Here is a 57,671-nt window from a genome sequence, read left to right on the forward strand (position 1 = left end):
GAAAGGGAAGCGCATCGAACAGCCTTCCCTTTCACTAAATTTGACCTAGCGCTGATGTTTAAACTCTGCCACCCACATGGCGGTCGCACCGCATATTGCAACAGGCATGACGATAAGGTTCAAAATTGGAATCGTTGTGAATACTGAAACCAACACACCAAAGCCATAGGCTTTACCTTGCTTTTGTTTCAATTTGTAACGCATGTCGTTGAACGGAATTTTGTGGTTATCGAACGGGTAATCACAATATTGAATCGCGAGCATCCACGCGGTAAAGATAAACCATAAAACCGGGCCAACAGTTTGCCCTAGTGCCGGGATAAGTAAGAGCAAAAACAAGCCAATTGCTTTAGGCAGTATATAAAGCAGTTTTCTCCATTCGCGAGCAAGTACGCGAGGCACATCTTTTAGAACAGCCGTAAAGCCGTCGTCATTAATTTTTTTCCCGGTTAGCGTCTCTTCAACTTTTTCTGCTAACAGCCCGTTGAAGGGAGCGGCAATAAAATTGGCTAACGTGCTAAAGAAATAAGAGAAGGTGGCCAGTATCGTTAGAGCAAGTAGGGGCCACAAGATATACGTGAGCCAAGAGAGAAACTCTGGTAACTGTCCAATCCAACCTTCAATCCACATGTTCAAGTGGGAGAATAGATAGAAGATAGCCCCACCCACGAGAATAATATTTGCTAAAAGTGGTAACACGACAAAACGTCTTATCTCTGGAGAGAGCGCCAATTGAATTCCGTATAGGAAGTAACCGAATCCGGTTCGTTGCTGATTGTTAATCTTCATATCCAATATTTTCGTGTGAGTGAGAACTCATTGTACCTGTCGATGATTTTCTTTCAATGCCCTAACAATTAGGGTCTTGCAAAGTGGAATCGTGGCAAGAATCACAACAAAAAACGGAACTTCTTGCATTAAGTTGTTCTAAACCTACATATAGTTTTGGTAAAGTAAACGTATCATTCAGATTTATTGCACTTGGGTTGCTGCTCAAGGAATTGCGAGTAGTAAAAACAGGTATATTGAGAGTAAATAATGCAGGAATTGCGATTCGTACTCATTGTTGTTGGCGCATTAGCCATCGCGGCATTGCTGTTTCATGGTTTGTGGAGCAGTAAGAAAGAAGGCAAAGCAAAATTTGGCAACAAGCCACTTGGTAAGCTGGATGTTGACCAAGGAGATAAAGATTCGGTTGAGCAAGAGCGCAGTTTCGCCCCTGCCCCTGAAGACGATTTCGAAATCATCCGTAAAGATCGCAAAGAACCAGACTTTGGGATGGAAAATACGTTTGATAGTAAGTTTGAGGCAGATCCCTTGCTTGGTGGTGTGACAGAAGAAAAGCATTCTGTAAAAGAAGAAGCTGAGGAAATCCCTTCTTTTGTCGCGATGAAAAACGATGTTGAAGATGTAGCAATTCAGCCGTCTGAAGTCGAAGAGCCAATGCAAGAGGTGGTTGAAGAAGAGATCATGCCTTCTGCATTTGATGCGCCTAAACAAGAGATGGAAATGGTTGAAGAAGTGGCTCCTGCCGTTGTTGAACAACCAGAAGAACCAAAACCAGAGCCGGAAATGCAAGTGATCGTGTTGAATGTTCATTGTGCAGGCGAAGAGCCATTTATTGGCACTGAACTTTTTGACAGTATGCAGCAAAATGGTCTTATCTATGGCGAGATGCATATCTTCCATCGTCATGTTGATTTATCTGGCAACGGTAAAGTGCTGTTCAGTGTGGCTAACATGATGCATCCGGGCACACTTGAGCATGGTGATCCCGCAGAGTTTTCGACGAAAGGCATTTCCTTCTTTATGACGTTGCCTTGCTATGGCGAAGCTGAGCAAAACTTCAACTTGATGTTGAGAACTGCACAGCAGATTGCGGATGATATGGGAGGGAATGTTCTCGATGACAAGAGAAACTTAATGACTCCTGACCGTTTAGCTGCTTATCGACGCCAAATAGTTGAGTTTAATGCGGCTAACGCATAATCTTACTACCCAATTATAAAAGGGCTCCGATTGGAGCCCTTTTTCATGGATTCCCAACCTCATCGATTGACAATATACGGGGCTTTACTATGTCTGAATCAGTACATCAACGGCTAGAAGAACTCAAAGAGTCGTTGCACTACCACGCCGTTCGCTACTACGTGGAAGATAATCCAGAGATTCCAGATGCAGAATACGACCGCCTAATGCGTGAACTGCTAGAAATTGAAGCTCAACATCCTGATTTAGTGACGGTTGATTCGCCAAGTCAGCGAGTGGGTGGTAAGCCGCTTTCTGAATTTAGTCAGGTGACACACGAAGTCCCAATGTTGTCATTAGATAATGCATTCGACGACAGTGAACTCGACAGCTTCCATAAACGTGCTCAAGACCGAATCGGTGGAGAAAGCATTAAGCAGTATTGTTGTGAACCAAAGCTAGATGGCTTAGCCGTGAGTCTGCTGTATGAAAACGGTATTTTAGTTCAAGCGGCAACGCGTGGTGATGGTACTACGGGTGAAAACATCACTGAAAACGTGCGCACCATTAATGCCATTCCTCTGAAGCTGAGGGGTGATGACTGGCCAGCTCGTCTTGAGGTCCGCGGTGAAGTGTTTATGCCGAAAGCAGGCTTTGAAAAGTTAAATGAGCTTGCGCGTCAGAAGGGCGAAAAAGTATTTGTGAACCCTCGCAATGCAGCAGCAGGCAGTCTACGTCAATTAGATTCGCGTATTACGGCTTCGCGCCCACTTAGCTTCTACGCATACAGTGTTGGAGTTGTGCAAGGGGCTGATTTGGCAGCCAGTCACTATGAGCGTTTTCTGCAGATAAAATCTTGGGGGCTGCCAATGTGTCCAGAGACCAAGCGAGTCGACAGTTTGGCAGACGTAAAAACTTATTATCAAGACATTCTGCAGCGTCGTGATGCATTACCTTACGAAATTGACGGAGTCGTGATCAAAATTGACGATATTGCCGTTCAAGAGCGCCTGGGTTTTGTTGCTCGCGCTCCACGTTGGGCGATCGCATACAAATTCCCGGCTCAAGAAGAAATGACAACATTGAATGAAGTTGAGTTCCAAGTTGGCCGAACGGGAGCGATCACTCCGGTTGCTAAGTTAGAGCCAGTGTTTGTTGGTGGCGTGACGGTGAGTAACGCAACGCTGCATAATGCGGATGAAATTGAGCGCCTTCAAGTAAAGATTGGTGATCAGGTCGTGATTCGTCGTGCTGGCGACGTGATTCCTCAAGTGGTTTCTGTCATCAAAGAGCGTCGACCAGAAACGGCGCGAGATATTATTTTCCCAACTCAGTGTCCTGTTTGTGGTTCGCACGTAGAGCGTATCGAAGGGGAGGCGGTGACTCGATGTACTGGCGGTTTGGTCTGTCAAGCTCAACGTAAGCAAGCGCTCAAGCACTTCGTCTCACGTAAAGCGTTGGATGTTGATGGTTTAGGTGACAAAGTTATCGAGCAATTGGTCGATCGTGAAATGGTAGAAACACCTGCCGATCTGTTCAAGCTTTCGGCTGGCGTATTAACCGTATTGGAGCGCATGGGGCCAAAATCTGCTCAAAACATTGTTAATGCGTTAGAAAAATCGAAGTTAACAACCTTGCCACGTTTCTTATACTCGCTAGGTATTCGAGAAGTGGGCGAGGCAACGGCGGCAAACCTAGCTCAACACTTTAAATCACTGGAAGCGATTCAAGCTGCAACGGAAGAACAACTTATTGCTGTTCAAGATATTGGTGTGGTAGTTGCGAAGCACATTACGACTTTCTTTGAAGAAGAGCAAAACCAAGCTGTTGTTCAAGATCTCCTTGTGCAAGGTATCCACTGGCCAGAAGTTAGTGCACCTGAGCAAGGCGCAGAACTGCCACTAGAAGGTAAAACTGTCGTGCTAACGGGTACACTATCTCAACTTGGACGTACTGAAGCAAAAGAGGCGTTGCAATCTTTGGGTGCAAAAGTCACTGGCAGTGTTTCCAAGAAAACCGATATTTTATTTGCTGGTGAAAATGCAGGTTCTAAGCTCACTAAGGCTCAAGAATTGGGTATCGAGATAAAAACTGAGCAAGACTTGCTTGAATTGATAAATTAAGCACTATCAAAAAAGATAAAAAATAACTAAAAGCCCCACAGGCAAAGCTTGTGGGGCTTTTTCTTTACGCATATTAAGTGTGTTTGTATGTCTTGGTTTTGTGTTTTCTGCGTTTCAGTGATCAGGATCTCCCCTTCGAATATCCGAATTTATTTGTATTCAAGTCTGCGATGCACTTCATGTTGAATGTTTGTGTGGTGATTTAAGTGTTTGAATTTAAATGTATATATTCAATGTTGCGGTGTTGGTGTTAAAAATAAGATCTGGATCAATAACTTATATGGAACTTTGGCGTGGCTCATATTTTTTTAGAAAAAAAATAAGTTCCGTTTGGATGTTTTTAGGTGCGAAGTTAGTCTTAATGGCGTGGATACACGGTGTGTATGCAGGAACTAAAAAAAACCAAATTAGAAATAATGAGGTTTAATCAGGAATTTACTTCTCTCCTTCGGCGGCCAACTAAAGGTGAGATAGAAAAATACAGCTATATCCATTTTTAGGAGTTTTTCCATGGACAAATTTTTTAAGGTTTCAGCGTTAACTGCAGCAATGTTTGGTGTTGTTGCTGTTGCTCCAGCTACTGCATCGACTGAGAGTGCAGCGGGTGGTGAATACGTAGAGAAAGTGAACGAATTTATGCATGACTCTAGTCTTAATGCAATGTTCTTAGTTGACACTCGTTCACGTACACGTACTACAGGTAAACCTGGTGGTGAGAACGGTGACCGTTGGAGCCGTCTAAACTACTCTTCTTACAACGCTATCCTAGACTTCACTTCTGGCTACCACGATGGTTGGGTTGGTGCAGATGTTGCGGCTTACTACTCTGGTGATCTTTACAACGACAGCCTTTACAACTCAAACGAAGGCTACCTATGTAACGAAATCTCAACCTGTAACAACCTAGACTGGGGTGCAGGTGACGGCCAACAACTTAAAGTTTACAAAGCTGCGCTTAAATTCAAAGCAAACGAAAACTTTAACGCTCGTGTAGGTATGCTACAAGCTGGTGGTAACGGTACTATTGGTAACGTATGGAGCTTTGTACCTGGTACTTACCGTGGCTTCGAACTAAACGCTAAGCTAGGCGACTTCAACCTAAGCTACTTCGGTGCAGACCAATTCACAGCACCTTGGCTACTTCACGAAGATGACTACGCACCAGCGCTTTGGTCTGACACTTCATGGAGCTACCTACACTCTCTAGGTCTAAACGGTAACCTAACTGACAGCTTGTTCTTCCAAGTTGGTCTTGGTCAAGCGACTGGCGTTAAATACGCAAATGGTATCGACTGGGGTGCAGGTCAAGTAACTAGCTACCACAACGAAACTGACAACACATCTTACAAAGCTTACTTGAAGTACACAGTAAGTGACCGTACAACTCTTGCATTTGACTTCTACGGTGTTGATGACGATGTGAAATACGATGGTCTAGGTTTCCATACTGGTCTATCTTTGAACCAGTCTTTCGGCAAGCTAGCATGGATGTCTGAACTACGTTACACAGACACAGACAACCGTTCTGACTTCGTTCCACGTACGATCCATACTTACGGTATGAACAACGGTACTTGGTCTCAGTGGTGGGATGCTCTATCTGACTGGAACAAAGCGGGCGAGCTAGCATGGTACAACCGTCTATCTTACAACCAAGGTAACGGCTGGAACTACTACTTAGGCTTTGGTTACGGTTCTGGTGCTGACTCAGCTGCAAGCGGTGCATCTGGTGACTGGGATTACGAAAGCGAGTACGCATTCAACGCAACAGTATCTTACTCTCTACAGAGTGGTGCGCTTAAAGGCTCTACAATCCGTCTGCACGGTACAATCCTAGAGCGTGACGAGTACGCTGGTGCTGGCGACGCGGACGAGACAGACCTACGTCTACAAGTTCTTATCCCTTACAGCTTCCACTAATCAATTAGTGAATAATCAAAAAGGAGCCTAATGGCTCCTTTTTCTATTTTACTTCTCTGCCGTCATACATTTTGCAATATAACGGTGGCAGCATGTGGACATTACCATTTGGTAATTCGCATTTCACTTCAGGTGCTAATGTTCTTCCTCCTGAAGCGCCATTTGCTTGAATAGTAAATGGAATTGTAGCTGAACATATTAATAGTATTCCGGCTAATAATTTCATAACGATCACCCTCTATGTTTAAGACTTTATTACGCCTGTTACCCAAAGTTTGTGTATTTGGCGTGCTAAGTGCTCAAACAAAAACATGTCTCTCTACCTTAATACCGCTCACACATACCGCAGTAAATGGTGTCACCCATTGTGTGTCCAACCGCGCTGGAACAAACTCTGCCTTTGGCATGGTGAGGACCAACTCAGTTATCAATAAAACGGTAGGAAAGACTTTTCTACTTACCTAAAATATAAGCATTTACCTTTATGCTTATGGATTAAGTATGTATAGGGAGTTGGAAAGATCAAAAATTAATTCAACACTGTTTTATTTTTTATATTGAAATTAGATTGAAAATGACTGGAAGCAGTGAACTATCTTTTTGATTAATTCTTAGTTGATGAATATCAATAGGATTTACAAGATGGAATTTAATAATATTTATATTACTTATTTTCTAAGGACAAATTGAATAACACGATGAAATAAAAAGAATTGAGAGAAAAGAAAGTAATGAAGCAGTCTTTACTTCATTACTTTGACATAAATTACTCAGAAATAGGCTCCACAATGAGGATTATTCCATCGATCGCGACGATTTTTACACGAGTACCAGCTCGGATATTTTGCTCACATTGTGCTGACCAGGTGGTATCGGCGATGCGAATTCTGTTTAACCCAATTGAAAAATCTTCCTCAAGTATCACGCTGCGGCCAATCAACTGCTTGTACTTTTGGTTGAGATCTCTTGTTTGATCATCTTGTTTGTCTCTTGACCACTGGCGTCGCCACCATAACCAAGTTGTCAGCAAGCTGAAAGTCGCGAAAGATAGCCATTGAAGTTGCCAGCCGAAAGGGAGCACTGCCAATAACGCTCCCACTAATAACGCCGATAACCCCAACCACAGAAAGTAACCCGCTGTACCAAGTAGCTCAACGGCAAGCAGCACAAAGCCGAATGCAAGCCAGTGCCAAAATGTTATGCCATCAAGCAGGTTGAACAAGTCCATAACTGGGTCCTAATCTTTATTTTGTTGTTTAAACATTTCTGCGATGCCCGCAACAGAGCCCATGAGTCCGGTTGCTTCCAAAGGTAGCATAATGATTTTTCCGTTTTCAGCTTGACCAATACTCTTGAGAGCTTCTGTGTAGCCTTGCGCGATGAAGTAATTAACGGCTTGCATATCGCCTTTTGCGATGGCTTCGGAAACCATGTAAGTCGCTTTTGCTTCCGCTTGAGCAGCACGCTCACGCGCTTCAGCATGGAGGATAGCAGACTGTTTTTCACCTTCTGCTTTTAAAATCTGCGATTGTTTGTGACCTTCTGCTTTGAGGATTTCTGCCTGACGGACACCTTCAGCCTCGAGAATTTCAGCACGTTTATTACGCTCTGCTTTCATCTGAGCGTTCATTGCTGCAGTTAGATCGGCTGGTGGCTGAACATCTTTGATTTCAATACGCGTGACTTTTACGCCCCAAGGGTTTGTTGCTTGGTCCACAATCGCTAGCAGCTTGGTATTGATCATGTCACGTTGGCTCAGCATTTCATCGAGTTCCATCGATCCAAGTACGGTACGAATATTCGTTAGCGTTAGATTACGAATCGCGTGTTCTAAATCGTTTACTTCGTAAGCCGCCTTAGCCGCATCGATAACTTGAACGAAACCAACTGCATCGATCACCACGTTTGCGTTATCTTTTGAAATGACCTCTTGTGCTGGAATATCAAGCACACGTTCCATCATATTTACTTTTTGACCAATTTTATCAACGAATGGAATGATCAAGTTTAAGCCCGGCTTTAATGTGTGGGTGTAGCGTCCAAAGCGTTCAACTGTCCAGTTGTTTCCTTGTGGAACCGTTTTGATGGCTGAAGACAAGATAACGACAGCGAGGACGACGAAAATACCGATAGTGATCAGTGAATCGATAGGCATGATTTATTCCCTTGAGTGCATAATAACTGATTCATTTTCACGCATTTTTGGGTTGTAGACAATCGAAGATGTTGAGAAGAAACGATAGCGGGGCGATTTTAGGCAAAACAAAGGCCGGAAGTTCCGGCCTTAGGCAGCATCGTATGGTTTAGTTGGAACTACTTTGTTGGGTATTCAATCCAACTAGAACCATCAAGAGAAACATAATACTTTCCTTGTACTTCAATCACAGTAGAACCGGAGTTCTGCGCGACAATGCGTGTTTCTGGTAGGTTCTCCGTCAATATTGAAGGGCTAAACGTCTTACTTTGATAAATGTTTTTATCCAGAATATTCGACACGAGCTGTGACAACGCCAGATAGCTAGAGGGCGCATTGACGTGTTCTGTGCTGCCCTGACGTTGAATTCCTTCTCCGAAGATTTTAATTCCTACCGGGGTGTGAACGATCGTTGGCGCAGGAATTTCTCGCATACCTGAAATCTGCATTCGGTCTCCTCGCATACCACCACCATGTTCTGGTACCAAGGCCACAACAATGTTGCGCTTTGAGGACTCTAAGGTTTTAAAGAACGCGTAGAGATCATCAAGCAAATTCTTAAGGCGCATTTTGTAGCTAGCAATGGATGTGCTTGAATTCGTATTGATGATCCGGTTTCCATCGTGCAGTGAAATTGAGTTGTAGAGTGCCACGACTTTGTCGTCACTACTGTTAAGTCTTTGCTGCCACCAGTTATCCAGTACTTGCTTATCGCGGAAGATCGAAGAGCCATCAAAAGATTTTTGGTAAGGAGCCAAACCTTCTTGAGACATAAGAGCCGCTTGTAAGTCACCGTCTTTCTTGATCAATTCAAGGAAGCTATCGAAGACACCATTGTGGTTCATCAGTAAATTTTCTTTGAAGCCTAGCTCTTTCAAACTTTCGAACAAGTAGCACTGTTTTGAAGGTGCGGGTTGGAACAGTTGACTGTGTTCCTGTTGACCGCAATTGGCTCGTAGCAGACGAATGACCGCAGGCCCGCTGTATGACGTAGCGGAACTAAAATTGTCGAACATGATGTCAAACTCTTTGAACAGAGGATGATCGGCCAGTCCTGCAATTTCGATGTCATCCCACGCGACCGAACAAATACTCAAGAACAACAAATCAAAAGGAGCATCCATTGCGCTGCTAGTATCGAATGTCACACGTCGAGAAGCTTCTTTAGAAAAGAAATCTGCAGTTAACGTGTTGAGACTTGCATCGTTAATTTCCGTTATTTGAGGTTGTTTGCTAGCAGTAACCTCGGTTGGTGGCTGTTGTTGAGTTACTTCTGCAGCCACTGTTGTCGGAAGTTCCGTCGTCATTGGCATACTTATATAGATCATAGCAATAACCACAAAGACTGAAACTCTAACGAACTTGCTCAAAATAAAGTACGCACCACACAAAGCGAGCAATCCGAGAATTGCTTGGAATGATAAAAATCGTCCCAAAAGTTCGACCAGATAACTCAATTCAAACTGCATTAATTGTCCCGCTTGAGCCCAAAGACGGTCTAGCGGAGGGAGATAAGAATCGTAATGCAAGAGCCACGCTGCGGCGACAAATACAACGATATGACGCACCGTATTTAGGCTTTTTATCGAGATTGGCAGCAGGATGAAGATCAACAGCGCAAAGTTTTCCATTGGGTGGAAATCGATGATTCCCTGAAAATAGAGCGCTATTTTTGCGATAAAGTAAATGTTCCACCAGCCCAATCCTATAGTGAAGGGGGTAGAGTCATGAGAATGCGATGTCATTACTTAAGCTTCTTGGTGTTAGTGGTTGATGTATCTAGCTCAAAATAGCGCGAGCGTTTTAAGTGCTTGTGGTAAAAGCGTGTGGTTGCGTTTACTAGGTCACGAAGAAAGTATCCTAGGAGTAGGCCAATACCTAAGCTGATACTCGCGGTCAGTAAAAAGTCGTTAATATTCATGAACTTTCCTTAAGATCAATGGCCTTTTTGACAGCAAACAAAGGGAGAACATCAACCATGGAATTGGTGGTGGTATGGAATATTTCCCTCTCTGTCGTCAAGGTTGAAACGTCATCGGATATGACGGCTTCATCTTGAACGATGAATTTTAGCTCTGTTTCGATATCTAATTGAGTATCAAACGTGTGAGTTGAGTGAAACAAGTCTCTCACTGGAAACTCAAATATATTGTTTAGTGCAATATCAATATCGCTTTGTCGAATAGCACTGAACAAGACATATAGAGCTTTTTTGCAGGCTGTCACAACGTCGCCATCTCTTCGAATATGGCAAAGACGTAAACATTCCTCTGCCGTCATGCCTGGCAATAAGTTCAGCTTGATGAGCGCAAAGTTCACACTTGAGTGTGTTGAATGGGAAATGACGTCAATACAGTATTGGTTAAAGTCCTGGTTTTGTAAGTAGCCTTTGCTACCAAACTTAAGGTCATACTTTAAGAGCGCCTCTAAACTGTCAGGAATTGGGCGTGTAAGCATTTGGCCTTGAATTGCTTCAACCTGAGTCATAAAGCGCATATGGGGGATCTGCGCATGTGAAATGAAGTTCGCCCCCGCGCGAAGTAAGAACTTTTCATCTGCATATCTCAGACATTGTTGGGTCTCCCTGACAATAATCTTTAGCTGACGACCATATGCGGACCTTAAACGGTAGCAATCTAACGCGATCTGTTGAACTTCGCTTTGGTTATCACAGCTGAAAACAATAGTTGAAGAGCGAGGGTTGTTTAACATCGCTATGAGTTCTTGATTACTCTCGGCCATACGCATCCCTTTTGGGGCTTTCTCGTTTTCTCTGAAGGCTCTTCTACTGATATATATTCTATCACTATCCGATTTGTCTTCCGGTATGACACGAGATTGATGCGTTTCGTAAGGCGTTGCTTTTAGCTTCTTATCTTTAGTGCTAGAGAGAAGGTACTCGTCTTGGGAAATTACACCGTGTTTATTGGACCAAAAATCCACAAGATAGCAGTAGCGAGCGTCATCTAATGATGTCATGGTCGCCAAACCTGCAATGTATCTATTATGAGAAATCAGAATGGGCTTTAATAGTGAAGTCGTCAGATGCCCATATATACAAACACTAATAGTGAGTTTTTTATTATTTGCCAGTTCATTTAAGTTTTGTAGGAAAATACTTACAAAATAATCGTCACTTGATGATACCAGTGAATCTGGAACTACTAATATATATGTAGAGAGTTTCTTTATATTTGTTTGATGAATATCTTTTGCAAGCTTTATAGCGTTTGGCGCTTTATTTGTGAATTTGTGGCTAAGAAAAAAACACTGTTCAAGATAATTTTTAGATAAGTCATTGAATTTGCATAAGGCCTCATCATTCAATGCAGACAAAAAAGTTTCCTTGTCTGTAAAGCTTGTAAGTGAAGTGTTGTTATTTGCTGGTAGCGTACTGAACAAATAATCAATAACCATTTGCTTATGTGTAAATAAGTTTACATAAACAGAATTTATCTCTCGTTCAGAAGTAATTGCGGATAACCCGGAGATTGCTGACATCAAAAGGCCTTATAATCAATGGTTTACTGTTGTTGTGCGTTGTGGCTTACAATCCGCTGTATGCTAATCGTTACAATGTTACTTTTCTTGGCGACAAGAAAATGACGCCGAGATATTAAACGAAATTGATCAAAAATTAAAATAGTTATAGCATTGTTTCATATGATGTTTATAAGTTTAAACTCAATAATTTGCAAGTCTATGATTTACTATACCCGTGATCATTGAAGATGCTTGATTTTTCCTTAAAGCAGGATCATGCTACGCACCATGAAAATAATACTGACTCCTCAACAGAAACAACAACTCGAAGTGATGCACGATTCAACTCGTGATGGTCGAGTGCGTGACCGCATCAAAGCGGTTTTACTTGCGTCTGAAGGCTGGAGTCAAACGATGATTTCTTAAGCGCTTCGTATTCATGAATCGACCGTTGCTCGTCATCTCAGTGACTATGTCCTCTCTGAAAAACTTAAGCCTGAAAATGGTGGTAGCCAGAGCCGACTTTCTGCTGAGCAAACCATGCAGCTTATCGAACATTTATCCGAGAAGACGTACTTTCATACCCATCAAATAGTCGCTTATGTGAAAGCCGAGTTTGGTATTCGCTATACCGTTGCAGGCATGAACAAATGGCTACATCATCACGGCTTTTCATATAAGAAGCCGAAAGGTGTACCGCACAAGTTTAATCCAGAGATGCAGCAAGCCTTTATCGAATACTACAACGAGACGCTAAGAAACAGCGAAGACCCTGTGTTATTTATGGATGCCGTTCATCCTACGCAGTCAACAAAACTCAGTTATGGCTGGATACGTAAAGGCCAAGACAAAGTGATTGAGACAACAGGCAGTCGAACTCGTCTTAATATTATCGGTGCGTTACCGCTTCAAAATATTGGCGCAACGGTGACAGACACGTATGACACGATAAACAGCGAGAGCATTGTTCGCTTCTTCTGGAAGCTCAAAAAGGAGCATTATCCGTTGGAGCAAAAAGTTCACCTAGTGCTTGATGGTGCCGCCTATCATCAGTCAGAGTTGGTGAAAAATGCGGCAAAAGTGCTCAATATCGAGCTTCATTACTTACCGCCTTACAGTCCAAATTTAAATCCAATAGAGCGGCTTTGGAAAGTGATGAATGAGCATGTGAGGAACAATATTTACTTCTCCTCCAAGCCAGAATTTACTTCAGCCATCAAAGAGTTTTTCGATGTAACGTTACCAGAAGTTGCAGGTACACTCGTATCCAGAATTACGGATAATTTTCAGATATTGAAACCTGTATCTTCAAGTTGAACGGGTATATACTGCAAAGAGTAACTGGCGGGATTGCCATTACCGCAGTTTAAACACCGTTATATTGTGAAAAAATGTTATGACTGAGTCTGCAAAAGATATTAATTCGATCTACTCTTCTTATAACTTATCTCAACATAAGTATATTGAAACAACAGAAAACGAGTCTTACGTGCAAGCTAAAAATAAGTGGTTGGTCTTTCAAGCCAACAGTGCTCGTAATGCTCTGCCTCAAGTGCGTAATAAGCAGAAAGGTTTAGAAACGGAAGCGATATGAAACGCCTTCTTTTTGTTAGTTTAAAAGGTGGTTGTGGCTCAACTACCGTCGCTGCGAACTTGGCACAAGCATTAGTTAAGATAAACAAACAGGTACTGGCCATTGAGGTGGTGCCTAACAGTTTACTGCAAACTCATCTTGGCTTGCCCCAGGAAGAGAAAGATGGCTGGGCGAAACAACTTCTTTCAGATAAACCTTGGACCCAGGCTGGTTATGAAAGCCCACAAGGTGCACTTTTTTTACCGTTTGGCCATCTGAATTCTGAGCAGTTAAAAGCGTTCTTTAACGAGCGTTCTCACTACCTATCAATGCTAGGTGAAATGACGTTGCAAGTGAGCGAAAACCGTGGTGAGCAGTGGCTGCTTTTTCACGCCGACTTAGCAGAGCTTACTGATCCTGAAGTGCGATCTTTTGTCGACTCAATGGATATGATTGTGGTGGTGGTAACGGCAGATGCCCTGAGTTATCTCACTCTTCAATCTTGGCTACAACATGAAGAGCTATCGAGATTGCTTCGCTCTGACAAATTACGTTTTTTGGTGAATAAGTATCAGCCAGAAACCGAAATTGGTCGTGATTTCATGTTGGTGCTGAAAAAGGAACTTAGCGAATCGTTGATTCCTGTTTCGATTCATCGAGATACGGCATTGCTTGAATGTGTGGCAAACCTGACGACCGTTCAACACTATTCGCCATCGAGCCAAGCCGCAAAAGATTTTCAGTCTTTTGCTTTTTGGTGTGTATCAGCGTTATCAAGCGCTCAGGACCAAAGCTAATTTATGCGAAGTCTTAATCTGATTTTCCAACGCTGGGTAGTGGACCAATTCAGACTACAGAAGAAAGCTTACGAGCAAGCCTGGAATTGCAAAACAAACTGGGTTGGGGAGTGTGCTTTGTCTTTTTGGTTTTCATTGAGTTTTGTATTTTTAAAGCCGGTTATTTCGGGTGTTCCCTCATGGAAACTGCCTTTGGTTTACTATCCAAACGTTAATTTTGCTGCGCCGAGATGGTTTGATCCTGTGCGTTTTGTTATCCAAAGCGTGTGGTTACTTTGCTTCAAGCAAAACGTAAGTACAGCATGGTCCAAAAAAACCAGCAGCTTAGCGATGACTTTAGCCGAACAAATTCGCAATGCGTTCTACTTGCCATTTGAATTGGTTGCAAAAAGCGTCCGCTGGTTAGAACAGACAGCGAACAACATCAAAGATCCACAAGTTCGAGAGCGTATTAAAGCAAGTAAGTCAGCGATGGCGTTGAACTACACCTTGCTGTTTTTCGTGGTGTTAATCGCTTTGCTTTGTTTTACGGTGCCATTTGGTTATCAGGCTCAGACTGTCTTTGTGTTGTTACTCTGGGCATTAGCGATGATGGTTCGTCGCATGCCGGGTCGTTTTCCTACCATGCTTTTGATCATCTTGTCGGTTACGGCCTCATGTCGATACTTGTGGTGGCGTTATTCGTCTACCCTGAACTGGGACGATCCTGTTGCTTTGTTTCTAGGGGGCGTTTTACTTCTAGCTGAGACGTATTCTTGGATTGTGCTGATGCTTGGCTATTTCCAAAATATCTGGCCATTGAATCGCAAACCAGTATCGATGCCACCGGATCAGTCAACTTGGCCAACCATTGACTTGATGATCCCTACTTACAACGAAGATCTCGATGTCGTGAAAGCGACGGTTTATGCCTCGTTAGGTGTCGATTGGCCGAAAGATAAACTCAACATCCACATTCTGGATGACGGCAAGCGTGATAGCTTCCGAGATTTCGCCAAAAGTGTAGGGGTGAACTACATCCGCCGCCCAACGAATGAACATGCGAAAGCCGGTAACATTAACTATGCGTTGAAGCAGACCAGCGGTGAGTTTGTTGCGATTTTTGACTGTGACCATATTCCTACACGAGCATTCTTTCAGCTCACAATGGGGATGTTCCTGAAAGATCCCAAGTTGGCGCTTATTCAGACGCCGCACCACTTCTTCTCACCGGATCCGTTTGAGCGTAACTTATCGAACTTTCGTAACGTGCCAAACGAAGGCAACTTGTTTTACGGCCTGATTCAAGATGGTAACGACTTATGGGATGCTACTTTCTTCTGTGGTTCTTGCGCTATTTTACGTCGAGAGCCTTTAGAGGAAGTCGGCGGCATTGCAGTCGAAACCGTGACGGAAGATGCGCACACTTCTTTGCGCATGCACCGTTTAGGCTATCGTTCTGCGTATCTTAAGCAGCCGATTTCTGCTGGTTTGGCGACAGAGACATTGTCTGCACACGTTGGGCAACGTATTCGTTGGGCTCGCGGGATGGCGCAGATATTTAGGGTAGATAATCCATTGACTGGAAAGGGTCTTAAGCTCTCTCAACGGCTTTGTTACGTCAATGCCATGCTGCACTTTCTATCTGGTATCCCGAGGATTGTATTCCTGATCGCACCATTGGCTTATTTGTTGCTGCATTCCTACGTGATTTATGCGCCAGCGCTGGCGATCATTTTGTACGTATTGCCCCATATGATCCACGCGAGCATGACCAACTCTCGTATGCAGGGTGACTACCGTTATTCATTCTGGGGTGAGGTATACGAAACCGTGCTTGCTTGGTATATCGCAAGGCCAACAACGGTGGCTTTGTTTGCACCCCATAAAGGGACATTCAACGTAACGGCAAAAGGCGGTTTGGTTGAAAAATCTCACTACGATTGGGTGATCTCCCGACCATATTTGGTTTTGGTTGCACTCAACATTCTGGGCTTTGCTGTAGGGATTTACCGAATGGGGTGGGGGCCTCAAGACGAAATAGGTACGGTTATCGTGAACCTCGTTTGGACGATGTACAACTTGTTGATTTTAGGTGCTGCTGTCGCCGTTGCGGTAGAAGCCAAACAAGTGCGAAAAGATCACCGAGTAGAGGTAGCGATTCCTGTCGCGGTAAGGCTTCACTCAGGGCACTTGATTCAAGCGCAGATGAAGGATTTCTCTTTGGGTGGCGTGCGCATTGAAATAGACGGAGTCGATGAACCAACCTGTGCGTACCTACTTGGCCAAACCTTAGAAGTGATCCTCAATCGCGGTGGTCAAGAATTCGTGTTCCCGATGACGGTTGCCTATGCTCATAAGGGGATATTTGGTTTACAACTCAACGAATTGTCTCATCAACAACAAATCCAATACGTCCAATGTACATTTGCACGTGCAGATACGTGGGCGAAATGGCAACAAGGCTATCAATCAGATAAGCCTCTATCGAGTATGCAGGCTGTACTGCAAGTCGGCTTTAATGGATACAAACGCTTGCTGCAACATTGTCCTAAGTTTGTTCAGGCCAGTGTGGATGCACTTTTATTTTGTATCGAATTTATTTGGTCACTAAGACCTCGTTATGTCCCAATCAGGACCTCAAGTCATGCTAAATAATAAAAAACTAACAGCGTTGACAACGGCTATCACTCTCATGTGTATGTCGGGCAGTCTCGCGGCACAAGAAGTAAGTCAGCAACAACCAACGCCTTTGGCACAGCAAGATGCTGAAAATTCGACCGTATTTAAGCGTGTCATTCCATTTAGTCAATTGGGTTACAGTGGTTCAATTGCTATTCAAGGCAGTGAGGCCAGTGCTTATATTGGTTTCGGTTCGCGACTCGATGAGGTGGTGTCTAAAGCCACGTTGCACTTTGACATCACACCTTCACCAGCGTTGCTTTCTTTGGTTTCTCACGTCAAAGTGTATTTGAACAACGAGCTTATGGGAGTGGCGTCAATCGTCGATGGTCAGCAAGGTAATAAGTTGAGCTTATCGATGCCGCTGGATACTCGTTACTTCAGCAACTACAACCAAATTCGCTTTGAGTTGATTGGGAATACTCAGAAAGACTGTGCTAACCCAAATGACTCGAGCATTTGGGCCGAGATCAGCCAAAGCAGTCGAATTGAAATGTTTGCCCAAAAGACAATGCTGGAAAGTGACTTGAGCTTGTTGCCAGCGCCGTTTTTTGATGTCCGTGATTTTAGCCAGTTAAATCTGCCCATCGTTATGGGTGGCAAATACGATCTGGATGATGTCAAAGCAGCCGGTGTCTTGAGTTCTTACTTTGGTGCTCTTGCAGGTTGGCGTGGTGCTCAATTCCCTTTTAGTGTCGACACGTTACCTAAGCGCAACGCCATTGTCTTTGTTACCAATGACAACAAACCTGAGTTTCTGAGAGATTTTCCAGATACGGATGGCCCTCGTCTTCAAGTCATCACTCACCCAACTGACCCGTACGTGAAGCTTCTTCTAGTGATAGGCCGTGACAGTAAGGATCTTAACGTTGCGGTGCAAGGTTTGGCGTTGGGAAACCAACTTCTTACTGGGCCAATCGCGAAGATTAATGAAGTCAAACAAATCAAACCACGAGTCCCGTACGATGCGCCAAACTGGGTGAGTACGGCTCGTCCCGTTGCATTATCTGAATTAGTCGAACAAAAAAGCATGTTGCAAGTGGAAGGTCGAACGCCTCCTCCAATCAACGTGAGTTTGCGCTTACCACCCGATCTCTTTACTTGGCAGAGCCGTGGTATACCGATGGATCTTAACTATCGGTATTCGCCACCTGCTGCGGATCATTCTGGTTCTCGCCTGACTTTGAGCATCAATGACCAATTCATTGAGGCGTTCAACTTAACCACAAAAGGCCAAGGTGGTGAGTCTAACCGTGTGCGTGTTCCTCTATTAGATGACAGTATTCTGAGTGGCGATGCGCTTGTTCGTATTCCGGCCTTTAAAGTTGGCAGTAAAAACCAAATCGAGTTTGAGTTTGGCTTTGCGTCGGTGACCGATGGGCAATGTCAGGTGACGCAACCAAGTAAGCAATACGCGGTCATTGATGGTGACTCTACGGTTGATTTTAGTGGTTTCCCTCACTACATCGAAATGCCAAATATGCGCGCTTTTGCTACTTCTGGTTTCCCTTACACTCGCATGGCCGATTTGTCAGAAACTGCGATTGTTGTTCCAGAGAGAGCTCCAAAAGAAGTGTTGCAGACCTTCTTAAACGTCATGGGGTCGTTAGGGCGTGATTCTGGGTACCCAGGTATTCAGGTGCTTTTGACAGACAAATGGAATGCTGAGCAACTAAAAGATAAAGACATCCTGACGATCGGTGTTGTGGATGCACTAGAAGAAGCCGCTAATAATCCTGACCAAGTGAACTTAGTGGTTAAAGAGGGTCAGAGACAAATTCGCCTACCAAGCAAAAATGAAAAGCAGCTCGGAATGAACTGGATGAGTCCAAGTGATGCTCGTCAAGTGGCCGCGGATTATGTTTCTGTTGAGGCTGAGGGCTCTTTTGCTGCTATTTATGGTGCAGAATCGCCATTTACGAAAAAACGCAGCGTCATTTCTATTATGGCGGCTCACCCGTCAGATTTTTCGTCGGTTGATCGCGCGTTGGCTGACTCCGGTAAAGTGGAGCACATGTTTGGCTCGGTGGTGACGTTGAGAAATAACGAAGTAGCAAGCTACAACGTGGGGTCGCACTACTATGTCGGTAAGCTTCCTGTGTGGCAGCTCGTTTGGTATCACTTCTCTAATCACCCAGTCATCGTCGCGTGCTTTGCCGCCTTGCTAGTGGTGATCGTAACCATTGTGCTTTGGCGCGTATTACGTCAAGTCGCGTCTAGACGTTTAGAAAAAACTGAGGAAGAGGAATAATGAAAAAACTCATCTCGTTCCTTATGTTGTTCGTGTCTCCTTACTTGTGGGCTAACACCTGCGAGTGGCCACAATGGGAAACATTTAAGTCGGTATACATGGAGCAAGGCCGAGTCGTTGATGGCAGTGATGAGCGTATGATTACGACCTCGGAAGGTCAATCTTACGCATTGTTCTTTGCCTTGGTTGCCAATGACCCTAAAACCTTCGATCAGGTTTTAAAATGGACTCAATCACATTTGGCTGGTGGGGATTTGACGGCAAGGCTTCCTGCTTGGTTGTGGGGAAGAAAAGAAAATGGTCAGTTCGGAGTGTTGGATTCTAATCCAGCGTCAGATTCTGATTTGTGGATAGCGTACTCCCTCGTTGAGGCGGGAAGATTATGGAATAACTACTACTATCAGACCCTTGGACATCTGATCGCGAGTCGTATTTTACGTGAAGAAACCGTCAACGTTGCAGGAGTTGGAACGGTATTGTTGCCAGCTCCAACTGGCTTTGATGCCGACAGCCAGTACCGTGTGAATCCGAGTTATGTTCCGTTACAACTGATTGCTCGTATGCAGTTTCTGTACCCACAATACAACTGGGATTCAATGTATAAGGCAAGTGTTCACATGCTAGAGAAAACGATGCCAGCTGGCTTTAGCCCAGACTGGGCGACATTGAGAAATGGTCGTTATAGCTCAGATGGGGTCACTGGGCCGATAGGCAGTTACAACGCGATCCGCACTTATCTTTGGGTGGGCATGTTAAATGACCAAGTTTCAGAAAAAGCAGTATTAGTGCAAAAAATGCAGCCGTTTGTGGCGGCAACCAAAGCCCTTGGTGCGCCAGCGAGAGAAGTAAATACTGAAACGGGTAAATATACCCAAGCAGGAAGCGCAGGTTTTTCTGCTGCGGCTCTTCCGTTGCTCGCGGCTTCTGATGAATCTGCGCTGTTGGAGGCGCAGTTCAGTCGTGCTCAAAATGAACTTGTGATGGACAAAAACGATCATTATTACGACAACGTATTAAGTCTATTTGGGCTTGGTTGGCATGCAGAACGTTACCGTTTTAGTGTGCAAGGTGAATTGCTTCCTGCATGGAGCGAGAGATGTCAGTAACAGGACGTGCGTTATGGTGGATTCCACTGGTTGCTTTGGCGACTGGTGGCGTCGGCACTGTGCATGCAGAAAGCTTTAGTTCAAAACCTCTGACAAAGTCGCAGCTCGCACAGGTCTACAAACCTATCGAGCTGGTTCAATTTCCCACATCATTAGCACGAGTTGACTCGGTTGAGTGGTTAGTTGAGCAGCTAAAACTAGCAGATGCGATTGGCCGAGATGATATTGTCGAGAGTACTCTAGAGAGGCTGTTCGCGATTGAAGAAAGCAATCCAACGGGGCTTTTCTATCAAGCAAATATGTATCTGAAACGTAAGCAGCCAGAATTAGCAAAACCCGTATTTGAGCGCTTAATCAGGCAGGCGCCTCATTCGCCTCAAGCGAAAAACTTGTCATCGATTATGGCCATTCAGAGAGAGAAAAGAGCGGATTATCAGCGCGCCCAGTTGCTTGCAAAATCTGGTCGTTACGATGAAGCGATTCAAGCTTACAAAGCTCTTTTTCCAAATGGAATGCCATCACCAGCGTTACAACTTGAATTCCTACAGTTGCAAAGTAATTTGCCTGGCAGTTGGAGCTCGGTAAAACAGGGACTGGAACGTTTAAATGCAAATTATCCTAGTGTTCCGTCTTTTCAACTCGCGTTAGCCAACCACATTCGCAAAGAGAATCCTGCCGATCCATGGATTCTCGATACCTATAAAAAGTTAGCGCTTGCTCCTTCGGTTGGAACAAATGCGGCAACGTCGTGGTTGCGTGCATTGGATCAATTGCCTATTTCAGATCAAGTTGTTCAGCAATATGCCATTTTAGCTAGTTACTACCCGTCTGACATGGAGATTCAAAGAGCGAATCAAAGCGCGAAAGATCGCTGGAAAAAGGAAAAGGAACTACGAAAAGACCCCACCTATCTCGCTAAGCTCAAAGGGTTAACGTTGCTCGAGGAAGATAAAACCGACCAAGCAGAAGCTCAGCTGCGTTATGCGTTGACGACTCGTCCGCGAGATCCTGAATTGCTCGGTGCTATGGGCAAGGTTTATCTACGTAGAGGGCAGCAGCAAAAAGCGCTCGAATACTTTAAACAGGCTCAGCGCTTAGATCATAATCCTGACTCGGCCTCAAAATGGGCAGCGCTAATCGAGACGTCTCAATATTGGGCGTATCTTGATCAAGGTGATGCCTTGGTCGAAAAAGGCCAGTTTAAGCAAGCAGAAAGCGTTTATCACAAAGCGATTCAAGTAGATAAATCCCAACCTTATGCTTATGCATCATTAGGCTCTTTGTATCTTGTACGAGAAAATTATGCCGCGGCAGAGAAGGTTTTCAAACAAGCTTTGCAACTGGACAGTAGCAATAGCTCTGCATTGCGTGGTCGTTTAGATGTTCGTATTCAGCAGCAAGATTGGTCTGGCGCGGAAGCACTCGCGCGCAGTTACTCTGCCCCACAGCAGAAAGTGGTCGCTGAAAAAATAGCGAGCATCAAGTCGGAAGTTATTTTGACTCGTCTGCGGATCGCAATCGCTCAAAATGATCAGGCAACGATGAAAGCGTCCGTAGAGGAATTGATAGCGCTACAGCCAACCTCCCCATGGTTAAGGCTTGATATTGCTGACGTTATTCATTCCATGGGCGACAAAGTACACGCGAATACGCTGATGTCCAATTGGGCTACATCTAATAATGACCCTGAAATGAAATTTGCTTACGCGCTTTATCTCGCGCAGGACTTCAAAGTGAATGAGGCCATCGCTGAGCTAGAGAGCATCGCACAACATGACATGACAGACGCAATGCAGCGCAATTTAACCCGCTTGAAGCTTGATGCTCAGTTGAGAGACATCCAAACGCGTTACTTAGCTTCTCCTGAATCAGCAACGGCGACATTACGTGCACTAGAGTCGGATTATCAAGGTCAAATTCAACCGCTCGCTCGTCTAGTGAGTGCGTGGTTAGACATTGATGAAGTTAAGGAAGCTGAGAGGATTTTCCAAAGCATTTCGTTTGCAGAAGATTGGTCAACCGATGACAAACTGGCTTACGGCAGCATGATGGTAAGCTTAAATCACTTTGAAGATTTTGATAGTTGGTATGCGAGCTTAGCATTAAATTCTGCAACACAAGATTTAAGTGCTTCGGAAGCATTACAGTTTGATGAACTCAAAACCCGTCGACTGTTGAGTCAAGCGGATCTGATGCTTGTTAATCAACAGCCTAAGCTTGCGTTGGATTTGTATGAACAAGTTTCTTTAAAGTCTGAGCCATTTAAAACTCAAGCAGAAATTGGCATGTTGCAAGCCAGTGCTTTGACTGGAGATGAAGCGACGTATCACGATATACACCTCATTTTGAATAAAAAGCGCGATAGCTTAACTGCGGCACAGTTGATGACAGTGGCCGCGGTGTTTAATCAACAAGGCTATCGAAATGACGCTAATGCGCTAAATCAGTTGTTGGGTGCGATGCCTGATGCCGACGCATTAGCGTTTCGCAATAGCATGTCTATAGCAATGGAAAATCAACAGTGGGCGTTAGCTGAAACACGCGCCTATCAAGCCTTAAATCATGACCGAATGGATAAAAATCGTGAACCTGAAGAGGCAAAAAAAGAACCCCCAAGCTTACGCGAGCTATATGATACTGCTGACGACTACTGGTTGACTCGTAACGTCAAATCGGACATCGATAAACTGCATGATCGGAGTGATGGTCATGTCATGATTGGCTGGGATTACAGTGCACGAGATGGTCGTAATACTTCGAATCAAGTGCCCGTAGAAGCACGAATCCCGATTGAGAGTTGGGATGGGCATCTGTTGCTAAAAGCCGATTATGTTTCTATCGATTCAGGTCAGTTGGACTACTATGAAAAAACCACCGATTCTGACAGCACTTCGTTCCAAAATGACGCATCAGGTATGGCATTTGGAGTGGGCTGGCAAGCTGAAGATTGGTTGGTCGATATCGGCACGACACCAATTGGTTTCGACCATACCACATGGGTTGGTGGTGTACGCATCAATGGGGATCTAGGTGAGTTAGGTTGGACTGCAGAAGCTTCGCGTCGCCCAGAGACTAGCAGCACGCTTTCTTATGCTGGAATGTCTGTCCCTAGTGGCACGACTGACCCTCAAGGGACTAAATGGGGTGGGGTTATCCGTACTGGTGTGAAGTTGAACTCAAGCTGGGACACTGGTGGGCCTTACGGTTTTTGGAGTAGCTTGCAGTATCATAGTTTGACTGGTGAAAAGGTTGAAGACAACACTCGTTTAGGCGTGTTAGGTGGGGCGTACTATAAGTTAATTGCAAGGGATGACCAGCGTTTAAGTATTGGTACGAACTTAATGTACCTTGATTACGACAAAAATTTGGGTGAGTACACGCTAGGTCACGGTGGCTACTACAGCCCGCAAAGTTACTTCTCGGTGTCTTTACCTATCAACTTTTATGGTCGATACAACAGCTCTTGGTCATATCAGTTGAGTGCGTCCGTCTCCAACTCTTGGACTAAGGAAGACGCACCATACTTATCGACAGTAGCGACGTCAGACAAAGGTGGTGGTTTTGGTACATCGTTGCAAGCAGCGGTGGAAAAGCGAGTCAGTAAACGTTGGTACCTTGGCGCATTAGTCGATGTGCAGCGTTCTGAGTTTTATACTCCAAACCATTTCATGCTTTATGCCAAATACACCTTTAATGATCGTTGGCAACCAATAGAATATCCACCAGCAGCGCCTATGCTGTATAGCGACTTCTAACAAAAAACAAAGGCCGGATTTCCGGCCTTTATTGTCTTATTTTTAGAAGAACTCTGCGCTTAGTACAAGATGGAGTACAGCTGGCGACGATATTTACTTGCAATAGCGTTGCCTTGTCCTAATGCGCTTAGGATATCCATAAAAGTTTTCTTCACTTCGCCATCTTGCGCGCCTAGGTTTACTTTTAAAATGTTCCAAAGTAGCTCTAGCGCTTCTTCATCACGACCCACTTGGTTGTATTGTACTGCTAGCTCACATGCCAATTCGAAATTGTCTGGGTTAGCTGCCAACTCTTGTTCCAAGCGCTTTAATTCTGGACTTTCAGCCGCTTGCTGATGCAGTTCCAGTTTCGCGATTAAGCTTTTGTAAGAGTTGTCTTGATACTCCAGTGGGATGGTTGCTAACAACTCTTGTGCTAATTCGAATTGTTTGGTTTCTAGCAAACAATCGGCTTTCGCTAATTTTACATCACCGCGTGATTGCAGTTCATCTGACAGCGTTTGAATGACGTTCAGAGCTTGTGCATGTTCGCCTTGTTGAAGCAGTTCGCTTACTTGCTTCAATAGTTGCTCGTCAGGGCTTGGCAAATGTTTTTGTAGCATTGCGCCAATCGCTTCGATTGGTTGAGGCCCGCCTAAGCCATCGACCGCTTGTCCATTAACAAACAACGCGATTGTTGGCAGTACTTGCACACCAAATTGGGAAGCAAGCGCTGGTTGATCTTCACAGTTCAGCAGAGCCAATGTAAAAGCACCATTGTACTGTTGAGTGAGAGCTTGCAACTCAGGTAGCACTTGTGCGCTTTCTGGTTGAGCGTTGGCCCAAAAATGAATCAGAACGGGCGTGTTCATTGATCCTTCAAGCACTTCTCTAAAATTCTGTTCTGTTAACTCAACGATAAATGGGGATTGCATCTGAGTGTCCTTGCTTTTAATTCAGGTCGATGTCTGTAGATATGGAGCTAATTGAATGGAAAATCAAGCGGGTCGAGCATATTAGGAAAAACGCTGCCGAAGCAGCGTTATCCTATTTGCAAGCGAAAGTGCAATTAAATTGGAGGTTCTCGCACGTTAGATAGCAGAGCATGGCATCGTGCAAGGTGTGGTATCAAAATAGGATGAACATCGTCAACACTACACCCACACTAAGCCAGTTCAGCTGATTTAATGTCATTGTTGCCTCGCATTCGTACAAAACATACTGGGTGGCGATACCAAATCTTTTTAAGTTCAAAATCTTAAGAGGAAGTCTTAATTGATAAACTTAATAAGAAATTGATTCGAGCTCGTGAGGTTTTTTTAACCTACGTGCTCATAATGACATCACATTGTTACGATGAAATTACATTACGACAAAATATTTCTATGCAGCTTGTCGCAAAATTTTATCGAGGACACGAGTGGGTAATAATCGTTTCAAAATCGCAAACAACTTGGTTGGTGTCGTAATGCGATAGCGAATTTTAGGTTTATTGCTGGTTAGTGCGTGAAGAACGGGTTCGATACAAGCTTCTGCCGGCAGCACGAATCGATTATTCGATTTATCGTTATCTAAACGCTTTTTCTGTCCTTCATACGCGATACGGTGAGGGCTTGAATCTACGTCAATCCATTGCTCAAAAGCGTGCAGAGCGTTGTGTCTAAATTGCGTTTCAATGGGGCCGGGCTCTATCAACGCCACTTTGATGTCGGTATCAGCAAGTTCGAGCCGTAATGTATCTGTCCACCCTTCTAGGGCAAACTTTGAGGCGTTGTACGCCCCACGATACTTCATTGCGGCAAAACCCAAGACGGAACTGTTTTGAATAATGCGTCCTTCACCTTGAGCACGCATAGTGGGTAGTACCTCTTGAACCAATTGGTGCCAACCAAAAAAGTTGGTTTGAAATTGCGCTTTCAATGCTTCGGTAGGCAGATCTTCTAATGCACCGGGCTGACCATATGCGCCGTTATTGAACAGGGCATAAAGCTGGCCTTGAGCCAATTCAATCGCTTGTTTTGCGCCACTAGTGATGCTTATTGGGTCGTCGAGGTCGAGCTGGATACAGGTTAACCCTTCTGATTGGAGTCGTTGAACGTCATCAAGCTTTCTACAAGAGGCGATGACGTTAAAGCCTTGTTTATGGAGTGCATGAGCACAAACGTACCCGATGCCCGTTGAGCACCCCGTAATGAGGATGGATTTATTCATGTGTTAGCTTAATGCGAGAGACAGATAAGCTTTATCATTCAACAGCTTCTATCTTGAAGCAAGTGCTTCAGTGCTGGTTCTATTCTTGAGTAACTAAATTTAAAGCCAAGCTCGGTGAGTTTCTTAGGTTTGGCTCGCATACTGTCAAACAACAAACATGCTGATTCTCCCATCGCCAATGCCATGACCCATTTAGGTGTGAATAGAATATGAGGACGTTTGAGTGTTTTCGCTAACGTGCGGCTAAATATCCGGTTAGTCACAGGGTGAGGAGCGCACATGTTGAAGGCACCATGCGCGTGAGGGGTTTCAAGCAGGTACATAATGGCACGAACCATATCGAGGATATGAATCCAAGGCATGTATTGATTGCCATTGCCAAGCGGTCCGCCTAACCCCAATTTGTAAGGCAAGAGCATTTTCGCGAGTGCTCCGCCATTAAGCCCGAGTACGACGCCTGTCCGGAGAAAGCAAACGCGGGTTTGTTCGGACTCGGCTCGTTTGGCGATTTGTTCCCACTTGGCGCAAACCATATGCGGGAAATCGTCGTTATTCACATGAAGACACTCATCGAACGGATGATCCTGCTGGTCGCCGTAATAACCCACTGCAGATCCGCTAAGAAACACAGAGGGCGGTTCGGTACTGGCGTGAATCAGCTCAACAATTTGCTCGGTAATTTTCCAGCGACTGTCGCAAATTTTCTCTTTTTGCTGCTCCGTCCAACGTTTGTCTGCGATTGGTTCTCCTGCGAGGTTGATGACGGCATCTATGTTGTTGAGATCGGCGAGTTCATCAAGAGAAGCAAGGTACTCGATATTACCTAAATCAGCGTACTGCAAGTGCTGTTTGGCTTGGTCTGGCGATCGGGTCAGTAACACTATCTGATGAGTGGTGAGCAGTTTGAGTAACTCAGACCCTATAAACCCAGTTCCACCTGTAAGTAATATCTTCATAGCATCTCTTTGAATGTCAATATATTAGAACATTATAGTCGTTTTGCGCCTCGCTTGATCAGTTCAGCGCTGCTTATCATGTGTTCTCCCATCTTTCAGATAAATTTTCGTGGTGGCTCATCCAGTTCACATATTAGGAAAATGTAACCAAATGTTAGTGGTGACATAAGGTTGTTCACGTTTGTGAGTAGAAATTTATGCCACACTGAGAGTAGATGATAAGGATATCACCGGACAGGTCTCGCCTTCAGAGCTAATAACTTGTTCGTCAAAGGGAGGATTTGCATGGAAGCACTCACTGCTTTGTTCCGCGCTCTGTTTAACAGTGCCCGCGATCTTCTTCCTATTGTAATTGTTATTACCTTCTTCCAATTGGTGGTTCTGCAAGAGCCTTTACCTAACTTGGTCTCGATTCTTTTTGGTTTGTTGTTGGTCATTTTAGGCCTGACGTTTTTTATTTTCGGGCTAGAACTCGGCTTGTTCCCCATTGGCGAAAATATGGCACAAGCCTTTGCTCGAAAGGGCAGTGTGTTTTGGTTATTGATTTTTGCGTTTTGCTTGGGGTTTGGAACCACGATCGCAGAGCCGGCATTGACTGCTGTTGCAGAAGAGGCCTCAGAGGTGGCGGCTGAAGGCGGGATGATCCCTAATACCGAACAATCCATGACGGAGTATGGCGTTGGCCTGCGGATCACGGTGGCTTTTTCTGTTGGGATTGCGATTGTGATTGGGGTGCTGCGCATCTTAAAAGGGTGGCCAATTCATTACATGATCATCGGTGGTTATGTTGGCGTTGTGACTCTCACTTGGTTTGCGCCAGAGTCGATCATCGGCGTTGCTTACGACTCGGGTGGCGTGACCACGTCAACAATTACCGTCCCTTTGGTGACGGCATTAGGTGTGGGGTTAGCTTCGGCCATTAAAGGGCGTAACCCTATGGTGGATGGTTTTGGGTTGATTGCGTTTGCCTCTTTACTGCCAATGATGTTTGTCATGATTTATGGGATGGCCGTTACATGATTTCATTCGAACATTTCTTAGATACGTTGCTGTCCACCATTCGTGATGTGATCCCGATTGCGGCGATTATTTTTGGCTTTCAATTGGCTGTGCTGCGCCGCCCAGTGAATAACCTCAAAAAAGTGTTGCTCGGTTTTGCATATGTCATTGTTGGGTTATCGTTATTTTTACTCGGTTTGGAGATGGCATTGTTTCCGTTGGGCGAAACAATGGCGGTGCAGTTGACCGCTCCTGAATTCGTCCGAGAGTTTAAAGTCTCTATTGGGCAGGCGTTAGAGTGGGTCGACTATTATTGGGTGTACACCTTTGCTTTTTTTATCGGCTTTAGTACGACCATTGCTGAGCCATCTTTGATTGCAGTGGCCATCAAAGCCAATCAAGTGTCTGGTGGCAGTATTAGTGTAAATGGCTTACGAGTTGCGGTTGCTTTAGGCGTAGCGATAGGTATCGCGCTTGGCAGCTATCGTATTGTGGTGGGCGACCCGATTCATTACTACATCATTGCGGGGTATATCGTCGTGGTGATTCAAACCTTTTACGCGCCTAAGTTGATCATTCCACTTGCCTACGATTCAGGTGGTGTCACCACCTCTACCGTGACAGTGCCTTTAGTGACGGCGCTTGGGCTAGGATTAGCGTCAACTGTGCCAGGCAGGAATCCGATGATTGATGGCTTTGGGCTTATCGCCTTCGCCAGTTTGTTTCCAATGATATCCGTAATGGGGTATGCGCAAATTACTCAGTGGCTTAATAAAGACACCTCGGAGGACGAAGAAAATGCGCTTTAAATTGATACTCGCGTTTGTTGAAGACAGCAAAACAGACAAGGTGCTCGATGCGGCTCGTGATGCAGGAGCAACGGGGGCGACCGTGATCAATAATGCTCGTGGTCAAGGTTTAAATCAGAAGCGGACGTTTTTTGGATTAACCCTAGAAGTACAAAAGGATGTTCTGCTTTTTGTGGTGGAAGAGCACCTTTCTCGGCACATACTTGAGACCATTAATGAAGTGGGAGAGTTTGACCGAGAGTCGGGGCAGGGGATTGCGATTCAAATTGATATCGAGGATGCTGTAGGTGTTGCGCATCAAGTCGAAACGTTGACCAAGGTGGTTGAGGATGAACTATGAGTAATCAAACGATAGTACGAGTAAGGGATGTCATGGCTGCTACTTACGTTATGGTAGATGGACTGATGACCGTATACGAAGGCATTACTCTAGCAAAGAAGTATCAAGTGAAAGCGCTGGTGGTCAAAAAGCGCGATGACAACGACGAATACGGCATTGTGTTAATGAATGATATTGCGAAGAAAGTGTTGGCAAATAACCGTGCCCCTCAGCGCACCAATATCTACGAAATCATGACTAAGCCTGCTTTGTGTGTCGATCCAGATATGAACGTTAAATATTGTGCTCGTCTGTTTGAGCGATTTGGGATCAGCCGCGCGCCCGTGATTGAAGATGGCGAAGTGATCGGCATGGTGAGTTACAACAATATCGTGATTAATGGCATGGTCAGAGAGGATGGCTAAACTGTGTAAGTAACATGCGTAATATTTTTCTCAAGTCAGCGACATGCGTCAATCTCTAAGATATTGATTATTAGTGATGTTGCATATATTTTCACAGGCGCTATTCTTTGTGCCCTAAGCATATAGTTGAGGAATTTAAATCATGCCTTTAGTCTCTTGCCCTGTGTGTGAGAAACAAATATCGAAACGTGCTCACACATGTCCAGGGTGTGGGGAACCGGACCCGTTACACCATTTAGCGAAGTCGAAGTTCATTTCGATGGTTTTTTGGACATTAGTTTTAGTCGGTGCCGGATATTTTGCTTGGTTCCATTTGCTACCAATGCTGATTGAGACTGTGCGTCATCAGTAATCGGGAAGTCGGTTGAGCATACGTCAGAATGCCGTAGAATAGCCTCATACATTTTGAGGAGACAACGTCGTGAAACTATTTTTTGCCTCAGACCTGCATGGCTCTTTGCCAGCAACCGAAGAAACCATCAAGTTATTCCTAGCATCAGGTGCAAAGCATTTGGTGTTGTTGGGTGACACGTTGAACCACGGACCACGCAACCCGATTCCGGAAGGGTATAACCCGCCCCAAGTGGCGGAGCTTCTCAACCAATACAGTCAGCAAATCATCTCCGTACGCGGTAACTGTGACAGCGAAGTAGATCAAATGCTGCTGAACTTCCCAATGATGATGGATTACGCGTGGGTATTGCTAGAGTCTGGTAAGCGAATCTTTCTGACGCATGGCCATTTGTACAACAGCGATAAAAGACCGCCTTTGCGAGAGGGCGACATCATCGCTCATGGTCATACGCATGTTCCCGTATCCGAAATGAAAGAGGGGGTGGTGATCTTTAACCCTGGTTCAATGACCTTCCCGCGTAACGGTTTACCAAGAAGCTTTGGATTACTGGATGGGAATATGCTCAGTGTTCAAACGCCAGAAGGTGAAGTGTTGGCGCAGACGACGATTTAACGGCCAACTAAGGTTAGTCGCTACGAAAATGATTTAAATAAGGGAACCAAGTGTTCCCTTATTTTGTATCGGAATGACCGAGATCGCGCTCTGGATCGATAATGTCTCTTACGCGCTGTTTTAGTACTTTTGCCTCAGGAAAACCGCCGTCCTTCTTACGTTCCCAAATTTGCTTGCCATTGCAGAAAATCTCGAATCGACCACCTGTGTCTGGATGCAAACTGATGGTGTCGATTTCTTCGCTAAAAGTATGCAGCAACTCTTGAGATAACCAAGTCGAACGCAACATCCAGTTGCACTGGCGGCAGTAATAAATATCAATGATTGCTTTATCCATGAAAATTTCCTTTTAACTGGGTTAAACCAGCAATTTGATGCCCACGGCAAACGTGAGAATTTCGAACGCAATTTTAATCACTCGGTTGCTATAGCGAGTTGCGGCCCACGCGCCTAAACTGCCCCCAAGAAAAGAGCTCAACAACAATACTGGTAACCAAGCCCAGTGAATCGGTGCTCCTGCTTGTACAACCGCGATGCCACCAATACCATTCCAAAACAGTCCGACACAAATCATGGTGTAGGCGACCGCTTGTTTGTAATCGAACCCAAACCAACGCACAAGAAAGAGAGTGACAAGCAACCCAGAACCAGCGGTTAAAGACCCGTTGACGATGCCTATCAACATGATGCCAATACCACCAAGAATCCAACCCAATTGATTGCGACGCTTAATGATTTCGATTTGCCCCAGCTGCTTTTTCAAGCGGGAATAAATACCGAGTGCCAGAATCATACTGCCTAGCATCTTTTCCGCAATACTATCAGGGATATGAACGATGAGGTTTGCGCCAATCACAACACCTAGACTGCCAACAAAAATCAGATAAAGGGCGATGGGCAATTTAATTGTGCCGGCTTTGAGGTGAGTGCTTGCAGCGCCCAAGCCTAAAGCAACAGAAGCCACTTTATGAGTGCCTAGTGCAACGGAGAACGGTAAGCCAAGAAAAATAAGTAGAGGAAACTGTAGCAAACCGGCGCCGCCACCAGAAAGAGATGCCAACGTATTTGCAACGAGCGAGCCGAAAAAGAGAGTGAAAGTGTCTAACCAATCCATGAGAAAAAAATTAAGGGGGCATCTTGCCCCCTTATCACTAATTAAATTCAGTTTCTAAACAGTACCGTAGAACCGTGATTTAGGCTAGTTAATAGCAGAGTCTTCTCATTAACCACGTCAATTCGGCGGCTTTGTTCTGCATCTAGCTTAAAGATTTGAGTAATCAAACGTAGTTGCGCTTCAGAAAAATCCTTGGATTGAGAAGAAGAAATATCTTTGAACTCAGAAGGAGAAACAAGCAGATAGTTATCACTCACTTCCCAGCGACCTTTCTCTGAAATATTAATTGTCGATTCAGCCGTCGAGCCTTGTGCGAACAGTTTGATGTTTGCCACGCGAATGTAATCGCCATTCGGCAGGTACTTAACGTTCGACTCCACATTCACGCGACGTAACGGGCCTACGGTATCGTCTGGCAAGTTATCAGTAATCACAGTCACCATGGTTGACTGCCATTCATTTGATGTAAGCACTTGCTCAACTTTAAGGTCACTGCCCCAGTACAACCAACCACTGAAAAGGATAGATACGGCCAAAACCGCAGATGCTACTTTAATCTTCATGCTGGCCTCCTTTATTTGCAGATGTCTGTTGGATCGTTTTGACCTGCGAAAATACGCAATGTCACGTTCTCATACGAGTGGTTGCTGTCATGAATGTAGTTCAAAATCAGCTGGTTATTTTGTCCGCCAGTGGCAATTACTTCCACTGGTAACGAGTCTTCTGCATGGTGTTTAACGTAGCGTTCAATGCACTGCTCAATAGAAGGCAACCAGTTGTTGATTTGCGGGTGATTTACAGGGGTCATCACTGGTACGTTCTGATACTCACCAATTTGACGGAACTGAGATTCCGCAGGGTTTGTAAACAGCAGTACGCAAATCGGTAGTAATAGTGCCAAAAATAAAATAACGCGTGGAATCCATGGATTCACAGCAGAAGCCACAGGTGCTTTTTCAGGTACTACTGGCGCTTCTGGTTCAACGATTGCGTCAGAAGGCGTCGCCAAAGACGGCTCTACGATCGTTTCTACCTCATTAGCAGAGGCGTCATTGTTATCAGAAGCTGGCTCTTCAACTTCAATTGAGCTTGAGTCTGAAGAAAGTGGGCTTAGGCGTTCAACAGTACAAATGAGTTGATAGCCTCGTTTTGGAACGGTTTTAACAAACTCTGGAGATTTAGTTGAATCCTTCAACATCTTACGCAGAGTAGAAATCGCTTGAGTCAGGCTTGAGTCATCCACCTCAAAACCTTGCTCACGCCAAACAAACTCGTGAAGCTCGTTACGGGTTAAAACTTCGTTTGGTCTCTCCGCCAACATCAGGAGTATACGGCTTTCGTTGCTTCCTAATCGTACAACTTCGTTGCCGCTTTGTTGGTCAGCGAGCGAATTACTATTTGGATCAAAGGTAAACCTTTGAGCAAGTAGAAATTTGGTGCCGATGTTAGTCATTTAGTTCTTCTTAGATGGATGATGTTGTAATTATGGTGATTTATATCACAAAATTACGTTTGCGCATGGGAGATACGCGACGTTTTAGATGCTTTTAGGGGGGTAGGATAATTAAATTTTTCTAAAAAAACACCGTTTTTAGCAATATTGACCTTGAATTTACATTTGTCAGCCACATGTTAAATGACATCTTAGTGTGGTGATTTCATGGGGCTAAATCACAAAGTCGTCCCTGAAAAAGCCTGTTAGTTTAGATGTTATGGAGCACACATGAGCGAAACCGTATCTCAAAATAAAGAAACTCGTGGTTTTCAATCAGAAGTAAAACAACTACTTCATTTAATGATCCATTCTCTTTATTCCAATAAAGAGATCTTTTTGCGCGAGCTGATTTCTAACGCATCAGATGCATCAGACAAATTGCGTTTTCAGGCACTTTCGAATCCAGATTTATATGAAGGTAACGCAGATCTTGGCGTTAAGCTGTCGTTTGATGAAAGTGCAAATACCCTAACGATTTCTGATAACGGTATCGGTATGAGCCGCAATGACGTTATCGAACATTTAGGCACCATCGCAAAATCAGGCACCGCGGAATTCTTCTCAAAGCTTTCAGAAGAGCAAAGCAAAGACTCGCAATTGATCGGTCAATTTGGTGTTGGCTTCTACTCTGCATTTATCGTTGCTGATGCGGTGACCGTGCGTACTCGTGCTGCAGGTTTGCCAGCAGACGAAGCAGTGCAATGGCATTCTGCTGGTGAAGGTGAGTACACCATTGAAAACATCACTAAAGAATCTCGTGGTACTGACATCATTCTTCACATGCGTGATGAAGGTAAAGAGTTCTTAAATGAATGGCGCTTGCGCGATGTCATCAGCAAGTACTCGGATCACATCGGTATTCCTGTTTCTATCCAAACTGTAGTGCGTGATGAAGACGGTAAAGAGACAGATGAGAAGAAGTGGGAGCAAATCAACAAAGCTCAAGCGTTGTGGACGCGTAATAAAGCAGATATCTCAGATGAAGAATACCAAGAATTCTACAAACACGTTTCACACGATTTCGCTGATCCATTGGTGTGGAGCCACAACCGCGTAGAAGGTAAAAACGACTACACTAGCCTACTTTACATCCCATCGAAAGCGCCATGGGATATGATGAATCGTGATCATAAGTCAGGTCTGAAACTGTACGTGCAACGTGTGTTCATTATGGATGATGCTGAACAGTTTATGCCGTCTTACCTGCGTTTCGTACGTGGCTTGATTGATTCAAACGATCTGCCACTCAACGTTTCGCGTGAAATTCTACAAGACAACAAAGTGACTCAGTCGCTACGCAATGCATGCACGAAACGTGTACTGACTATGCTTGAGCGCATGGCGAAGAATGATGAAGAAAAATACCAATCATTCTGGAAAGAGTTTGGCCTAGTGTTGAAAGAAGGCCCAGCGGAAGACTTTGCGAACAAAGAGAAAATTGCAGGTCTGTTGCGTTTTGCTTCAACAGAAGTTGATTCAGCGGAACAAACCGTTGGTCTTGCGTCCTACGTTGAGCGCATGAAAGAAGGCCAAGATAAGATCTACTACTTAACTGCAGATAGCTACGCGGCGGCGAAGAATAGCCCTCACTTAGAGCAGTTTAAAGCGAAAGGCATCGAAGTCATTCTGATGTTCGACCGAATTGACGAATGGTTGATGAACTACCTAACTGAGTTTGATGGTAAGCAGTTCCAATCGATTACCAAAGCTGGCCTTGACTTGAGTAAGTTTGAAGACGAAGCCGATAAAGAAAAGCAAAAAGAAACCGAAGAAGAGTTCAAATCGGTTGTTGAGCGTACCAAGTCTTACTTGGGTGACCGCGTGAAAGACGTGCGTACGACCTTTAAACTTGCATCTACGCCCGCAGTCGTTGTGACGGATGATTACGAGATGGGGACTCAGATGGCGAAGCTGCTTGCTGCCGCAGGTCAAGCTGTGCCAGAAGTGAAATACATCTTTGAAATCAACCCAGAGCACGCACTTGTTAAGCGCATGGCGGATGAAGCGGATGAAGAAGCGTTTGGCCGCTGGGTCGAAGTGCTACTTGGTCAAGCCATGTTAGCAGAGCGCGGCTCGATGGAAGATCCAACGCAGTTCTTGGGTGCTATCAACAAGCTTTTGACTAAGGTTTAATAAGTCATCAATATCGAAAAGCTCGCATAATGCGAGCTTTTTGTTTGCTGTCGCAAAATTTTGCATTACAGGTGTTGAGTTAATAATCAATAGCTGCAGAAAGAGGGTGTTGTTAACATTCTTTAGTCTTAATTCACTCTTTGCTCTGTGAACCTGTGATAGAATCTGTGACTTGAATGTGAGTAATAAGGCGTGTATTTTTGCCCGCCTATATACCTTATACCGAAACTTATCGTTGCGAGCGCTTCTAGGGTTTATGCCTGCGAAGCACAGCTATTGTGAGCTTCGGTATAAATCTTAAATATAAAAGAGGATAAATCATGCGCATCATTCTTCTAGGTGCTCCAGGTGCAGGTAAAGGCACACAAGCAAACTTCATCATGGATAAATACGGTATTCCACAAATCTCTACTGGTGATATGCTTCGTGCTGCTATCAAAGCAGGTACAGAACTTGGCAAACAAGCTAAAGCTGTTATCGATGCTGGTCAGCTAGTTTCTGATGAAATCATCCTTGGTCTTATCAAAGAGCGTATCGCTCAAGACGATTGTGAGAAAGGTTTCCTACTAGATGGTTTCCCACGCACTATTCCTCAGGCTGATGGTCTAAAAGAAATGGGCGTTGAAGTAGATTACGTTATCGAATTCGACGTAGCTGACGATGTGATCGTTGAGCGTATGGCTGGTCGTCGTGCTCACCTTCCTTCAGGTCGTACTTACCACGTTGTTTACAACCCACCTAAAGTGGAAGGTAAAGACGACGTAACGGGTGAAGATCTTGTTGTTCGCGATGACGACAAAGAAGAAACAGTACGTGCACGTCTAGGTGTTTACCACGAGCAAACTGCACCACTTATCGATTACTACGGTAAAGAAGCTGCAGCAGGCAAAACTAAGTACCTAAAATTTGACGGTACTAAGCAAGTTGCTGAAGTAAGTGCTGATATCGAGAAGGCATTAGCATAATAGGTAATACCTATTATCAAAATTTTTAATAATTTTGTTATAGTGAAGCGGCCGTAAGGTCGCTTTTTTTATACATTTTATATGCTGGGAAAACAAAGGGACGCAATGCAAACTAAAAATAAACAAGGTGTGTTACTGGTTAACCTAGGAACACCTGATGAACCTACCGCTCCAGCGGTTAAGCGCTTCTTAAGTCAGTTTCTTCATGATCATCGTGTAGTCGATATGACACGATGGCTTTGGTGTCCAATTTTACATGGTGTGATTCTTCCAATACGCTCGCCAAAGGTCGCTAAGCTGTATGAATCAGTATGGATGGAAGAGGGCTCACCTTTAATGGTGTATTCCAAACGCCAGGCAAAGAAACTTGCTCAGCATCTCGATATGCCTGTGGAACTCGGCATGACTTATGGCAACCCAAGCCTTCAATCTGGTTTTGAAGCTCTTATCGCTCAAGGTGTGGAAGAGGTTATTGTGCTACCGTTGTACCCACAATATTCTGGGACAACCACCGCAGCCGTGTCTGATGGAATCACAAAAGCGTTTAAGCAACTGCCAGTGATACCAGCATTCAGCTTTATTCGCGATTATCACGATCATCCAATGTACATCGAAGCGCTTGCGCATTCGGTTAGACAATACTGGGAAGAGCATGGCAAAGGGGATTACTTGCTGTGTTCATATCACGGTATTCCTAAACGTTATGCAGACAATGGCGACATTTATCCTCAGCATTGTGAAGCGACCACTCGCTTGCTCGGTGAGGCGCTTGGTTTATCATCGGATCAGATTGGTATGTCTTATCAGTCTCGTTTTGGCCGAGAAGAGTGGCTACAGCCTTACACTGATAAAACATTGGAAACCATCACCAGTAAAGGCGTGAAGAAAATTGATATCATGACTCCTGCATTTTCATCTGATTGTTTAGAAACGTTGGAAGAAATTGCGGGAGAGAACAAAGAGATCTTTATGGAAGCGGGTGGTGAGCAGTTCCACTATATTCCATGCCTTAATGACGATGACATGCATATCGATATGATGGCAGAACTAGTACGCAGCAAGCTGTAGAGCTTTGGTATTCTGCACCGAATGAATACTAAAAAGGGTCGCGATTGCGACCCTTTTTAGTAACTTGAAACCATGTTAAGCAACTTGTGTTTGTTGCTCTTCAATTTGTTCTGCAGTGCTATGAGTGTTTTCTGCACCGTGCATCCAACGAACAAGCGTGTTCGAGAATAACATTAGAATCACACCACTGATCAATGCAGTTACTGCGATGCCACTAAAGATAGCCATTGCACCAAGTTCACCCACATGAGAACCCACGTAACCAGCGACATAGTTCGCAATAGCGTTACAACCAAACCATGCACCCATCATCAACGATGCAAGACGTAGCGGAGCCAGTTTGGTTACAAGAGACAGGCCAATAGGGGATAGACACAGTTCACCCAAAGTATGGAAGAAGAACGCGCCAACTAGCCATAGCATGGATGTTTTCACGTTAGTATCACCACCTTGCTCCATTACTGCACCAACCATGCATAGGAAGCCTAGTGCCAAGAAGAACATGGCTAAAGCAAATTTCGCTGGTGAGTTTGGTTCACGTTTTCCTAGTTTCACCCATAGAACCGCAAGGACAGGCGCAAGCGTAATGATAAAGAATGGGTTTAGTGACTGGAACCAAGCTGCAGGTACTTCAAAACCGCCAATCATACGATCGGTGTACTGCTGAGTGTAAATGTTCATCAGACCGCCAGCTTGCTCGAAACCAGCCCAGAATACGATAGTAAACAGGCTCATCACCAAGATAACTTTAATGCGATCTACTTCTTCTTTGGTAAGAGGTTGTTTTGTTTTGGCGTTCTTATTGTTTAGGTCGCGTTTCGCGGCTGGCTCACGGCCAATATCACCAAGCCAAGACTGTGAAAGCGACATTTGCATGACAAGGCTGATTATCATACCCACGCCCGCTGCTACGAAACCTGCTTTCCAACCAAATGAGTTCGTTACAGATCCAGAAACCACGCCGGCTAGCAGAGCACCAAGGTTGATACCCATGTAGAAGATAGTGAAAGCGCCATCACGACGATTATCACCTTCATTGTATAGGTCGCCAACCATGGTAGAGATATTTGGCTTGAATAGACCGTTACCACAAATAAGCAGAGCAAGACCTAAATAGAAAGTGTGAAGTGCTCCGAAGCCTAGTGCGTCAGCCGGAAGTGCCAGTGTGAACTGGCCGATAGCCATTAATGCACCACCAAGCAAAATTGAGCGGCGTTGGCCAAGGTAGTTATCGGCAAGGTAACCACCAATCAATGGGGTAATGTAAACAAGGCCGGTGTAAATGCCATAAAGGTCGAGCGCGTCTTTCGTTGACCAGCCCAAACCACCATTCATTGTGGTATCAGTTAAGTAGAGTACTAGAATGGCACGCATTGCGTAGTAGGAAAAGCGTTCCCAGAGTTCTGTGCCGAACAATAAGAACAAGCCACGAGGGTGACCGAAATATTGATGTTGGTTTGACATAAGCTCTTCTAATAGTAGTTATTACATTTTTTAACGACACCTACGTATACATTGCAATTTAACTGCTTACAAACAATAAAATTTTGCCTTACGACTAAATAACATTGTTAAGTCACTGTTTATTTTTGATTTTGTGGAGCTTTTGTTGGTGGTTGGTGTGTGTTACAAACTTAATTTTCATTTTTGCCTATGGACTTATTTTCTTAACCTTTTGAAAAAGTGTAAGTTATGCGAACAATGTATAATGGTCTTCTTATGGATAATTTGAATATTCATGACTCACCTTTAGCTTAATGCTAGGATGAAACAAAAATATAATTGGCTAGTAATAAAATGAAACGTTGGTATTTACTTTATTGTAAGCGTGGAGAACAAATAAGGGCTAAGCAGCATCTTGAAAATCAAGGTGTTGAGTGCTTCTACCCAACTGTAGAAGTCGAAAAAATCTTGCGCGGTAAGCGACAAAAGGTCGAAGAACCGTTGTTTCCTTGTTATGTATTTGCACGTTTTGATTATGAACAAGGCCCGAACTTTACGTCGGTTCGGTCGACGCGCGGTGTTGTCGACTTTGTTCGATTTGGTGCCCAACCAAAAGAAGTTCAAGGCGATCTTGTGTTTGAGTTGAAGCAGCTAGAGAAATGCTGCACAGAAAAAAACATATCCGAATGCATGCCTAAACCAGGTGATCAGGTTCGTGTTAAGAGCGGACAATTTGCAGGTATTGATGCCATTTTCCAAGAACAAGACGGAGAGAAGCGTTCAATCATGTTGGTGCAAATGATCTCGAAGCGAGTACCAGTTAGCATTGATAACACCGATTTAGATTTAAAGTAGTCGCTTAATACTCATAACAACCAACACAAAAAAGAGGTGCGCACACACCTCTTTTTGATCTTAACGTCAACAAGTTAAATAATTGGGCTGGATTGCTGGTCCAGCCCAATTCTGCTTAGTAAGCGTCGTTGTGAACGGTTTGCACTGCACGGCCTGAAGGGTCAACACAGTTCTTGAATGACTCATCCCACTCAATCGCTTTCGCTGATGAACACGCTACAGAAGGACCACCTGGTACACATTCTGCAGCTGATGGTAATGGGAACAACTCCTCAAAAATTTCGCGGTATACGTAACCTTCTTTAGTTGTTGGTGTGTTGTATGGGAAGCGGTACTGAGCCGTTTCCATCTGTTGATCGGTCACTTTCTCTTCTGCTACGGCCTTCAAAGTGTCAATCCAGCTGTAACCTACGCCATCAGAAAACTGCTCTTTTTGACGCCAAGCGATTGAGTCTGGTAAGTAATGCTCAAAACATTCGCGAAGAATGTGTTTTTCCATCTTACCGTTGCCACACATTTTGTCTGCAGGATTTAAGCGCATTGCGACATCAATGAACTCTTTATCCAAGAATGGTACACGGCCTTCAACGCCCCATGCCGCCAACGATTTGTTCGCACGAGCACAGTCAAACATGTTTAGAGCCAGCAGTTTACGAACCGTTTCTTCGTGGAACTCTTTTGCGTTTGGCGCTTTGTGGAAGTACAAGTAACCACCGAAGATTTCATCAGCGCCTTCACCAGAAAGCACCATTTTGATGCCCATTGCCTTGATTTTACGGCCCATAAGGAACATCGGCGTTGAGGCACGAATCGTTGTTACGTCATAAGTCTCGATGTGGTAAATCACGTCACGAATAGCATCCAAACCTTCTTGAATGGTGTATGTCATTTCGTGGTGAACGGTACCAATTTTTTCTGCCACTTCACGTGCTGCTTTTAAGTCTGGAGCGCCTTCAAGACCAACCGCAAAAGAGTGAAGTTGAGGCCACCATGCTTCTGATTTTTCATCGTCTTCGATACGCATCGCAGCATAGCGTTTTGCGACCGCAGAGGTGATGGATGAATCCAGACCACCAGATAGTAGTACGCCGTATGGCACGTCAGTCATTAGTTGACGTTTCACCGCTGCTTCCAGTGCTTCTGTTAGTTCTTCTTTACTCGTGCTGTTACCTTGAACAGCAGCATATTCGTTCCAGTCACGGATGTAGTAACGCTGAGGTTCTGCATCTTTTGAGCTGTAGTGCGAACCTGGAGGGAATTCGCTGACTGTTTTACAAACGGGTACGAGTGCTTTCATTTCGGAAGCGACGTAGTAGTTACCGTGTTCATCGTAACCTTGGTAAAGTGGAATGATACCGATATGGTCACGACCTACTAGGTACTCATCTTTTTCTTCATCGTACAGTACGAAGGCAAAAATACCGTTTAGCTCTTCAAGAAGATCAGCACCCATGTCTTGATACAGCGCTAAAATAACTTCACAGTCAGAGTCTGTTTGGAATTCGTACTTGCCTTCGTAGCGAGCGCGAATCTCTTTGTGGTTGTAGATCTCACCGTTAACGGCAAGGATTAGTTTTTTATCAGGGCTGTATAGTGGTTGAGCACCGCTATTTAAACCAACGATAGCCAAGCGCTCGTGAGCTAGGATTGCTCTTTCTGAAGAGTAGATACCAGACCAGTCAGGGCCACGGTGACGAAGCTTTTTCGACATTTCTAACGCGATAGGACGCAGTGCCGCTGCATCACTTTTAATGTCTAAAATCCCAAATACTGAACACATACAACATCCTTTCTAAATTAAACAATTTCTAATCGGTATGGATTCAATTTGCCATTCTGAGTAAAAAAAGCAACGTTTTGTGATTAAAAAAATGATAAAAAGCCTTGTTGATTAAATAACATTTAATTTATTTGTTGTTTTGATGAATGGAATTAAGGTTTGGTATGAAAATCAAACAAAAAAGCCTCTCTATTGATAGAAAGGCTTTTAATTGGTAGTCGCGTTGTTGCGTATTTTTATGGTTATTTTATCGAAGTGAACTGAGGTTCTAGTTGTTTGCACACGTGTCGCGCAAAACCACTACCTGCTTCGCTGTATATATTAAAGGCAGCGTCCACACCACTTTCCAACAAACCTTCTAGTTGGTCTGGATATTCTGCAATAGCGGCAATTTGCCCTTTGTAGTTTCTACGCTGAAGTTGTTCTAGTGCCGTTTGATTACCTTGATGGTGTGGCATTGCCAATAAAACTAACTTTACGTGACCAGTATCTAGGATTCGTTCCCAAAAATCTGGGTCGGTAGCATCCCCTGAAATGACATTGCGTCCTTCTGAACGGTGTTGTTGCGCTGCTTCTTCACGGATCTCAATCCCCAGAGAAATCTTGCCGTAACGTGCGCGTAGTTCGTCATATGCACCGGTACCAATTCGCCCCATACCTAGAATAAGTACTTGAGCATGTCCCGGGTTGATCAACTGGTCACGTTGGTTGAGTTTCTCTGCAGCCGTTTCTTGTAACCATTTACCGGAATGTTGATAAATTTTATGGCCCAAGCGATTTAGAGGTGCTGAGATAATAAAGGATAGTGAAACCGCTACAGCGATGGCTGCGAGCATGTCACTCGGCATCCACCCCATTTTGTACGCCAGGCCACCGACAATGAGCCCGAATTCGCTGTAGTTAAACAGTGATAAAGAAGCGAGTAGGGAAGTACGCACGCGAAACTTAAAGTGGTTGATTGTGAGGAAGTATAGCAACCCTTTAATAGGTAGAAGGACAATGAATAATAGTGCTAGTGCGATACCTGTTAGACTCAAAGATGCGGATAAGCCGATATTTAAGAAGAAGCAGACGAGAAAGAGCTCTTTCATATTAAATAGCGATTTAGACAACTCTGACGCTTTACGGTGACCAGCGAGCATCATGCCAAGAATCAAGGCGCCAAGGTCTGGTTTCATTCCAACTAACTCAAACAGTCCGGCACCCACAACAAGCGCGAAGAAAATGCCGAACAGCACTAACATCTCGCCGTGGCCTACTTTATCCAATAACTTGTAAAACAGCGGGCGCAGGAGAGGAAGAGCAAATAGACCTATGGCGTACCATTCTGGCACTCTGCCTGTTGAAACAGTCAGAAACACGACGGCGAAGATATCTTGCATAACCAAAATACCGATGGCCAGTGTGGCGTATGTCGCGTTGAGTTCACCTTTTTCCTGCAGTGTTTTTACCGCGAAAACAGTGCTAGAGAAGGAAAGTGCAAAGGCTAGGAGCAATATCTGCCCGCTTTCCATACTTGCAAGGGACGTTAATCCAAGTAGTTTCAGCCCTGACAACGCAAGAGCAAAAAAAGCGGTTGAAAGAATATTGTGCGCTGTTGCGCCGCCCCAAATTTCTTTGGAAAGCAATGTTTTTACATCGAGCTTTAAGCCAATAGTAAAAAGCAAAAGAGTAACGCCGAGATCAGCCAGAGTTACAATAACGTCATTACTTTGATAGCCAAAGGCATGTAAGCCAAAACCCGCTAGTAGAAAACCGACTAGAGGGGGAAGGCTGCATTTGAGCGCGATGAAGCCTGCTAAAAAAGCCGTTGTAATTAGAATAATTTCCATACTGTTGAGCTAGATTCCTGATATACGAAAACGGGCTGTGAAAACACAGCCCGAGATTGTAACTCAATTAGTTGTATAAACTTAGTCTTCTAGTAACTTTTGTAACAAAACGCCATTTAACATCGCTCGTTTTATCATGGCGAAAGCGCCCATTGTTGGCTGCTTATCAATGTGAGAAGCCACAATTGGAAGATCGTTATGGAATGTTTTCAGTGACTGGTTTTCTACATTTCTTTGAATTGCAGGGAAAACAATGTCTTGTGCAGCGGTGATGTCACCTGCAATCACGATTTTTTGTGGGTTAAACAAGTTGATGGTGATAGCGATGGCTTTACCCAACTGGTTACCAACACGTACTAAGCTCTGTTTCGCGAGCTCATCACCGTTCATAGCATGAGTGCATACATCTTCAATCGTAATGTGCTCCAATTGCGTTAAGCTAGACTCATAGCCTTGTGCTATGAGCTGTTTAACGCGTTGGATGATCGCTGGGTTAGCAGCAACCGTTTCAAGACAGCCAAAGTTGCCACATTGGCATTGCTCACCAAGAGGGTCAATTTGAATGTGGCCAATTTCACCTACGTTACGGTTAAAACCTAGAAACACTTGGCCGTTAACAATGATGCCTGCGCCAGTACCGCGGTGTACACTGACTAAGATAGAGTCTTGGCAATCTTGGCTAGCACCAAAATAATGTTCTGCAAGTGCCATACCACGGACGTCGTTACCGACAAAACAAGCCGTATTGAACTTCTCTCGGATAATTTCACCAAGCGCAAGGTTATCAATATCCGTATTTGGCATGTACTCAACGACGCCTGTCGTAGGGTTAACTAGGCCTGGTAACGTAATACCGATAGCAATCAACTGGTCAATTTTATCTTGGCAACGACTTACGAAGTCTTTTAATAAATCAATAAGACCTGCAATCAAATCGGCTTGGTTGGTGTAGTGAAGCTCGTGTTGATCTTCTGCCAGTGCAGTACCGCCTAAGTCATAGAGACAGAATTGAACGTAGTCTCGGCCTAAGCGAACGGCGATAGAGTGAAAAGGCTTCACTTCAGTGGTCAATGAGATTGCTCGACGACCACCTGTTGAAGCTTGTTGGGCGACCTCTTTAATGAGGCCGCGTTCCAATAGTTGACGGGTGATTTTGGTAACACTCGCTGGAGCAAGCTGGCTAACATCCGCGACTTGAATTCGGGAGATAGGACCTTGCTGATCAATCAGCCTGTATACCGCAGCGCTGTTAAGCTGTTTTACTAAATCTACATTACCAATCTGTCCGCCATTCATGCTTAATTTTGCTCGTATTGTCCGTTAACAACCGTCGCTTTAACGTTGAAGTCACGATCGAAAATAGTCAGGTTTGCAACCATGCCTTTTCGAATACGGCCGAGACGGTCCTCAACGCCAATTGCAGTCGCTGGGTACAGTGTAGCCATTCGTAGAGCTTCTTCTAAAGCGATACCTGCGTGCTCAACTGTGTTCTGAACTGCTTCAATCATAGTCAGAGCTGAGCCGCCTAGTGTGCCGTTTTCATCAACACACTTACCATCTCGGTAATATACTTTCTTACCGACAAAAATAAAGTGATCAATGTTAGCACCTGCCGGAGCTGTGGCATCGGTCACCAAAACAAGCTTTTCACCTTTGATTTTATGAGCAATTCGAATGTTTGCGTAGTCTACGTGGAAGCCGTCAGCAATGATGCCTGCGTAGATCTCTGGTGTATCGTAAATAGCACCAACCACTCCTGGCTCACGACCAACCATAGGAGTCATCGCATTGAATAGGTGAGTTGCAAAAGTAATACCGGCCTCAAAACCTTTGCGTGCTTCAGCATAGGTCGCGTTTGTGTGACCGATTGATACCACAATGCCTGCAGCTTTTAGGCGTGCGATATGTTCAGGGTCGTTCTGCTCTGGCGCAAGAGTTACTTTGGCAATGATGTCTGCATTTGAGCAAATAAGGTCAATCATGCCGTCATCGGATGGACGGATGAAGTCAACGCTATGAATACCTTTTTTCGCGACGTTAAGGTATGGGCCTTCAAGATGTAAGCCAAGCGATTGGTTTTGGTATTTTTTGTGATATTCGCGAGCTGCGGCGATTGCCGCGCGCATATCTTCATCAGAAGACGTAATAAGCGTAGGAAGGAAGCTGGTACAACCCGACTTTAGGTTTGCTTCGTGCATGATTTGCATCGTTTCTGCTGTGATAGCATCGTTCAACATGACGCCGCCACAACCGTTCAGTTGCAGGTCGATAAAACCAGGACTTAAGTTAGCTCCATTAAGATCTTTTACTTCAATGCCTTTCGGTAGTTCAGCAACGGGCACAATGGATTGAATTAGATCGTTTTCAACGATGACCGCATGATCGGTAAGAACATCACTACCGGTATAGATTTTACAGTTACTTAGCGCGTACATAGTCAGCTAGTCCTTATAGATGAGAATTCAATTTCTGTATCGTTATCTAATCGGCGACTGAATGAGTCATGTGGGTACTTAGTTTGTATCACTGAATTAGATAACGAGTCACATACAGCAAGTTGCGTTTTATCGATGTCATTGTCAGAGTAACTAACTGAAAAATAATAAATGAATTGTTTTTTATGATTCTTTTTCAGAGCAAAGTTACTAAGAATTACCCGCCGAGATACCAAAATAACACTGATTCTGCCTTGCATAAAGTGCGAGAATATTATCTTTAAAACGCCATTTTTTCGTATAATAAAATAAGTTTTATGATCTCGCTAGCAAAAACCTTTCGAAAGAGCAAATTGTGGTGATTATGATCACAAACAATGAGCTTTTAATTTGCGGAGCAAAATTAATGTCATAAACTGACGATGACTAAATTGAACGACTGAAATAAGTCATTCAACATAACATCGAATCCTATAGGGGGAACTTAAGGTGAATATTCTCGGATACGCGCAGAAGTTAGGTAAAGCTCTTATGCTTCCTATCGCGACTTTGCCAATCGCAGGCTTGTTACTGCGCTTGGGCCAACCTGATGTATTTGACATCGCGTTTATGGCACAAGCCGGTAACTCAATCTTCTCTAACCTTCCATTGTTATTTGGTCTAGGTATCGCGATCGGCTTATCAAAAGACGGTCAAGGTGCTGCAGGTCTTGCTGGTGCGGTTGCGTACTTCGTACTTACTGCGACAGCGTCAACAATCGATGCGTCAGTTAACATGTCATTCTTCGGTGGTATCATCGCAGGTATCATTGCTGGCCATTCTTACAACGCTTTCCATGCAACACGCCTTCCTGAGTGGCTAGCATTCTTCTCTGGTAAGCGCCTAGTGCCAATTATGGCTGGTTTGTTCGCCCTAGTTGCTGGTGCTGTTTCAGGTATTGTATGGCCAACAATCCAAGGTGGTCTAGATGCACTTGCTCACGGTATCTCTACTTCTGGCGCAATCGGTCAGTTTGTATACGGTACGCTTAACCGTGCTCTAATTCCTGTAGGTCTACACCACGTACTGAACTCTTTCTTCTGGTTTGGTATGGGTTCTTGTCAAGAAGTGCTAGTTTCTGGCGCAACAGCTGCTGGTCAAGCTCTTCCTGCACTACAACAACTTTGTGTTGACCCAGCTCTAGCTAAGACTCTTGTTGCAGGTCAAACTCACACATTTGAATTCGCTAACTCAGTAACTCCAGAAATTACAGCAACTGTTAAAGAAGTAACTGAAACAGTTAAATCTGGTGACCTACACCGTTTCTTCGGTGGTGATAAGAGCGCTGGTGTATTCATGAACGGTTTCTTCCCAGTAATGATGTTTGGTCTACCAGGTGCAGCACTTGCTATGTACCTAGCGGCTCCTGTTGAGAAACGTAGCCAAGTTGGTGGTGCATTGTTCTCTGTTGCATTCTGTTCATTCCTAACTGGTATCACAGAGCCTCTAGAGTTCATGTTCGTATTCCTAGCTCCTGCTCTATACGCGATTCACGCAGTGTTCACTGGTCTATCGCTAGTTGTTGCTAACATGCTTGGTACGCTACACGGCTTCACATTCTCTGCTGGTCTAATTGACTACTTGTTGAACTACGGTCTAGCAACTAAACCTCTACTACTAGGTGCAGTTGGTCTTGGCTTCGGTGCTCTTTACTTCTTCACATTCAGCTTCGCAATCCGCGCGTTTAACCTAAAATCGCCAGGCCGTGAAGATGATGATAGCCAAGCAGCAGCACCAGCAGGTGAAGCAAAAAGTGGTGACCTAGCTCGTCAATACCTAAAAGCGCTAGGTGGTCATGACAACCTAACTTCAATTGACGCATGTATCACTCGTCTACGTCTAACTCTGAAAGATCGTTCAGTAGCTGATGAAGAAGTGTTGAAGAAACTAGGTGCGAAAGGTGTTGTTAAACTAGGTGAAAACAACCTTCAAGTTATCCTTGGTCCTCTAGCAGAAATCGTTGCTGGCGAAATGAAAGCAATCGGCGTAAACGAAGACCTATCGAATGTAAAACTACCATAATTACATCGAACTGATATTTGATTAGAGACCTCCTTCGGGAGGTCTTTTTTTGTTTCAGTGCTTTGAATCTGCTGTGCATTCACGCGAACTCGATAAATATTGCCGTTTTAGCGCGAGTTCTTGTTGTCTAATGGCTTAGAATTGTGGATCATTAGAAACAATGTACTCTGTAAAACCATATCGGATACAGAGTTCCGTTTTCTCTGACAATACTTATATTTTTGAGGTGCTATAGATGAGTGAAGCTGATGCTCGTCCATCAAACTTTATTCGCCAGATCATTGATAAGGATCTAGCGGATGGCAAACACACTAGCGTGCATACTCGATTCCCGCCGGAGCCAAATGGCTACCTGCACATCGGTCATGCTAAGTCTATCTGTTTGAACTTCGGTATTGCTCAGGACTACCAGGGTCAATGTAACTTACGTTTCGACGATACAAACCCTGAAAAAGAAGACATCGAATACGTTGAGTCTATCAAGAAAGATGTAAACTGGTTAGGCTTCGAGTGGGATGGTGAAGTATGTTACTCATCAAACTACTTCGACAAGCTTTACGAATATGCAATTGAATTGATTAACAAAGGCTTAGCGTACGTAGATGAGCTAAGTCCAGAGCAGATTCGTGAGTACCGTGGCACGCTAAAAGAGCCAGGTAAGCCAAGCCCATACCGCGACCGTTCTGTTGAAGAAAACTTAGCGCTATTTGAAAAAATGCGCGCAGGTGAATTTGAAGAAGGTAAAGCGTGTCTTCGTGCGAAGATCGATATGGGTTCGTCATTCATGGTTATGCGTGATCCAGTGCTATACCGTGTACGTTTTGCTACTCACCATCAAACGGGTGATAAGTGGTGCATTTACCCAATGTACGACTTCACACACTGTATCTCTGATGCGCTAGAAGGCATTACGCACTCTATCTGTACGCTAGAGTTCATGGACAACCGTCGTTTGTACGACTGGGTATTAGACAACATCACAATTGATTGTCGTCCTCATCAATACGAGTTCAGCCGTCTAAACCTAGAATACACAGTGATGTCTAAGCGTAAGCTAAACCAACTAGTAACCGAAAAATTGGTTAACGGTTGGGATGATCCTCGTATGCCAACAGTATCTGGTTTACGTCGTCGTGGTTTCACACCTGCGTCAATCCGCGAATTCTGTAAGCGTATCGGCGTGACGAAGCAAGAAAACATGATCGAGTTTAGCTCGCTTGAATCTTGTATTCGTGACGACCTAAACGAAAATGCACCTCGTGCGATGGCTGTGTTGGACCCTGTTAAAGTTGTTATTGAGAACTTTGAAGAGGGCGCTGTAGAAAATCTAACGCTGGCTAACCATCCAAATAAACCTGAAATGGGTGAGCGTGAAGTACCGTTTACTCGTGAAGTTTGGATCGAGCGAGAAGACTTCCGTGAAGAAGCGAACAAAAAGTACAAGCGTCTAGTTCTTGGTAAAGAAGTTCGTTTACGTGGTGCTTACGTGATCAAAGCTGAGCGTGTTGAAAAAGACGCGGAAGGCAACATCACAACGATTTACTGTACTTACGATCCTGAAACGCTAGGCAAAAACCCAGCAGATGGTCGTAAAGTTAAAGGCGTAATTCACTGGGTATCTGCGGATAAAGCGCTACCAGCAGAAATTCGCCTATACGATCGTTTGTTCACTGTTCCAAATCCTGCAGCAGCAGAAGACTTCGCTTCAACCATTAACCCTGATTCACTCGTTGTGATCAACGGTTTCGTTGAGCCAAGCCTGGCATCTGCAGAAGCAGAGCAAGGCTACCAGTTCGAGCGTATGGGTTACTTCTGTGCGGATTCTAAAGATTCAACTGCAAATAACCTAGTGTTCAACCGCACGGTTGGCCTACGTGATACATGGGCGAAAATTGAGAACCAATAATCTCAATCGTTACCTATAGAAAAATGCCAGCAATTGCTGGCATTTTTGTTTTTGGATTAAGCAAAACAAAAAGTACAGATACAAAAAACGCCAGCTTTAACTGGCGTTTATTTTTAATCTACAAGCAAATTATTTTGCAGGTTTGTGCGCATCTGGGTTTTCTTTGCAACCACCGTCACTGCATTTACCGTATAGGTATAAGCTGTGGTTTGTTAGCGTCACATTGTACTTAGCTGCGATTTCGCGTTGGCGCTCTTCAATGATGTCGTCAGAAAACTCAATTACTTCACCACAGTCTAGACATACTAGGTGGTCGTGGTGATGTTGAGTTGACAATTCGAAGACTGACTTGCCACCTTCAAAGTGGTGACGAGTAACAATACCTGCATCGTCGAATTGGTTTAGAACGCGATAAACAGTTGCTAGACCTATCTCTTCACCTAGATCAATCAGCTTTTTGTACAAATCTTCAGCACTGATGTGCTGGCAGTCTGGCTGCTGAAGTACTTCTAGAATTTTTAGCCTTGGAAGGGTAACTTTTAGACCCGCATCCTTCAGCGCCTGATTATTATCTGACATATACTTTCCCGTTGGATCATCTGCAGCGATTTAACAGAATTCAATATTCCTACCATTATAGGCGAAGCGCTAAAAACATTAAACCACGAACTTCAAAGGGTTAATAGAATCTTTTTGTAAATTGGAAATGGGTCGATTATATTACAGATCTGACCAGTTACAATTTTGTAACATGAGCTTAGAGAGGGCACGGACTGCAATGAATAAGCGACTCGCGAAGATTTATAAACCAGGGATTGTGAAATTTGCGTTGAATGTATGGCCACCATTTTGGGGGGCCGGAATTAAAATCTTACATATTTCTGAAGACTTCCGAATGGTTAAAGTTCGTTTGAAACTTCGCTGGTGGAACAAAAATGCCAATCGTACACAGTATGGAGGCAGTATTTTTTCCTTAACAGATCCCATTTACTCTCTCATGTTGATGGGTATTCTACGTGAAGAGTATTACGTGTGGGATAAAGAGGCGAGCATCAACTTTATCAAGCCAGGACAAAGCGATTTGTTTGCTGAGTTTGAGATCACGGATGGCATGCTAGACGAGATCTATCAGATGACTCGAAACGGCGAAAAGTGCTTTCCTGAATTCATTACGCATGTAAAAGACAAACAAGGGAATGTGGTATCTGAAGTTCAGCGCAAGTTATATGTGAGAAAGAAGCCTCAATATCGAGAAGAAGAGGCGGTAACGGAAGCGCCTTAATTTAATGCTATAAAAAAGACCTCCAATCGGAGGTCTTTTATAATACTTACTTAGCCTTCTAGCTCAGCTAGGCACATTTCTTCGTAAATCTGCTTAACCCAGTTTTCGACGCGTTGGTCAGTCAACTCAGGTTGACGGTCTTCATCAATACATAGACCTACGAATTGGCTTTCGTCGCCTTCTACAAGTGCTTTTGAAGCTTCAAACTCGTAGCCTTCAGTTGAAGTATGGCCAAGAATTGTGCCGCCTTTAGACTCAACGATGTCACGCACTGTACCCATCGCATCGCAGAAGTATTCTGCGTAGTCTTCTTGGTCGCCACAGCCGAAGATAGCCACTAGCTTAGTAGAGAAATCGATCTGCTCAAGTTCAGGGAAGAAATCATCCCAATCACATTGTGCTTCGCCGTAGTACCAAGTAGGGATACCTAGAAGAAGAAGATCAAAGTTATCAATGTCTTCTTTGCTGCTTTTCGCGATGTCTTGAACGTGAACTAGATGTTTGCCTAGTTGCTTTTGAATCATCTTTGCAACGGCTTCAGTATTACCTGTGTCGCTACCGAAGAAGATACCTACACTTGCCATAGAGTCTATACCTTTACATTGTTTGTTATGGGCAATGGTACTGAGGGTTTAACCTAACCCCGAGCCTTCCCAAGTGAGCTGAATAATGCCTTTTGCAATAAAGCCAGCACAGCCTAGGAAAAGGACTAACCATACAATACGACGACCAAAAACAGGTACATTGCCTTGCTTTAGCACATCTTTTATTGCCATCCCGATGAAAAAGAAGATAGCAGCAAAAAGAAGATCGAGCCCAATAGACTCGAGCATATCCATATAGTCGTAAAGCATTTTAGTCCTTCATGCCGAAAAATCTTGGGCGCACTATACCACTGTTACACAGTATTGTTAATGCACTACAAGGAGGGTTATTTCAATAATCTATTGTTGCTTTTCGAATTTGTTAACTCGAAATGTATTTCCGGATCACTCGCATCACTTCAGCGGGTTTTTCTGCGTGTAACCAATGGCCAGTGTTGGCAATAATGTGTGCTTTAGCTTGTTTGAATTGTCGTTGTACTGACGGTTGGTGCTCTGGCATTAAGTAGTCCGAATCTCCGCCTTTAATGAAGAGTGTCGGGATCTCGGTAGGAGCAATATCTTGCCAACCAATGATCTCAGCATAGTTATTTAATAAACTGTCGACGTTAAATCGCCAAGCCATATGGTCTTCATTTTTAAACAGAGATTTTGAGAGAAATTGTCTAACGCCATCCATCTCAATGTGTTGAGCTAAGATTTCTAACGTTTGTTGACGGTTCGCAGGTTTTTCTTTGATAACGGCCAGCAAACCATCAAATACGTTGTCGTGACGATTGGTCTGGTAAGCTACTGGAGCCATGTCCAATACGACCAACTGTTTCACAAGATTTGGTGCTATATCAGCGAGTTTCATCGCGACTTTACCGCCCATTGAATGGCCGACGATTATCGATGGCTCAACGTTTAAGTGCTGAAGAAGCGTCGCGACATCTTGTGCCATGTCAGTGTAGTTATGAGTATCAGAGTGGAAAGAGAGACCGTGATTGCGTAGGTCGATACTGATCACTGAGTGATCTTCAACAAGATCACGAGCCAATAGGCCCAGATTACTTAAACTACCAAACAATCCGTGAATCAAAACAACTGTTTGGCCTTGGCCTTCCTGCTTATAGTTGAGTAATGCTGACATTTTATCTTATTCGTGATGGGTTTAACGTGGAGTATCCGAAAGGATCTCGTTATAATCCCCCAGAGTTTAAACATTGAGAATGTGAAAAGCGAATGAAAACAATTGAGGTTGATGAGGATCTATACCGTTACATTGCTAGCCAAACTAAGCATATCGGTGAAAGCGCCTCGGATATTTTGCGACGCCTTTTAAACCTTGATGGTCAGTTGCAGGTAGCAGAATCGGTACCAGCAGTAGAGAAGCCACAAGGGATTGTAGTAAGTAAAGATGCGGGCAAAGCAGAATCTATTGATGTAGTGAAAGAGATGCGTTCGCTGCTAATTTCTGATGAGTTTGCCGGTCTAAAAAAAGCGATTGATCGCTTTATGTTAGTACTATCGACCTTACATAAGTTAAATCCAGAAGGCTTCGCACAAGCGACAAACGTAAAGGGACGCAAACGCGTTTACTTTGCAGACAATGAAGAAACCTTACTGGCCAATGGTAACACCACCAAGCCTAAAGCCATTCCAGGTACGCCGTTTTGGGTTATCACAAACAACAATACCAGTCGTAAGAGACAAATGGTTGAACAAGTGATGACGCACATGGAGTTCCAACCTGACTTGATAGAAAAAGTAACAGGTTCAATCTAAGAAACCTGATAGAAGCCTCATAATGCGTCGCAGTTAGCGGATATTATGAGGCTTTTTTGTAATTTTATTATTTTTAAAAGAAAGGATGTCAAACATGGCTATGCACCCTCGTGCTGGGCAAAAAGCGCAGCAGGAAGATCTCCATAATATTCCAGCGTTAGTTGCAAACTACTTCTTACTTCAGCCTGATGCTAATAATGCGGAACATAAGGTTCAATTCGGTACTTCTGGTCACCGTGGCACAGCAGACAAGCAAACTTTTAATGAAAACCACATTCTTGCTATCGCACAAGCAGTTGCAGAAGTACGTGCCAAGCAGGGGACTACAGGGCCGTTGTTTGTGGGCAAAGATACCCACGCGTTGTCAGAACCTGCGTTTTCAAGCGTAATCGAAGTTTTGATTGCGAATGGTGTAAAAGTCATCGTACAGCAGGATAATGGCTACACACCAACACCTGGCATTTCTCACGCTATTTTAACTTACAATCTAAAGCATGATGAGAAAGCGGATGGCATCGTTATCACACCGTCTCATAATCCACCACAAGATGGCGGTATTAAGTACAATCCAACACATGGTGGTCCAGCAGAAGCTGAATTGACTCAAGCGATTGAAGATCGTGCGAACGAGATCATTGCTGGTGGCCTAAAAGATGTGAAGCGTCTAGCGCTAGCAGAAGCGAAAGCATCTGAGCTATTCGTAGAGATGGATTTGGTGAAGCCTTACATCGATGACTTAGTAAATGTTATCGATATGGAAGCGATCCAGAAATCGAAGTTGAAAATTGGTGTGGATCCACTTGGTGGCAGCGGCATTGATTACTGGCGTCAAATCGGCCAAGCATACAACTTAGATCTGACCTTGGTCAGCGAAGCGATTGACCCATCATTCCAGTTCATGTCGCTTGATAAGGACGGCGTGGTTCGTATGGACTGTTCTTCTCCATACGCAATGGCTGGTCTGCTAGCCCTGAAAGATGAATACGATCTTGCGTTTGGTAATGATCCAGACTATGACCGTCATGGTATCGTGACGCCGAAAGGTTTGATGAACCCGAACCATTTCTTAGCGGTTTGTATCGACTACCTATACCGTCATCGTGAGGCGTGGGGTAAAGATGTTGCTGTTGGTAAGACGCTGGTTTCAAGTGCACTTATCGACCGAGTAGTAGCAGACTTAGGTCGCGAACTGTGTGAAGTGCCTGTCGGCTTCAAGTGGTTTGTCGATGGCCTTTACACTGGCAAGTTTGGTTTTGGTGGTGAAGAGAGCGCAGGTGCCTCTTTCCTACGTAAAGATGGAACACCATGGTCAACAGACAAAGACGGCATCTTACTATGTTTGTTAGCGGCTGAGATTACTGCGGTAACGGGTAAAAACCCACAAGAGTACTACGAAGAGCTTGCCGCTAAACACGGTGAGTCTAAGTACAATCGTATTCAAGCGGTAGCGAATGGACCTCAAAAAGATGTGTTGAAGAAACTGTCGCCAGAAATGGTTGCAGCAGAAACACTGGCAGGTGATCCGATTACGGCGCGTCTAACACACGCTCCTGGTAACGGTGCGGCGATTGGCGGATTAAAAGTGACGACTGAAAATGGTTGGTTTGCTGCTCGTCCATCGGGTACGGAAGACATCTACAAAATCTATTGTGAGAGCTTCAAGGGTGAAGAACACCTCAAACAAATTGAAACTGAAGCACAAGAAATTGTGAATCAAGTATTTGCAGCTGCAGGTTTGTAATTAAACCTACTCTGACAAAAAGGCGACCAGATGGTCGCCTTTTTTACAACTCGTCGTTAACTCTCTATTTATGAGCGTTTGGATTTTGTGGCCAATTATCTGGCACGATAAACCAGAACTCGCCATCTGCTGTTTGTGCATGCTCAAATCGCTCCATTGGTTTTTCAATCGGCTGAGAAAAATCATCCGTACCAATAGCCCAGTTGGGTTTGCTTAAGTGGTAAAGCGGTTTATTGATCAAACTCCATTGGCTTTGATAACACCAATATCCACTGATTTGCCTTGGATTGAGAGCAAAGCCTAAGCACTCTTTCGGTGGTACTTCATTAGAAAATGGATTGATGTAAAGTCGCCCTTGCATCAACAAGCGTTCCTTTGGAGACTGATCCAGAGGAAGCATTTGTCTAAATTCAGGCCTTTCGCTCATTTTCAATTGGTGGGAGAGCATTCTATCCAGTTTTGTATGCAATTGATCGTGCGCGTTAGGGCCATACCAAACACCTTCATGTAAAAGATAAAACTTAATCGCTACTTCCCAATGTTCTAGTTGGTCCAATGTTCTATTTTTGAGTATGAGATCTATCGCACCAATGGTTTTTCCGTCGCTATCGTTGAGTTGAATTTCTTCTGCAAGAATTTCATATTCTTCTGAATTAGCAAGTGCAGCGGTACATAAATGCTGATACAAAAAACCCAGTCTCGGGTTCCCTTGGTACTCTTCAGATTCATCCAGAGGTTTAATCGATAAGTCTTCCAATGTAGCAAAAGGAGGGAGCAACTGAAAAAGAGGAGGAGAAGATGTGATCCATTGATAAAGACGTTGCAGTTGATTCATCCTGATTCCTTAGTGATGTTGATAAAGCAGCGAGCCTCGTTATTGTAACTAAATTTGGTTAGTAGAATAGGGTAGCTAGCATCAGTGTCATAGTTCGATATACACTTTGAGGTACTCGCTCGAAATTGGAAGTGATAATGAATAATTTACAGTTAGAAAAGATTCTTAACAGCAAACTCTCGCCCGAGTTAATTAAAGATTACGCGCCAAATGGCTTACAGGTTGAAGGCTGTCCACAGATCAAGCGCGTAGTTACTGGAGTAACTGCTTCTCAAGCATTAATTGATAAAGCGATTGAACTCAGAGCCGATGCGTTATTGGTCCACCATGGTTATTTTTGGAAAGGGGAGCCAGAACCCATTCGCGGTATGAAAGGTAAGCGCATTCGTAGCCTAATTAAAAGTGACATTAATCTGTACGGCTACCATCTACCGCTCGACATTCATCCTGAACTTGGTAACAACGCAGAGCTTGCTCGTCTTCTTGATATTGAAATCGACGGTGGGTTAGAAGGTCATCCGCAGTCTGTCGCCCTATTTGGACGCTTGAAAAAACCGATGACTGGTTCTCAATTTGCGAGCAAGATCAACCAAGCACTTAATCGAGAGCCTCTACATATCGCTCCAGATAATGCGGAGAAAATGATCGAAACCGTTGGTTGGTGTACTGGCGGTGGACAAGATTTCATTGAACTTGCGGTTCAGCATGGATTAGATGCGTTCATTTCTGGCGAAATTTCGGAGCGAACAACTTACACCGCTCGTGAGATGGATATCCACTATTTTGCTGCGGGTCACCATGCAACAGAGCGTTATGGCATCAAAGCACTTGGTAAGTGGTTAGCCGATGAATACGGTTTAGATGTCGAGTTTGTGGATATTGATAATCCAGTGTAGCGTGTATTTTTATCGTTAAAACTAAAAAGGGTTGAGACTTACATCTCAACCCTTTTGTTTATTTGATAACTCTAGTAACGATTATTCGCGCTCATGAAGCGGCGAAAATTCACGTTGCGTTTCGCCTTTGTAAAGCTGACGTGGACGACCGATACGGTTTAGTGGATCGCTGTGCATCTCGTTCCAGTGGGCAATCCAACCAATAGTACGAGAAATCGCGAAGATAACCGTAAACATTGATACAGGAATACCGATCGCTTTCAGAATGATACCTGAATAGAAATCTACGTTCGGGTACAGTTTCTTAGAAACAAAGTATTCGTCAGAAAGAGCGATACGCTCAAGTTCCATTGCTACATCCAGCAGAGGATCTTTAATGTTCAGCTCTTTTAGAACTTCGTGACATGTTTCGCGCATTACGGTCGCACGTGGATCGTAGTTCTTGTAAACACGGTGACCGAAGCCCATCAAACGGAATGGGTCATCTTTATCTTTCGCACGTTCCACGTATTCTGGAATGTTATCCACGCTGCCGATTTCTTCTAGCATCTTCAGACATGCTTCGTTTGCGCCACCGTGAGCTGGGCCCCAAAGTGATGCGATACCAGCGGCAATACATGCGAATGGGTTTGCACCAGAAGAACCTGCTAAACGGACTGTTGATGTCGACGCGTTTTGCTCGTGATCTGCGTGAAGTGTGAAGATTTTATCCATCGCACGAGCAACAACAGGGTTCACTTCATACTCTTCGCATGGGTTAGCAAACATCATGTGTAGGAAGTTTTCCGCGTAGCTCAAATCGTTGCGTGGGTAGATAAATGGCTGACCAACAGAGTATTTGAAACACATTGCAGCCAGAGTTGGCATTTTAGATAGCAGACGATAAGCCGCAATTTCACGGTGCTCGTCGTTATTGATATCAAGTGAATCGTGGTAGAAGGCTGCAAGAGCACCAACCACACCAC

The 57,671-nt window shown here is 44.3% G+C and carries 50 protein-coding genes and 1 pseudogene (1 of these 51 only partly in view); 26 read left to right on the plus strand and 25 right to left on the minus strand.

Annotated features, from left to right (window positions below; all coding sequences use genetic code 11):
* Positions 1 to 45 precede the first annotated feature (45 nt).
* Entirely contained in the window at positions 46 to 789 is a 744-nt protein-coding gene (cysZ, locus tag ACF8OV_RS15370; RefSeq protein ID WP_005489850.1) for a sulfate transporter CysZ, read from the minus strand.
* A 249-nt stretch (positions 790 to 1,038) separates the two neighbouring features.
* Here cysZ and zipA point away from each other — a divergent pair, with 249 nt between their 5' ends.
* The 3 genes from zipA to ACF8OV_RS15385 all read left to right on the plus strand — a co-directional run bounded on the left by zipA (position 1,039) and on the right by ACF8OV_RS15385 (position 6,011).
* Positions 1,039 to 1,989 (plus strand): cell division protein ZipA, encoded by a 951-nt coding sequence (gene zipA, locus ACF8OV_RS15375; RefSeq protein ID WP_017448759.1) that lies wholly within the window; start codon positions 1,039 to 1,041, stop codon positions 1,987 to 1,989.
* An 89-nt stretch (positions 1,990 to 2,078) separates the two neighbouring features.
* Positions 2,079 to 4,091 carry an NAD-dependent DNA ligase LigA gene (gene ligA, locus ACF8OV_RS15380; RefSeq protein ID WP_203505146.1) on the plus strand — a complete coding sequence of 671 codons (2,013 nt, stop codon included), beginning with the start codon at positions 2,079 to 2,081 and terminating at the stop codon, positions 4,089 to 4,091.
* A gap of 510 nt (positions 4,092 to 4,601) precedes the next feature.
* A complete protein-coding gene (locus ACF8OV_RS15385; protein ID WP_005454568.1) occupies positions 4,602 to 6,011 on the plus strand; it encodes a porin in 1,410 nt (469 codons plus the stop codon).
* A 43-nt stretch (positions 6,012 to 6,054) separates the two neighbouring features.
* Here the strand turns inward: ACF8OV_RS15385 and ACF8OV_RS15390 are convergent, their stop codons facing one another.
* The 6 genes from ACF8OV_RS15390 to bcsE form a co-directional block, all read right to left on the minus strand.
* A complete protein-coding gene (locus ACF8OV_RS15390; protein WP_071651861.1) occupies positions 6,055 to 6,237 on the minus strand; it encodes a hypothetical protein in 183 nt (60 codons plus the stop codon).
* Between the two features lie 540 nt (positions 6,238 to 6,777).
* Complete coding sequence (locus ACF8OV_RS15395) at positions 6,778 to 7,239, minus strand: NfeD family protein (protein ID WP_005454539.1); 462 nt, start codon at positions 7,237 to 7,239, stop codon at positions 6,778 to 6,780.
* A gap of 9 nt (positions 7,240 to 7,248) precedes the next feature.
* Positions 7,249 to 8,166: an SPFH domain-containing protein gene (locus ACF8OV_RS15400; protein ID WP_005454552.1), complete on the minus strand. Its 918-nt coding sequence runs from the start codon at positions 8,164 to 8,166 to the stop codon at positions 7,249 to 7,251.
* 158 nt (positions 8,167 to 8,324) lie between these two features.
* Positions 8,325 to 9,950 carry a cellulose biosynthesis protein BcsG gene (gene bcsG / locus ACF8OV_RS15405; protein ID WP_169592680.1) on the minus strand — a complete coding sequence of 542 codons (1,626 nt, stop codon included), beginning with the start codon at positions 9,948 to 9,950 and terminating at the stop codon, positions 8,325 to 8,327.
* Positions 9,950 to 10,126 carry a hypothetical protein gene (locus ACF8OV_RS15410; RefSeq protein ID WP_169592676.1) on the minus strand — a complete coding sequence of 59 codons (177 nt, stop codon included), beginning with the start codon at positions 10,124 to 10,126 and terminating at the stop codon, positions 9,950 to 9,952. Before ACF8OV_RS15410 ends, bcsG begins: the two co-directional genes overlap by 1 nt.
* Positions 10,123 to 11,706 carry a cellulose biosynthesis protein BcsE gene (bcsE, locus tag ACF8OV_RS15415; protein ID WP_317675863.1) on the minus strand — a complete coding sequence of 528 codons (1,584 nt, stop codon included), beginning with the start codon at positions 11,704 to 11,706 and terminating at the stop codon, positions 10,123 to 10,125. Before bcsE ends, ACF8OV_RS15410 begins: the two co-directional genes overlap by 4 nt.
* A 270-nt stretch (positions 11,707 to 11,976) precedes the next feature.
* On the opposite strand from bcsE, the pseudogene ACF8OV_RS15420 reads away from it, so the two are divergent.
* The 7 genes and pseudogenes from ACF8OV_RS15420 (at position 11,977) to ACF8OV_RS15450 (ending at position 23,831) form a co-directional block, all read left to right on the plus strand.
* Positions 11,977 to 13,005 (plus strand): annotated as a pseudogene (locus ACF8OV_RS15420) (IS630 family transposase).
* A gap of 79 nt (positions 13,006 to 13,084) precedes the next feature.
* Positions 13,085 to 13,282 carry a hypothetical protein gene (locus ACF8OV_RS15425; RefSeq protein ID WP_025499879.1) on the plus strand — a complete coding sequence of 66 codons (198 nt, stop codon included), beginning with the start codon at positions 13,085 to 13,087 and terminating at the stop codon, positions 13,280 to 13,282.
* The gene (gene bcsQ / locus ACF8OV_RS15430) at positions 13,279 to 14,058 is read left to right on the plus strand and encodes a cellulose biosynthesis protein BcsQ (RefSeq protein ID WP_021484815.1); all 780 of its coding nucleotides are present in this window, start codon (positions 13,279 to 13,281) and stop codon (positions 14,056 to 14,058) included. Before ACF8OV_RS15425 ends, bcsQ begins: the two co-directional genes overlap by 4 nt.
* Before the next feature lie 3 nt (positions 14,059 to 14,061).
* Positions 14,062 to 16,695, plus strand: coding sequence for a UDP-forming cellulose synthase catalytic subunit (bcsA, locus tag ACF8OV_RS15435; protein WP_025555972.1), 2,634 nt, complete (start codon positions 14,062 to 14,064; stop codon positions 16,693 to 16,695).
* On the plus strand, positions 16,685 to 18,970 hold the full coding sequence (gene bcsB, locus ACF8OV_RS15440) for a cellulose biosynthesis cyclic di-GMP-binding regulatory protein BcsB (RefSeq protein WP_169609221.1): 2,286 nt from the start codon (positions 16,685 to 16,687) through the stop codon (positions 18,968 to 18,970). Before bcsA ends, bcsB begins: the two co-directional genes overlap by 11 nt.
* A complete protein-coding gene (bcsZ, locus tag ACF8OV_RS15445; RefSeq protein ID WP_129830345.1) occupies positions 18,970 to 20,076 on the plus strand; it encodes a cellulose synthase complex periplasmic endoglucanase BcsZ in 1,107 nt (368 codons plus the stop codon). The genes bcsB and bcsZ overlap by 1 nt, the downstream gene beginning before the upstream one ends.
* Complete coding sequence (locus ACF8OV_RS15450; protein WP_169609223.1) at positions 20,067 to 23,831, plus strand: cellulose synthase subunit BcsC-related outer membrane protein; 3,765 nt, start codon at positions 20,067 to 20,069, stop codon at positions 23,829 to 23,831. Before bcsZ ends, ACF8OV_RS15450 begins: the two co-directional genes overlap by 10 nt.
* Before the next feature lie 59 nt (positions 23,832 to 23,890).
* On the opposite strand, the gene ACF8OV_RS15455 is transcribed toward ACF8OV_RS15450, so the two are convergent.
* The 3 genes from ACF8OV_RS15455 to ACF8OV_RS15465 form a co-directional block, all read right to left on the minus strand.
* The gene (locus tag ACF8OV_RS15455) at positions 23,891 to 24,745 is read right to left on the minus strand and encodes a co-chaperone YbbN (protein WP_005454528.1); all 855 of its coding nucleotides are present in this window, start codon (positions 24,743 to 24,745) and stop codon (positions 23,891 to 23,893) included.
* Positions 24,746 to 25,193: 448 nt separating this feature from the next.
* Positions 25,194 to 26,021: an SDR family oxidoreductase gene (locus tag ACF8OV_RS15460; RefSeq protein WP_023624137.1), complete on the minus strand. Its 828-nt coding sequence runs from the start codon at positions 26,019 to 26,021 to the stop codon at positions 25,194 to 25,196.
* 38 nt (positions 26,022 to 26,059) lie between these two features.
* Complete coding sequence (locus tag ACF8OV_RS15465) at positions 26,060 to 26,977, minus strand: TIGR01777 family oxidoreductase (protein ID WP_020840238.1); 918 nt, start codon at positions 26,975 to 26,977, stop codon at positions 26,060 to 26,062.
* Positions 26,978 to 27,262: 285 nt separating this feature from the next.
* On the opposite strand from ACF8OV_RS15465, the gene ACF8OV_RS15470 reads away from it, so the two are divergent.
* The 6 genes from ACF8OV_RS15470 (at position 27,263) to yfcE (ending at position 30,496) form a co-directional block, all read left to right on the plus strand.
* On the plus strand, positions 27,263 to 27,997 hold the full coding sequence (locus ACF8OV_RS15470) for a DUF1538 domain-containing protein (RefSeq protein ID WP_020840239.1): 735 nt from the start codon (positions 27,263 to 27,265) through the stop codon (positions 27,995 to 27,997).
* Positions 27,994 to 28,785 carry a DUF1538 domain-containing protein gene (locus tag ACF8OV_RS15475; RefSeq protein ID WP_005454529.1) on the plus strand — a complete coding sequence of 264 codons (792 nt, stop codon included), beginning with the start codon at positions 27,994 to 27,996 and terminating at the stop codon, positions 28,783 to 28,785. Before ACF8OV_RS15470 ends, ACF8OV_RS15475 begins: the two co-directional genes overlap by 4 nt.
* On the plus strand, positions 28,775 to 29,125 hold the full coding sequence (locus ACF8OV_RS15480; RefSeq protein ID WP_005382084.1) for a P-II family nitrogen regulator: 351 nt from the start codon (positions 28,775 to 28,777) through the stop codon (positions 29,123 to 29,125). Before ACF8OV_RS15475 ends, ACF8OV_RS15480 begins: the two co-directional genes overlap by 11 nt.
* Positions 29,122 to 29,529, plus strand: coding sequence for a CBS domain-containing protein (locus tag ACF8OV_RS15485; protein ID WP_005454537.1), 408 nt, complete (start codon positions 29,122 to 29,124; stop codon positions 29,527 to 29,529). The genes ACF8OV_RS15480 and ACF8OV_RS15485 overlap by 4 nt, the downstream gene beginning before the upstream one ends.
* Positions 29,530 to 29,671: 142 nt before the next feature.
* Positions 29,672 to 29,881 (plus strand): hypothetical protein, encoded by a 210-nt coding sequence (locus ACF8OV_RS15490; RefSeq protein WP_011105727.1) that lies wholly within the window; start codon positions 29,672 to 29,674, stop codon positions 29,879 to 29,881.
* Between the two features lie 69 nt (positions 29,882 to 29,950).
* The gene (gene yfcE, locus ACF8OV_RS15495; protein WP_025537193.1) at positions 29,951 to 30,496 is read left to right on the plus strand and encodes a phosphodiesterase; all 546 of its coding nucleotides are present in this window, start codon (positions 29,951 to 29,953) and stop codon (positions 30,494 to 30,496) included.
* A gap of 58 nt (positions 30,497 to 30,554) precedes the next feature.
* On the opposite strand, the gene ACF8OV_RS15500 is transcribed toward yfcE, so the two are convergent.
* From ACF8OV_RS15500 to toxR, 4 genes are read right to left on the minus strand one after another with little or no spacing between them, the layout of a single operon-like run.
* Positions 30,555 to 30,833: a SelT/SelW/SelH family protein gene (locus ACF8OV_RS15500; RefSeq protein WP_025533246.1), complete on the minus strand. Its 279-nt coding sequence runs from the start codon at positions 30,831 to 30,833 to the stop codon at positions 30,555 to 30,557.
* A gap of 21 nt (positions 30,834 to 30,854) precedes the next feature.
* The gene (locus tag ACF8OV_RS15505) at positions 30,855 to 31,610 is read right to left on the minus strand and encodes a sulfite exporter TauE/SafE family protein (RefSeq protein ID WP_024700966.1); all 756 of its coding nucleotides are present in this window, start codon (positions 31,608 to 31,610) and stop codon (positions 30,855 to 30,857) included.
* A gap of 47 nt (positions 31,611 to 31,657) precedes the next feature.
* Positions 31,658 to 32,173: a transmembrane regulator ToxS gene (gene toxS / locus ACF8OV_RS15510; RefSeq protein ID WP_005454545.1), complete on the minus strand. Its 516-nt coding sequence runs from the start codon at positions 32,171 to 32,173 to the stop codon at positions 31,658 to 31,660.
* Between the two features lie 11 nt (positions 32,174 to 32,184).
* Entirely contained in the window at positions 32,185 to 33,063 is an 879-nt protein-coding gene (gene toxR, locus ACF8OV_RS15515; RefSeq protein ID WP_017448752.1) for a transcriptional regulator ToxR, read from the minus strand.
* A gap of 270 nt (positions 33,064 to 33,333) precedes the next feature.
* Here toxR and htpG point away from each other — a divergent pair, with 270 nt between their 5' ends.
* The 3 genes from htpG to hemH all read left to right on the plus strand — a co-directional run bounded on the left by htpG (position 33,334) and on the right by hemH (position 37,271).
* Positions 33,334 to 35,238 carry a molecular chaperone HtpG gene (gene htpG / locus ACF8OV_RS15520; RefSeq protein WP_025500124.1) on the plus strand — a complete coding sequence of 635 codons (1,905 nt, stop codon included), beginning with the start codon at positions 33,334 to 33,336 and terminating at the stop codon, positions 35,236 to 35,238.
* A 320-nt stretch (positions 35,239 to 35,558) separates the two neighbouring features.
* Positions 35,559 to 36,203 carry an adenylate kinase gene (gene adk / locus ACF8OV_RS15525; protein ID WP_005454556.1) on the plus strand — a complete coding sequence of 215 codons (645 nt, stop codon included), beginning with the start codon at positions 35,559 to 35,561 and terminating at the stop codon, positions 36,201 to 36,203.
* A 105-nt stretch (positions 36,204 to 36,308) separates the two neighbouring features.
* Positions 36,309 to 37,271 (plus strand): ferrochelatase, encoded by a 963-nt coding sequence (gene hemH, locus ACF8OV_RS15530; protein WP_025635875.1) that lies wholly within the window; start codon positions 36,309 to 36,311, stop codon positions 37,269 to 37,271.
* 75 nt (positions 37,272 to 37,346) lie between these two features.
* Here hemH and ACF8OV_RS15535 read toward each other — a convergent pair whose 3' ends face one another.
* Positions 37,347 to 38,735, minus strand: coding sequence for a peptide MFS transporter (locus ACF8OV_RS15535; RefSeq protein WP_005454549.1), 1,389 nt, complete (start codon positions 38,733 to 38,735; stop codon positions 37,347 to 37,349).
* A 333-nt stretch (positions 38,736 to 39,068) separates the two neighbouring features.
* Between ACF8OV_RS15535 and rfaH the strand changes: the two genes are divergently transcribed.
* A complete protein-coding gene (gene rfaH / locus ACF8OV_RS15540) occupies positions 39,069 to 39,569 on the plus strand; it encodes a transcription/translation regulatory transformer protein RfaH (RefSeq protein WP_005454588.1) in 501 nt (166 codons plus the stop codon).
* Positions 39,570 to 39,684: 115 nt separating this feature from the next.
* On the opposite strand, the gene asnB is transcribed toward rfaH, so the two are convergent.
* From asnB to nagA, 4 genes are all read right to left on the minus strand, one after another.
* The gene (gene asnB / locus ACF8OV_RS15545) at positions 39,685 to 41,349 is read right to left on the minus strand and encodes an asparagine synthase B (protein ID WP_005454564.1); all 1,665 of its coding nucleotides are present in this window, start codon (positions 41,347 to 41,349) and stop codon (positions 39,685 to 39,687) included.
* A 242-nt stretch (positions 41,350 to 41,591) separates the two neighbouring features.
* Positions 41,592 to 43,181 (minus strand): cation:proton antiporter family protein, encoded by a 1,590-nt coding sequence (locus tag ACF8OV_RS15550; RefSeq protein WP_131170298.1) that lies wholly within the window; start codon positions 43,179 to 43,181, stop codon positions 41,592 to 41,594.
* An 81-nt stretch (positions 43,182 to 43,262) separates the two neighbouring features.
* Positions 43,263 to 44,477, minus strand: a complete 1,215-nt coding sequence (locus tag ACF8OV_RS15555) for an ROK family protein (protein WP_005454586.1) — start codon at positions 44,475 to 44,477, stop codon at positions 43,263 to 43,265.
* Between the two features lie 2 nt (positions 44,478 to 44,479).
* On the minus strand, positions 44,480 to 45,616 hold the full coding sequence (nagA, locus tag ACF8OV_RS15560) for an N-acetylglucosamine-6-phosphate deacetylase (RefSeq protein ID WP_023624136.1): 1,137 nt from the start codon (positions 45,614 to 45,616) through the stop codon (positions 44,480 to 44,482).
* A 489-nt stretch (positions 45,617 to 46,105) separates the two neighbouring features.
* Here nagA and nagE point away from each other — a divergent pair, with 489 nt between their 5' ends.
* Together nagE and glnS are read left to right on the plus strand one after the other, a co-directional pair.
* Complete coding sequence (gene nagE, locus ACF8OV_RS15565) at positions 46,106 to 47,677, plus strand: N-acetylglucosamine-specific PTS transporter subunit IIBC (RefSeq protein WP_317675860.1); 1,572 nt, start codon at positions 46,106 to 46,108, stop codon at positions 47,675 to 47,677.
* A 235-nt stretch (positions 47,678 to 47,912) separates the two neighbouring features.
* Positions 47,913 to 49,583: a glutamine--tRNA ligase gene (glnS, locus tag ACF8OV_RS15570; RefSeq protein WP_017448750.1), complete on the plus strand. Its 1,671-nt coding sequence runs from the start codon at positions 47,913 to 47,915 to the stop codon at positions 49,581 to 49,583.
* Between the two features lie 129 nt (positions 49,584 to 49,712).
* Here the strand turns inward: glnS and fcrX are convergent, their stop codons facing one another.
* Complete coding sequence (fcrX, locus tag ACF8OV_RS15575) at positions 49,713 to 50,162, minus strand: ferric iron uptake transcriptional regulator FcrX (protein WP_005489847.1); 450 nt, start codon at positions 50,160 to 50,162, stop codon at positions 49,713 to 49,715.
* 199 nt (positions 50,163 to 50,361) lie between these two features.
* On the opposite strand from fcrX, the gene ACF8OV_RS15580 reads away from it, so the two are divergent.
* On the plus strand, positions 50,362 to 50,865 hold the full coding sequence (locus ACF8OV_RS15580; protein WP_015296390.1) for a DUF4442 domain-containing protein: 504 nt from the start codon (positions 50,362 to 50,364) through the stop codon (positions 50,863 to 50,865).
* Positions 50,866 to 50,915: 50 nt separating this feature from the next.
* Here ACF8OV_RS15580 and fldA read toward each other — a convergent pair whose 3' ends face one another.
* From fldA to ACF8OV_RS15595, 3 genes are all read right to left on the minus strand, one after another.
* Positions 50,916 to 51,449, minus strand: coding sequence for a flavodoxin FldA (gene fldA / locus ACF8OV_RS15585; RefSeq protein ID WP_015296391.1), 534 nt, complete (start codon positions 51,447 to 51,449; stop codon positions 50,916 to 50,918).
* A 48-nt stretch (positions 51,450 to 51,497) separates the two neighbouring features.
* Positions 51,498 to 51,719, minus strand: a complete 222-nt coding sequence (locus ACF8OV_RS15590; protein WP_005461613.1) for a DUF2788 domain-containing protein — start codon at positions 51,717 to 51,719, stop codon at positions 51,498 to 51,500.
* 112 nt (positions 51,720 to 51,831) lie between these two features.
* Positions 51,832 to 52,599, minus strand: coding sequence for an alpha/beta fold hydrolase (locus ACF8OV_RS15595; protein ID WP_203505135.1), 768 nt, complete (start codon positions 52,597 to 52,599; stop codon positions 51,832 to 51,834).
* Positions 52,600 to 52,691: 92 nt separating this feature from the next.
* On the opposite strand from ACF8OV_RS15595, the gene seqA reads away from it, so the two are divergent.
* Together seqA and pgm are read left to right on the plus strand one after the other, a co-directional pair.
* Positions 52,692 to 53,234, plus strand: a complete 543-nt coding sequence (gene seqA / locus ACF8OV_RS15600) for a replication initiation negative regulator SeqA (protein WP_025500211.1) — start codon at positions 52,692 to 52,694, stop codon at positions 53,232 to 53,234.
* Between the two features lie 94 nt (positions 53,235 to 53,328).
* Complete coding sequence (pgm, locus tag ACF8OV_RS15605; RefSeq protein ID WP_025508494.1) at positions 53,329 to 54,975, plus strand: phosphoglucomutase (alpha-D-glucose-1,6-bisphosphate-dependent); 1,647 nt, start codon at positions 53,329 to 53,331, stop codon at positions 54,973 to 54,975.
* A 64-nt stretch (positions 54,976 to 55,039) separates the two neighbouring features.
* Here pgm and ACF8OV_RS15610 read toward each other — a convergent pair whose 3' ends face one another.
* Entirely contained in the window at positions 55,040 to 55,810 is a 771-nt protein-coding gene (locus ACF8OV_RS15610; protein ID WP_075110759.1) for a DUF1853 family protein, read from the minus strand.
* A 137-nt stretch (positions 55,811 to 55,947) separates the two neighbouring features.
* Here ACF8OV_RS15610 and ACF8OV_RS15615 point away from each other — a divergent pair, with 137 nt between their 5' ends.
* Positions 55,948 to 56,706, plus strand: coding sequence for a Nif3-like dinuclear metal center hexameric protein (locus tag ACF8OV_RS15615; RefSeq protein WP_021449633.1), 759 nt, complete (start codon positions 55,948 to 55,950; stop codon positions 56,704 to 56,706).
* 81 nt (positions 56,707 to 56,787) lie between these two features.
* Here ACF8OV_RS15615 and ACF8OV_RS15620 read toward each other — a convergent pair whose 3' ends face one another.
* Positions 56,788 to 57,671, minus strand: the 3' portion of a protein-coding gene (locus ACF8OV_RS15620; protein WP_005455487.1) for a citrate synthase. It continues 406 nt past the right edge of the window; only the last 884 of its 1,290 coding nucleotides appear in the window; the start codon falls outside the window, past its right edge; the stop codon is at positions 56,788 to 56,790.

The organism is Vibrio sp. GLN_1 (assembly GCF_043106015.1).
Classification (GTDB): domain Bacteria; phylum Pseudomonadota; class Gammaproteobacteria; order Enterobacterales; family Vibrionaceae; genus Vibrio; species Vibrio parahaemolyticus.

Excerpts from the sequence above, each read along its gene's own strand:
- cysZ (WP_005489850.1), bottom strand. The coding sequence starts at position 789 with ATGAAGATTAACAATCAGCAACGAACCGGATTCGGTTACTTCCTATAC.
- zipA (WP_017448759.1), top strand. The coding sequence starts at position 1,039 with ATGCAGGAATTGCGATTCGTACTCATTGTTGTTGGCGCATTAGCCATC.
- ligA (WP_203505146.1), top strand. The coding sequence starts at position 2,079 with ATGTCTGAATCAGTACATCAACGGCTAGAAGAACTCAAAGAGTCGTTG.
- ACF8OV_RS15385 (WP_005454568.1), top strand. The coding sequence starts at position 4,602 with ATGGACAAATTTTTTAAGGTTTCAGCGTTAACTGCAGCAATGTTTGGT.
- ACF8OV_RS15390 (WP_071651861.1), bottom strand. The coding sequence starts at position 6,237 with ATGAAATTATTAGCCGGAATACTATTAATATGTTCAGCTACAATTCCA.
- ACF8OV_RS15395 (WP_005454539.1), bottom strand. The coding sequence starts at position 7,239 with ATGGACTTGTTCAACCTGCTTGATGGCATAACATTTTGGCACTGGCTT.
- ACF8OV_RS15400 (WP_005454552.1), bottom strand. The coding sequence starts at position 8,166 with ATGCCTATCGATTCACTGATCACTATCGGTATTTTCGTCGTCCTCGCT.
- bcsG (WP_169592680.1), bottom strand. The coding sequence starts at position 9,950 with ATGACATCGCATTCTCATGACTCTACCCCCTTCACTATAGGATTGGGC.
- ACF8OV_RS15410 (WP_169592676.1), bottom strand. The coding sequence starts at position 10,126 with ATGAATATTAACGACTTTTTACTGACCGCGAGTATCAGCTTAGGTATT.
- bcsE (WP_317675863.1), bottom strand. The coding sequence starts at position 11,706 with ATGTCAGCAATCTCCGGGTTATCCGCAATTACTTCTGAACGAGAGATA.
- ACF8OV_RS15425 (WP_025499879.1), top strand. The coding sequence starts at position 13,085 with ATGACTGAGTCTGCAAAAGATATTAATTCGATCTACTCTTCTTATAAC.
- bcsQ (WP_021484815.1), top strand. The coding sequence starts at position 13,279 with ATGAAACGCCTTCTTTTTGTTAGTTTAAAAGGTGGTTGTGGCTCAACT.
- bcsA (WP_025555972.1), top strand. The coding sequence starts at position 14,062 with ATGCGAAGTCTTAATCTGATTTTCCAACGCTGGGTAGTGGACCAATTC.
- bcsB (WP_169609221.1), top strand. The coding sequence starts at position 16,685 with ATGCTAAATAATAAAAAACTAACAGCGTTGACAACGGCTATCACTCTC.
- bcsZ (WP_129830345.1), top strand. The coding sequence starts at position 18,970 with ATGAAAAAACTCATCTCGTTCCTTATGTTGTTCGTGTCTCCTTACTTG.
- ACF8OV_RS15450 (WP_169609223.1), top strand. The coding sequence starts at position 20,067 with ATGTCAGTAACAGGACGTGCGTTATGGTGGATTCCACTGGTTGCTTTG.
- ACF8OV_RS15455 (WP_005454528.1), bottom strand. The coding sequence starts at position 24,745 with ATGCAATCCCCATTTATCGTTGAGTTAACAGAACAGAATTTTAGAGAA.
- ACF8OV_RS15460 (WP_023624137.1), bottom strand. The coding sequence starts at position 26,021 with ATGAATAAATCCATCCTCATTACGGGGTGCTCAACGGGCATCGGGTAC.
- ACF8OV_RS15465 (WP_020840238.1), bottom strand. The coding sequence starts at position 26,977 with ATGAAGATATTACTTACAGGTGGAACTGGGTTTATAGGGTCTGAGTTA.
- ACF8OV_RS15470 (WP_020840239.1), top strand. The coding sequence starts at position 27,263 with ATGGAAGCACTCACTGCTTTGTTCCGCGCTCTGTTTAACAGTGCCCGC.
- ACF8OV_RS15475 (WP_005454529.1), top strand. The coding sequence starts at position 27,994 with ATGATTTCATTCGAACATTTCTTAGATACGTTGCTGTCCACCATTCGT.
- ACF8OV_RS15480 (WP_005382084.1), top strand. The coding sequence starts at position 28,775 with ATGCGCTTTAAATTGATACTCGCGTTTGTTGAAGACAGCAAAACAGAC.
- ACF8OV_RS15485 (WP_005454537.1), top strand. The coding sequence starts at position 29,122 with ATGAGTAATCAAACGATAGTACGAGTAAGGGATGTCATGGCTGCTACT.
- ACF8OV_RS15490 (WP_011105727.1), top strand. The coding sequence starts at position 29,672 with ATGCCTTTAGTCTCTTGCCCTGTGTGTGAGAAACAAATATCGAAACGT.
- ACF8OV_RS15500 (WP_025533246.1), bottom strand. The coding sequence starts at position 30,833 with ATGGATAAAGCAATCATTGATATTTATTACTGCCGCCAGTGCAACTGG.
- ACF8OV_RS15505 (WP_024700966.1), bottom strand. The coding sequence starts at position 31,610 with ATGGATTGGTTAGACACTTTCACTCTCTTTTTCGGCTCGCTCGTTGCA.
- toxS (WP_005454545.1), bottom strand. The coding sequence starts at position 32,173 with ATGAAGATTAAAGTAGCATCTGCGGTTTTGGCCGTATCTATCCTTTTC.
- toxR (WP_017448752.1), bottom strand. The coding sequence starts at position 33,063 with ATGACTAACATCGGCACCAAATTTCTACTTGCTCAAAGGTTTACCTTT.
- htpG (WP_025500124.1), top strand. The coding sequence starts at position 33,334 with ATGAGCGAAACCGTATCTCAAAATAAAGAAACTCGTGGTTTTCAATCA.
- adk (WP_005454556.1), top strand. The coding sequence starts at position 35,559 with ATGCGCATCATTCTTCTAGGTGCTCCAGGTGCAGGTAAAGGCACACAA.
- hemH (WP_025635875.1), top strand. The coding sequence starts at position 36,309 with ATGCAAACTAAAAATAAACAAGGTGTGTTACTGGTTAACCTAGGAACA.
- ACF8OV_RS15535 (WP_005454549.1), bottom strand. The coding sequence starts at position 38,735 with ATGTCAAACCAACATCAATATTTCGGTCACCCTCGTGGCTTGTTCTTA.
- rfaH (WP_005454588.1), top strand. The coding sequence starts at position 39,069 with ATGAAACGTTGGTATTTACTTTATTGTAAGCGTGGAGAACAAATAAGG.
- asnB (WP_005454564.1), bottom strand. The coding sequence starts at position 41,349 with ATGTGTTCAGTATTTGGGATTTTAGACATTAAAAGTGATGCAGCGGCA.
- ACF8OV_RS15550 (WP_131170298.1), bottom strand. The coding sequence starts at position 43,181 with ATGGAAATTATTCTAATTACAACGGCTTTTTTAGCAGGCTTCATCGCG.
- ACF8OV_RS15555 (WP_005454586.1), bottom strand. The coding sequence starts at position 44,477 with ATGAATGGCGGACAGATTGGTAATGTAGATTTAGTAAAACAGCTTAAC.
- nagA (WP_023624136.1), bottom strand. The coding sequence starts at position 45,616 with ATGTACGCGCTAAGTAACTGTAAAATCTATACCGGTAGTGATGTTCTT.
- glnS (WP_017448750.1), top strand. The coding sequence starts at position 47,913 with ATGAGTGAAGCTGATGCTCGTCCATCAAACTTTATTCGCCAGATCATT.
- fcrX (WP_005489847.1), bottom strand. The coding sequence starts at position 50,162 with ATGTCAGATAATAATCAGGCGCTGAAGGATGCGGGTCTAAAAGTTACC.
- ACF8OV_RS15580 (WP_015296390.1), top strand. The coding sequence starts at position 50,362 with ATGAATAAGCGACTCGCGAAGATTTATAAACCAGGGATTGTGAAATTT.
- fldA (WP_015296391.1), bottom strand. The coding sequence starts at position 51,449 with ATGGCAAGTGTAGGTATCTTCTTCGGTAGCGACACAGGTAATACTGAA.
- ACF8OV_RS15590 (WP_005461613.1), bottom strand. The coding sequence starts at position 51,719 with ATGCTTTACGACTATATGGATATGCTCGAGTCTATTGGGCTCGATCTT.
- ACF8OV_RS15595 (WP_203505135.1), bottom strand. The coding sequence starts at position 52,599 with ATGTCAGCATTACTCAACTATAAGCAGGAAGGCCAAGGCCAAACAGTT.
- seqA (WP_025500211.1), top strand. The coding sequence starts at position 52,692 with ATGAAAACAATTGAGGTTGATGAGGATCTATACCGTTACATTGCTAGC.
- pgm (WP_025508494.1), top strand. The coding sequence starts at position 53,329 with ATGGCTATGCACCCTCGTGCTGGGCAAAAAGCGCAGCAGGAAGATCTC.
- ACF8OV_RS15610 (WP_075110759.1), bottom strand. The coding sequence starts at position 55,810 with ATGAATCAACTGCAACGTCTTTATCAATGGATCACATCTTCTCCTCCT.
- ACF8OV_RS15615 (WP_021449633.1), top strand. The coding sequence starts at position 55,948 with ATGAATAATTTACAGTTAGAAAAGATTCTTAACAGCAAACTCTCGCCC.